Origin of the sequence: Pilosibacter fragilis (assembly GCF_032490495.1) — a bacterium.
Taxonomy (GTDB): Bacteria; Bacillota; Clostridia; order Lachnospirales; family Lachnospiraceae; genus Pilosibacter; species Pilosibacter fragilis.
In genome coordinates, this window is the sequence record NZ_JAVYJB010000011.1 from 57,456 (window position 1) to 108,079 (window position 50,624).

Consider the following 50,624-nt stretch of genomic DNA (forward strand, 5'->3'; position numbering starts at 1 on the left):
TTTTATTTTTGCCCTGTCACTGCTCCTGTATCTGTCTGCAGACCAGACCCAGATGGCATATCCGGGATCAATGGCAGAATACATCCTGATGCTTGCGGGAGAGCTTTTTCTTGGGGCAGTGTTAGCCTTTGCAATGGAACTGGCATTCCTTACGATCCGGTTTGCTTCTTCCATTATGGATTATTCAATGGGACTTAGCATGGCTCAGGTTTATGATCCCCAGTATGGAACCCAGTCAACGGTCAGTTCCGGTATTTATTATGCATTTATGGTACTGATCTTTTTTGCCAGCAACAGTCATTTGCGGCTGTTAGCATTGTTTTACCAGTCGGTACAGCTGATCCCTTTTGGAAAAGTGACATTTAATCCCATGCTGGTCCATGTGATCACAGCTGGATTCTGCCAGGGGATCCTTACTGGTATGCAGTTTGCATTTCCAATGATAGCAATTGAGCTTGTATCAGAACTGGCAATGGGGATTCTGATGCGTATCATTCCCCAGATCAATGTTTTTACGGTAAATTTCCAGGTAAAGATCATAATGGGGCTTTTGATGATGCTGCTACTGTTTTCGCCAATGGCAGATTATATAGATACCATCTTTACATATATGTATCAGATGATGTGGAAGCTTTTAAGCAATATGAAACCAGTCTGAAAGGAGTGTCATAGAAGATGGGACAGAGTGGCCAGGAGAAAACCGAACAGCCTACCGCCAAAAAGCGGCGGGATGCCAGAAAAGAAGGAAATATCTTCCAAAGCAGGGATGTAGCTACCGTAGTGATCTTGGCTGGCATATTTTTCGGGATCCGCATATGGCTTCCTTTTATATATGGACAGATGAAAAATTATATGACCTGGGTCATAGATGGAGCAGCCCGGTCCTCAGAAGATATGCTTTCAGCCAGTCTTGTTTTTGTTACACTGTCTGTGTTTTTAAAATGTGCGCTTCCTCTGTTGCTTTTAGCCCTTTTACTTGGAATTGTGGCGCATGGAGTACAAACACGTTTTAATGTATCCTTTAAATCCATCCGGCCAAAATGGAACAGGCTTAATCCTCTTTCAGGCATAAAACGTCTGTTTTCCATGAAAAATGCAGTAGAGTTGGTGAAAAACTCCATCAAGATAACACTGCTGCTGGTATTGCTTTACAACATACTGAAGCAGGATCTGCAGCCCATGGCATCAATGATCGATATGAGTCCTGCAGCATCTGCGGCTTATATGATGAAAATGATCTTTGATCTGCTGATACGTGTATGTATTGCCTTTATGGTCATTGCCTTTGGCGATTATCTGTATCAGCGCTGGGAATATGAAAAAGAGCTTCGCATGACAAAGCAGGAAGTAAAAGATGAGTATAAACAGACAGAAGGTAATCCTGAGATTAAAAACAGGATCAAAAGCCTGCAGCGTCAGATGGCATCCAGCAGGATGATGCAGAAGGTTCCCCAGGCAGATGTGATCATACGAAATCCTACCCATGTGGCCATTGCTTTAAAATATGATCCTGATCATGACAATGCTCCGGTAGTACTTGCCAAGGGATTAGATGAACTGGCGTTAAGAATCGTAAAGGTGGGGGAAGAAAACAATGTTTATACCATTGAAAATAAACCACTTGCACGGGCTATGTACAATTCCTGTGAACTGGACAGGCCGATCCCCTCAGAATTTTATACGGCAGTAGCAGAAATCCTGGTATATCTGTATAAACAGGATAACGGGAAAAATAAAGATAAAAAATAATAGTTGGAGATTAATGGACGAATGAAACGGTTATTGAGTTACTCAGTGGTTATGTTTGTGATCACGATCATATTGCTTTTGATCATTCCCCTTCCGGCGGGACTGGTGGATGTGGCGATCATATTGAATATGTCCCTTTCCATGATGATCCTGGTAATAACCATGACCATTCGGGAGCCATTGGAATTCTCCATATTCCCCTCTCTTTTGCTTATTACCACGCTGTTCCGTCTGGGTATCAATGTTTCAACCACGAGAAATATCCTTTCTCAGGGAGGTTCATCAGGCCGTGTCATTGCTGCCTTTGGTGATTTCGTTTTAAGAGGAAACGTAGTAGTAGGTCTGATCATCTTCCTGATCATCGTGTTGATGCAGTTTATTGTTATCACAAAAGGTGCAGAACGAGTGGCAGAGGTGGCAGCCAGATTTAATCTGGATGCCATGCCGGGAAAACAGATGGCTATTGATGCAGACCTTAGTTCTGGCCTGATCAATGAAACACAGGCAAAGGAACGGCGTGCCAAGGTTCAGAGAGAAGCAGATTTTTATGGCGCAATGGATGGTGCGACTAAGATCGTAAAGGGTGATGCAGTTATGTCACTTATCACAACTGCCATCAATCTGATCGGCGGCAGCATCATCGGTATTGTACAGTCCGGCAGCAGCATCTCAGCCGTGCTGAGTACCTATTCCATTGCGACAGTAGGTGATGGTCTGGTATCCCAGATACCGGCTCTTCTTATTTCTACTGCAACAGGAATGATCGTTACAAGAGCTGTTTCAGAAGGCAGCTTAAATGAAGATGTATCAAAGCAGTTTCTGGCCCAGCCTCATGCTATGATCGTTAGTGGTGCAGCAGTGGCGGTCATGGCTGTGATACCTGGAATGCCGGCAGTAAGGACTCTGGTTGTGGCTGCATGTCTTATGGGAAGCGGATTTTATCTTTCCGGAAAGATAAAAAAAGAGCCACAGGCATTGTCACAAATGGCAATGGCTCCTTCTACCCAGCTTCAGGATTCCCCACAGGCTCAGGCAGCTGCTGCAAAAGAGGAAGTAAGTGAGGAAGAATATTTTAAAGATGTAAATAATGTATACAGCCTTCTTACACTGGAGCCAGTGGAGATCGAGTTTGGTTATAGTCTGATCCCTCTGGCAGATGAGTCAGTAGGCGGAAGGCTGATCAGCAGGATCGTTATATTCCGCCGCCAATATGCCCAGGATATGGGATTTGTGATCCCATCCATCCGGCTCCGGGACAGTTCTTCCCTGGGACCAAGTCAGTATAGTATTCGGATAAAAGGAGAAGAAATTGCAGGAGGAGAGATCCTGATTGATTATTTCCTTGCTCTGGAACCAGAGGAGGTGGAAGAAGAAATTGAAGGTATTGAGGCCATTGAACCGGCATACGGTATACCCAGCAGGTGGATCAAGCCTGAAAACAGAGATCGGGCTGAATTATATGGTTATACGGTCATTGATCCTCTGTCTGTATTGCTCATGCATCTTTCAGAAGTCATCCGGCAGCATTCATACGAACTGCTTACAAGACAGGAAGTGGTAAGGCTTACGGAAAATCTGAAAAAAACAGCTCCTGAGCTGGTGGAAGAGGCAATACCACAGATGATCAGCTACAGTTATTTCCAGAGAGTTCTTACAAACCTTCTAAAAGAAGGAATTCCGGTCCGTGACCTGGAGACCATTGTAGAGAATCTGATGCAGACAGCCTCAGAAACAGGTCTTCCTCCAAGAGAGCTGGACCAGACAGTAGAAAAGATCAGGACAGCTCTTAAACGTACCATTACCCGCATGTACTGTACAGATGGATGCATGAAAGTCATCACACTGGATGCCCAGCTGGAACGGGAAATGGTCGCATCCTTGTCAAAAGGGGAAAATGGCTTATATCTGGCATTAAACCCGGAAATGCTCCAGCATGTGATCCGGCAGCTGGCAGAGCAGATAAAAAAGTTCAGTGGTTTATCACAGAATCCGGTGATCCTGACTTCACAGGTTATGAGGATCCATTTTTACCATCTGGTAGAACCCTTTTATCCTAATATCAGGGTGCTTTCATTTAATGAGATCGCAAATAATGTGCAGATCCAGTCAATTGGAAATATAAGTACAATGAAAAAAGGATCATAAGTGTACGGTCAAATGATATAAACAGCAGATAACAGGAGTGAGTAAAGTTATGGAAGATAAGCAGGAAAAGGCAGAGAAGGAGTTATTTGCGCTTTATAAAAAAACGAAAGATCCGGAAATAAAGAAAGAGATCACAATGCAGTATCTGTACATAGCCAGAACCACGGCAACGAAACTATATGATCTTTATTCTACCACCATGCAGATGGAAGATGCAGTGAATGAAGGTGTGGTGGCGATCATAAAAGGGATCGATATGTATGATCCGGATAAAAACATTAAGTTTTCCACTTACATTACAACGCGGGTAAGAGGAGCAATGCTGGATTATGTAAGAAAACAGGAGTGGATGCCCCGGGGATTTTACAAGCAGTTGGGGATTATAGAATCTGCATGCGAGGACATGAAGCGTGAATTAGGAAGAACACCAACAGTTGATGAACTGGCAAAGCATCTTGGAATAGAAAAAAAACGCTGCCAGAGGATCATTTCCATGAAAAACAGGAGAAATATCCAGTCTCTTGATTTTTTACTGGAAAACCAGAATACATCCAATGGACTCCAGATCACAAACAACGATACCCAGGTACAGCCTGAGGAGGCATGCTTGTGGGAAGAGGATATGCGGGTGCTGGCAGAAGGCATAGCCCAGCTAAATGAAAAAGAGCAAAAAACACTGGCACTGCATTATATGGAAGGGTTGAAAATGGAACAGGTGGGCCGGGTCATAGGTGTCAGCCAGCCCAGAGCATCCCAGATCCACACGATCGCCTTGCGTAAGCTGCGCCATTTTATAGAAACAAAAAATGGAAAGGGGATAAAGTCAGATGTATCAGGGATTTTATAATCTGGCGTCAGGCATGCTGACCCAGAGCAGGAACTTAAATACCATCAGCAATAATATGGTGAATATCCAGACTCCTGGATATAAAAACGAAACAATGGTAAGCAGTACTTTCAAAGAAGAAATGCTTTATCGTACAGGACAGTATAGCAAAGAAAATCCAACCCAGCTGGCAACTGTTTCAAAAATAAAGACAGCAAAGCAGGTTTATACCAATTATGACCAGGGCGGTCTGGAACAGACAGATGGGATCTATGACTTTGCCTTAAATGGAAATGGCTTTTTCTGCATCCAGACATCCCAGGGCATCCGGTATACAAGGAATGGTTCATTTTCAGTAGATAAAGATGGATATCTGGTTTTAAACCAGGCAGGAAGAGTCTTAAACAAAGAAGGACAGCCTGTCCAGATCAAAAATGAGAACTTTACAGTTGATTCCAAAGGACACATTACTGCTGCTATTACAAAACAGTCTGATGGTGAAGAAAGCGGCAGCCAGGAAGTTACCATAGAGGATTATGGAACTTTGAAAGTAGTGGATTTTCCAGATCAGGGGCAGCTTCATGCAGAGGATAATGGACTTTTCTCTACTGCACAGGCAGAAACAACGCCTGCAGATACAACTGTTCAATGGAAAATGCTGGAAAAATCCAATGTAGACATGGTGGAGCAGATGACAGCTATGATGTCATCCCAGAGAGCGCTTCAAAGCGCAGCCCAGTCACTGAAAATGTATGATCAGATCATGAGTAAGTCTGTGTCAGATGTCGGTAAGCTGTAAGGAGGATAAAGAAATGAATATGTCATTTTATACAGGAGCAGCAGGAGCCGGACAGTTTACAAAAAAACTGTCAGTTGTATCCAATAACCTGGCCAATATCAACAATACAGGCTTTAAACCTAAAACAGCGGCTTTTTCTGAACTGATCCACTATAATCTTAATGATTCTGAAAATGCCCAGACAGAGCTGCAGACAGGTTCAGGAGCCAGAGTGGAGCGTACCTGGACGGATTTTAGTACAGCCGGTGCTACTCAGACCGGAAAAGAATATGATTATGCAATTATGGAGCCTAATGCATTTTTTATGATACAGGATCCTGCGTCAGGTGAGATCACCTATACAAGAAACGGTCATTTTCACAGGGGAGAACGTGAAGATGGATTTTATCTTACAACAGAAGATGGAAAGCTGGTGCTGGACCAGAACCGGCAGCCTCTTAAGCTGGAAGTAACAGATGTAGAAAAGCTGCAGGAGGAATCAGAGTCAGAAGACGATGACTACGATACAGATGATACAGACAGCACAGAGGATGATACTGACCTTCCTAAGGTAAGTGTATACACATTTTCAAACCCCAGCCGTCTCTTAAGCGTAGGAGATAATGAATATAAAGCACAGGATGGAATGGAAGCTTCTTTAAAATCAGATGCGGTCCTGCAAAAAGGGGCACTGGAGAATTCAGGCACCGATATGGCAAAAGAAATGGTCCATGTGATCGAATGTCAGAGAGCCTTTTCTTATGCTGTAAAAATGATCACTACATCAGATGATATAGAGGGAACGATCAATTCACTGAGAGGATAAGGTAAAAAATGGAAATAAAGCGATATGAAGATATGGACCTGCAGGCTCTGGATGTAATGCGGGAGATCGGCAGTATCGGTACTAGTCATGCAGCAACTGCTCTTTCCAAGCTTCTGCAGAAAGAAGTCCGGATCTCGATCCCATCTGTGAATATCCTTGGATACAATGATGCCATGAACCGGATCGGTGATGCGGAGGAGCTTGTTGCAGCAGCCCTTGTAAAAATGTCAGGTGATATTGAGGGGTTGATGCTGTTCCTTTTCGACCTGGATTTTGCAAATGAGGTATTGGAAAAACTGCTTGGAAGCCGTTATAAGTCCTTTCTGGATATGGACGAAATGGCCAGATCAGCACTGGTAGAAGTAGGAAACATCATTATCTGTTCTTATATAAATGCTTTTTCACAACTTGTAAATGTAGAGGTGGAACTGTCTGTTCCAAGTGCTACCATCAACATGCTGGGTGGGATCTTAATGGTACCTATTGCTGAGTATGGATATGAAACAGATAAACTGATGTATTGCAATGCAGATTTTGTGATCGGCGGAAAAGCACTTTCTGACTGGCTGCTCATGCTGCCGGACATTCGTTCTCTAAACGATATTTTAGAGAGGTTGGGAGTTTCATAATGATCGGAGGCACAGAATTAAAAGTAGGAATCGGTGATATGAAGTTTTCACGAGGGGAAGGAAGGATCATAACCTATGCTTTGGGTTCCTGTATCGGGATAACCTTTTATGATCCGGTTACCCGTCTGGGAGCACTTCTGCACATCATGCTTCCGGCACAGTTTGAAGGAAAGGATTCCAATCCATTTAAATTTGCAGACAGCGGCATCAGGGAAACCCTCAGAAAGCTGAAAATATTCGGTATGATAAAAAGCCGGATGGTAGTTAAGATTGCAGGGGGAGCCAAGATGTTTGAGATCAGCGGAAACAGCAGCTTTGGAAATATCGGGCAGAGAAATGCAGAAAGTGTAAAAAAAGTCATGGCCCAGGAAGGAATCTGTATCGCAGCAGAGGATACAGGAGGAAATTATGCCCGTACCATGCTTTTAGATCTTGCAACAGGCGATGTGATCGTGCGTACAGTGGGACGACCGGAACGCCATCTATAGCCAGGGCTTTCATTTATGGTGGTGTCACCATCTGTGGCATGCCTGTTTACAGAAAAAAGGAGAGAAGATCATGGTCAAAAATGAAAAAGAAGGGATTCTTTTAGAATCAGGAACAAACGAGATTGAAGTAATGAAATTCACAGTTATGGGTGAATTTTATGGCATTAATGTGGCAAAAGTCCAGGAGATCATCATGAGTGAAAAGGTAAAACCGATGCCTCATGCAAACCCGGCAGTAGAAGGCATCTTTAAACCAAGGGATGAGCTGATCACAGTGATCAACCTGGCAAAATATCTTACAGGAGATGACCGGGAAAATGGGCCAAGAGATCTGTTTATCGTAACAAATTTTAATAAAATGACGGTCGCTTTCCGGGTAGACAGCATCGAAGGTATCAGCAGGATTTCATGGAAAGATATACAGAAGCCAGATAAGACCATTGCAAATGGAGATGACAGTGTTGCTACCGGTATTGCCCAGTGCGGAAAAGAGCTGGTGATCATCCTGGATTTTGAAAAGATCGTGGCAGAGATCGCACCGGAAACAACTATACAGGTGGCAGATGTAGATAAGATGGGAGACCGCCCTATCTGCAACAGTCCTATTGTGATCGCGGAAGATTCCATTCTTTTAAGTAAAATGATCGATGATTCCCTGGAAAGAGCCGGATTTACCAATGTAAAGAATTTTTCCAATGGCCAGGAGGCATGGGATTACCTTTCACAAATACATAATGATTCTGATCTGTATGATAAGGTCAATCTGGTCATTACAGATATCGAAATGCCGGAAATGGATGGCCACAGGCTTACAAAGCTGATCAAGGATGACGAACATTTAAAGAAGATCCCGGTTATCATCTTCTCTTCCCTGATCAATGAGCAGATGAGGCAGAAGGGGAAAGAATTAGGTGCAGACGAACAGCTTTCCAAGCCGGAGATCGGGCATCTGATCACAGTAATGGATGAACTGCTTGCCCGTTTTAAAAAACAGTACAGTCAGCAGTAAGGAGGACTCTAAGGATGGAAAAATATGTATTAACACAGGATCTTGTAACAGGAAATGAACTGATCGACAGTGAGCACAGGAAGATTTTTGACAAAGTCAATACCCTTCTGGATGCATGCTCAAAGGGAAAGGGAAGAGAAAATCTCTCAAGTCTGGGAGAATTTCTTGTTGAATATGTAACGAAACACTTTTCAGATGAGGAGGATCTCCAGAAGCAGTCAAAATATCCGGAATATACAGAACATCATAAATTTCATGAATGGTATAAACAGAAACTGGGGGATGCCATTATAAAAATGGAGCAGGAAGGTCCGACGATCAATTCCCTGGGCGAGATCAACTATATGGTAAGCGTGCTGGTTAAGCATATCCGGGCAACAGACCGCAAGCTGGCCCAGTGGATCCAGAATGGGACCAAAAATGAAGATACAGCTTCTAAAGCGGCAACAGGATCAGCAGTATCAGGGAAAACTTCCTATATGGATACCGTTTCAAAAGATGAAAGTACAGAAAATCTGGATATCCGCCAGATCCTGGATATAAAAGAACTTCAGCGGATCCAGGATCTGTTTTTAACGGTCACAGGCATGACAGCAGCAGTAGTGGATATGAAAGGAAAATACATTACGAGAGGAAACTCCTTTACCAGCTTTTACAGCAGGTATACCAATGGAAAACATAATGAGCTGCGAGAGTTTACCCAGGATCTTACAGTAGGAGGATTCCGTGCAGGTACAGTGATCGGCGGTATCGTCCTTGGAGATTACCCGGATGATTCAGCCCCAAGCCAGGAAGTAGTAAGTGCCGGTGGGCAGCTTTTAGCTGAGATGCTGAATCTGTGGGCTAATGCCCTTTATTACCGGAAGAGCAATGCAGACAGCGTAGAAGCATTTGCAAAAGAGGAAAAGAAAGTACGGGATGCAGTAGGACAGATCAAGTATAAGGCAAAGGGACTGGAGCAGACAGCCACGATGGAAAAAATGCTTTCCCTGAATGCAGCCATTGAAGCAGGCCGTGCCGGAAAAGCAGGTGTAGGCTTTGGTGTTGTAGCAGATGAGATCGGACGTATGGCAAATGAGTCAGCAGCTGTATATCAGGAGATCCAGGAACTGGTAAAACAGGTAGAGGAATCCATGGAACGCCTTGGAGAATAATACAGGGAGATCTTTCAGAAAATATTGTATGCAGAAGAGAGGATAAAAGGAGATACATAAATGGTCATTACGGTTTCAAATCAAAAAGGCGGTGTGGGAAAGACCACAACATCAGCAGCGCTGGCTGCAGGATTTTCGATGGCAGGTAAAAAGGTTCTGTGTATAGACCTGGATCCCCAGGGAAATCTTGGATTCTGCCTTGGTCTGGATACCGAAGGAGGATCTACTATACTGGATGTATTAAAAGGAGATATATCCATACAAAAGGCTATCAGCCGCACAGAAGGGATCGATATCCTTCCTTCTGATATTACATTAAGCAGCAGTGGTCTGGAGTATAATCCGGGAGAAGAAAAAGAATCTATTTTAAAAAATGTTTTAAAGCCGGTAATGGATTTTTATGACTATATTGTGATCGATACACCCCCTGCCTTAAATCTTCTCACAGTTAACGCATATGCAGTTTCTGATTATCTTATTATACCAATGGCATCGGATATCCTCAGTCTGGTTGGACTGTCACAGTTAAAGGAAACAGTAGAATCTGTCCGCATACAGATCAATCCCGGCCTTAAGATCATGGGTATCCTGCTAAACCGCTTTAATCCAAGAACATGTCTTTGCAGGGATGTATTGGAAATGGCCGGGCAGCTGGCCGCGCAGCTGGAAACCCGGGTATTTGACACAAAAATAAGGTCCGGAGTGGCGATTGCAGAAGCACCGGCCCATGGAGAAAGTATTTTTGAGTACAGTCCGAGAGCATCAGCTGTAAAGGATTATGGAAAGTTTTTAGATGAGGTAGAAAAGATCATAGGTTTCAGGGAGAAATAATATGGCAAAAAAAACAAATAAAACCTCACATGTGCTGAACCTTATCACAGGTTCACAGCCGCCAGTTGCGTCTTCTGGCGAAACACAGCCGTCTTCTTCAGCTTCCGGTGAAACACAGCAGGAAGGATCAGCTGCTGAAGAACCGGTAAGAGTGCCTTCCGCTAATGTGACTGTAGTTGATCCAAGAGAAGAAGGAAAGCTGGCAGAAGAGATCCAGAAGAATCTGATCCAGGAGCTGGAAAAAGAACAGACAGAAGAGCAGGCAGAACAGCCCGGGGAGCAGGAAGAACAGTCGGAAGAACAGTCGGAAGAACAGTCAGAAGAACAGACAGAAGAACAGACAGAGCAGCCCAAAACAAACGCAGGGACACCTGTACAGAAAGAACCGGAACAACAGGAAGAGCAGAAGCAGGAAGATGGTCCAAGTTACCGGGTCGTAAATATCATGGAGGAGATTCTTACTCCGGAACTGATCCTTGACGCACTGAAAAGCAATGATACCTGTACCTGCAGCCGCTGTCAGGCAGATGTGAAGGCGCTGATGCTTACCAGGCTGCCGCCCAAATATATTGTAGCAGATAATACGACAGTCCCGATGCTGTTAACCTTTTACCGCAATAAATTCCGTGTGGCTGTTTTAAGTCAGTCCATGAGAGCCTGTATGGAAGTAAAAGAACATCCACGCCATATCTTATAAATTTTCATGCTGCGCCGAAATATTTATATAGAATCTATAGAATCACAGGGATAAAGTATACAGAAGCGGCGCATTTTATGTACTCCGCGACATCACATGACTGAAAGGAGCAGCAGATATGTCAAGTGTATCAAGAACAAGCAGCAGTCTTGGAAATACAGCTTTAAGAGGATTTGGTGGTTTAGCTTCCGGTATTGACAGGGATGCACTGATCGAACAGATGACAGCAAGAACAACATCCAAGATCACATCCAAGAAACAGGCTATGACCAAACTGGAATGGAAGCGGGATGCATATCGTTCTATCAGCAATAAGATCATAGATCTTCAGGACAATTACCTTAGCTATTCAGCAACAAAGAGCTTAAAAAACAGTGATTTCTTTGCAAAAAACCAGGTCAGTGTACAGGGAAATCCTGACTATACAAAATATATATCAGCGACAGGAAACGCAGACACTGCATCCAGAGTGTCAGTTCTGGGAGTAAACAAATTAGCAACATCTGCCACATTGATCTCCGGCGAAAAGAAAACAGATTCAGCTATTACCTTAGGCGGCATCAGCGCGTCTGATTTTAGCAATAAAGAAATAAAGACCTCCAATCTTTCCGGAACGAAGCTGACATTTGGAACCTACAGTATTACAGATAAGCAGTTTACAACGGAAGCAACCTTTACGTTCCCCACCAGTTATGAAAAAAAGCTGGACGATGGAAAAACAGAGACAGTTACCATTGATTATACGGCTAGTTCTGACAAGATAGTAGAACAGCTGAATGAAGCCCTTGATTCCCAGGGATTTCTCGGAAAAGATGGAAAGAGCGGCATTAAATTTACACTGAATGGTGATCAGATCCAGATCAGTCAGACAGACAGTATTACCGATAAAGGAAAAAGCTGTGTGATCAGGGAAACATCATCTGCTTTAAAGAGTCTTGGCTTTAATTCCGGCGACATGAATCAGGATGGCATTACACTTGATGAATTTAACCACAATACATCTTCATTCGAGGCTGCAGCTATAACAAAGCAGCCCCTTTCCGCCTATCTTAAGGGAAAATCAATTTCTGTTTCTTATGGCGGACAGACAAAGAATATTGAACTGATCGGCGATAAGGAAGAGATAAAGGATTTTGAAGCTTTTAAGGATAGCTTACAGAAAAAGCTGGATAAAGCCTTCGGTTCAGAAAAGGTTACTGTAGGAACGGTTACTGTAGGAGAGGGTAAGGATTCAAAGGAGATCCTGACGTTTACTGCAAAAGACAACAAACAGACATTACAGATATCCGCAGACTCAAAGGAACTCCAGAATGCCCTGGGTATCACATCTACCCAGTCAAACAAGATCAGTACAGGAAGCAGCCTGTGGGAGAACAGGGACAAGCTGGGACTGGGAAAATACAATACAAAAGAGGAATTAAACGACGCATTAAAAAACTTTACAGTCAATGGTGCAAAAATAGATAATATTACTGCAGATACCACAGTAGACGGACTGCTTACTGCGATCAATAATAATAAAGATGCGGGAGTAACTGCCATCTATCTGGGCAGTGAAAATAAATTTGTTCTTTCTTCCAATGAAAAAGGTGAGGGTCGTAAGATCACCCTTGGTGCAGATCCAAATGATACTGCTGATGCAGCAAATCTCATTTTCGGCGGGGTTAGCACAGATGGCACAGATGGTGAGATGAGTATTCTCTATAATGGGGTACAGACCACCATTACCAGCAGCAGCAATACCTTCTCCATTGACGGTCTGGATATTAGAGCCACGAATACATTTAATACAGGCTCTGCAACAGCAGAAGGCGGTGTCAGCTTTACTGCTTCAGCAGATACAGAAAAGGTGACAGAGACTGTAAAGAAATTCATTGAAGCTTATAATGCCATGATCGATGAGGTCCGCACCCAGGCAACAACCAAGCCGGACAGTAATTATAAGCCTCTGACAGATGACCAGAAAAATGAAATGAATGAAACCTCCATTAAAAACTGGGAGGATAAGGCAAAAGAGGGTATTCTGTACAACAGCAGCGCTTTAAAAGATCTGGACAATGCTACCCAGGGCATTTTCTCTTCAATGATGATAAACGGTGTTTCTTATGACGATCTTGAAAAGATCGGAATTTCCTTCTCAGATGATTACACAGCAGGTGGAAAGATCGTATTTGATGAAGAAAAGTTTAAAACTGCCATGGACAGTGATCCGGAAAAGGTATCAGACCTGTTCACAGGCACGCATGGTATTGTAAACACCATAGACAGTACTCTTTCTACTTATGCCACTAGATATGCAAGTAAGAATGGAAATTCCTATGGTGTGCTTATTGAAGAGGCAGGATCTGAAAAACTAAGCCTGACCCTGACTAACAACAGTATTTATAAAGAATTAAAGGATATGCAGGAAACCATCACAAACCTGCAGTCCCAGCTGTCAACTGAGCAGGACCGTTATATCAGTCAGTTTACGCAGATGGAAAGGCTGATCAATCAGATGAATTCACAGTCCAGCTACCTGTCACAGTTAGGTGGCTGATGGGGGTAAGAAAGCATGTATGAAAAGTTTAAGCAGTACAAGGAAAGTACGATCTATTCTATGAGCAATCTGGAGTTGTTGCTTTTATTGTATGATGAAGCAGTGAAACGTCTGAAAATGGCACAGATCGCACTTGAGGATAAAAAATATGAGACTTTTGAAGAATGTCTCGAAAAAGCAGGACGGATCGTCCGGTATTTAATACAGATACTGGATATGCAGTATCCCATCAGCAAGGATCTGAAACGTATCTATGAGTACCTGATCTATGATATCAGCCGTGTTAAAGCAGGAAGGGAACGCAGGGCAGAAGAGATTCCAAGGATCAGCCACATACTTTCTGAATTAAGAGATGCATTTAACCAGGCAGGAAAGATTTCCGGCGATCAGCATATTGTGAGAGAACGAAGTGTTTTCGGTTAAAGGAGAATATATGAGCGCAGACTTGGAAACAATTTTGATATATCTTCAAAGGAGATATAATATATTAAGAGAAGTTTGTAGTCTGACGGAAGAACTGGCGGAGGCAGTGGAGCGCGGCGACACAGTCTCCGCTTCTCTTCTTTTAGATATGAGGGGAGAACAGCTGCAGCGCCATGCAGACTGTGAAGAACAGATCATCCTGCAGACTGCGGGAAACAGCCTTCGGGACCGGTATCTACGAGATCTGGCTAAAGGTCCATTAATGAATGTAAAAAGCTGTTTTAAAGGAAAGACAGAGCGCGAAAAAATGCTGGAGAAGCGTATTGAGGATCTGCGTTGCCGCACAGAAAAGCTTTTAGATAAGATACGCAGGATCGATGGGGGACTTAACAGAAGAATATCAAAAAACAGGTGAAGTTAAATGGAAAATCAAAACTTTTATGAAGGCCGCATACTGGTAAATATGGCTGCATCTGTTATGCGCCAGGATGATTTAAAGCCGCTTCATGGAAATCTGGACTGGGAAAGGCTGTTCCGGGTTGCAGATTATAACAAAATTTCAAACCTGATCTATCTTGCAATCCTTGGAAATAATGAAAAAATGCCGGAACGGTGGAAAACACGCTTTTATGAGCGCTACAGCGATATTCTGAAATTCAACGAAAGCTGCACAGAAGGAGAACGGGAGATACTGGTCCTTCTGGAATTAAAAAAAATCCCGGTACTCGTCCTTTCCTCCAGCAGCCGCAGACAGCTGTATCCAAGGGAGGAAATGGCAGGGGAAAGCTCTCTGAAGCTTTTTTTTCTTGACCCGGAAGATTATCTTTTTGCAAAAGGCTATCTGGTCAATATAGGCTACGAAACGGATACTCTCTATCCGGGAGCGGGTGAAAAGATGCGTATACCAGGTCGCTTTTCTGTGGAGATCTATCATACCTTTCCTTTTAAAACCCAGGTATACCAGAGGGGGATGGAAAAGCTGCTCCAGCGTGCTTTCCTGAAAGAAAATGGTAACTACATTTATGAATGGAATGCCATAGACCAGCTAGTCTATCTGATGATCCAGTCCGCTTACCTATATGTAACAGGACATCTGCAGATACGCCATCTGACAGACTTATATGTATTTTACAGAAAAGCAGCAGAAGAAGACCAGTTTCAGGAGCTTGAGAACCGGCTAAAGGAATTTAAAGTAAATATACTGGCGCAGAAGCTTCTGCATTTAAGCTATATGTGGTTTGGAACACGGGAAGAATGTGCCAGCATGGAGACAGAGGAAGAAGAACTCCAGGTATTTGATATACTGGAGAAAAATGTATTCTACGGCATGACAGGGAAATTTGGGCCGGAAACAGATGAACAGGCGCTGGATCTTAGATCAGACATATTAAAAGAAGAAGAGCGGGAAAACCGCATGGAAAAAAGAGCATTATTTTACCGGCGTCTGAGAGAGTTTTTTTCTCTCGTACGCCGGCAGCTGAAAGAGCTATATGATATTTTGTATAGCAGATAAGAGTCATTTTATCAGTATTCACCCGTTTGCGGGTCATTAAGCTTATGGTCTATTTCTTCATATAAGAATTCAGTCCTTTTTCAATAGAGCGCAGTGAATCTGTATCAGATAATAAGGCATCCAGGTTGCTGCGTTCTGCTTCTGTCAATTCTTCCCGCAAAATAGAAATATGCTTCGGGGCATTTATAGCCAGGCTGACAGATCCATTGTCGCAGTCAAGTACAGTGATGCGTATGTCATTCCCGATCAGGATACTGTCATTTTTTTTACGTTTCAGTATCAGCATGGCTATTTATCTCCTTTTTTAGTGTCCTGTTCCTTTATCTCTTTACCAAGAAGAGAACGTAAGGTATGGCGGTAATCATAGTCGGCGTTGGATAAGATCACCTGGATTCCTTTGCGGGTATCCGGATTAATGGCAAGAGGACATTTCAAGTTGACGGTTCCATCCAGATAATCCTTCTTTACAGCACATATGACATAATAGGATAATTCATCACTGGAATTTACTTCCAGAAAGGATAATTCTTCTGGTAGAAGAACCGGTGAATAAGAAGGAAAGAGTGCTGCTGCATCGATGAGAAAAAAGGCTACATAAGGTTCGTCTACAGACTGCAATATCAGCAGGGAACTGTCATCTTCCTCCATAGAGAGGGGAAGATAGTCATGGTACTGGGAAAAACCAAATAAACCATCTGGAAATACAACCAGTTCATCTTTTGTATAATCAATTTCGCCGTAATATTTTGTATCAATCTTCATGATTGCATAAGCCTCCGGGGGTCAGTTTTTATATGGTAACATTAAGAGCAGGGGAATCCGGCTCTTTTTTTGGTGGAACATAATTGGGGGTGCCGGTATATACAAACTCTACTTTTGGATAAGAGGTTATGATGGTCATTTCCAGGGCTGGTACGTATTCCAGATTGCCAGATGCCACACGAAATTCAAATTCACCTCTCTGAAGGGTATACAGCCCATTATTGTCAGGGCTGCCAGAAAATGGATCACAAAAGCTGTTTCCTGATCCAGAGACGTTTGCTGTGCCATGTACTCTTTGGACAGTATCCCGGAGATTAAAAGCTTGTCTGATATTCTGGATACAGGTCATGCTTTCCGGAGAACTGATCCCGTAATTTTGAGCCTGACGTACTTTCAGGCGGTATTGGGAAATCGCCTGATGCTGTCTTGCTGCCAGCTGGTCCTTTGAAACCAGACTGGCATTTTGACGGAAACGGACAGATTCAAAAGGTTTAAAATTTGCTTCAATCACAGGTTTCATACATTTTCACCTTCTTCTGACCTGAAAATAGAAAGTTATTTTTTGCTTGTTTTTTATAAACAATGTACCGGTATCATTTTATAAAATCAAAAAGAGATGACTGCATCAGGTTTGACCCCATTTTTAAAGCAGCAGAATAGGAGTACTGGTAAGAGAACATTTCTGTGATGGCCTCATAAGGATCAGCTCCGAGAATGTCTTTGTATTCCTCTGTCAGGTTGTCGCTTAAAGTATCAAGACGGGTTTTTGTAGTTTCTACCAGGGAATATTTATTGCCAAGGTCGCTGTAAACGGTGCTGATGGTATGCTCTGTATTAGCTGCATCTTTAAGTACACTGCCCATAGTATCTGTAAATTGATCAACGGTCGTAGTATCATTGATATAATTATCACAGGCCATAACCGAACGGCTCAGAAGTGCCACAGGAGTTGTTTCCAGGGCAGCTTTGACCGCATCCTTTGCATCCGCATCAGACATGGCATTTAAGGAATCTGAAGTAAGCCCCGTAAGCATATTCAGTCCTCCGGTATAGGTATCTAAAAGAGACTGGCGGTTGGAAATATCGCCATAACCGATATCTACCCGGCCTTGTTCTCTCATAGCTGTCACAAGGTTGTTCAGGTCATCATCGCTTAAATGATAACTGTAAGTATTGTTATTTTTGTCATAAGCCATGGTCATATTGACTGTCTTTGTGGTACCGTCTGAATACTTATGGGTATAAGTAAGGGTTTTTCCATCTCCGCTTAAAGAAAACGGAGCTGTTGTAATATCATTTCCGCCGTAAATATAAAAATCCTGATACTGGCTGTTCAGATTGCTGACCATGCTCTGCACATCCTGAAGAAGAGCATCTCTTTTTGTCTGGACAGAGGTCTTTGAACTGTTGTGGGAGGAATCCAGCACATACTGCATGGAAGTCTTGCTGTTGCTTAAAGTTTTCTGGATATCCCTTGCGCCCTGCTCCTGCTGGTACAGACGGTTTTTAATATCACCTAAAATAGAACTTTTACTCTTTGCATCCTGATATAAATGATCCATTTTCTTTCCCTGATAATAAGCAAGAGGATTATCAGCAGCTGTTTCATAAGCAGCGCCGGTAGAAACCTTGTTCATGCTTTTGTTCAGATTGCTTTGAAGATCATTTAAAGAAGAAGTATACCTGCGGTAAACAGATGAACGTACAACTCTCATAATTTATTAATCCTCCTTATATTTATGCACCAGTATTACTGATCAGGGTATTCAACACTTCATCAAGGGCAGTCATCAGACGGGAAGCAGCATTATAGGCTGAAACGTAGGCCATCATATTGGTTGCTTCTTCATCCAGGCTGACACCGGAAAGAGAGTCTCTGGAGTCCTGGATACTGTTTAAAACAGTTGTGCCCGTCTTTAATGCAGTCTGGTTGGAGCTGGAATCAGATGCCAGCTGGGTGGAAAGGTTATTCATATAATCAGCAAATGTTTTCCCGTTCAATTTCTTGGTATCCTTCATAGCTGCGATCATATCAAGGATTGTATCTGTGCGGTTGGTGCCGTCTGTAGAAATATGGATCGTTCCACTGGTCCAGCCTTTGCTGATACCGATATTTCCGGCTGTTATACCAGTTGTTGAGTCATCGGTGGAATTAGATAAAAGATTCTGATCCGTGTGGTTTTTGCCATTGTTGATGTCATTCATGGATTTTGCGAAAGTGGAAGCTAACTGATCCAGTTTTCCTGAGTAATACTGGTATCCACGGACATCATCCACAGCAGTAGATCCATTTATCACATTGCCGGTACCTGTTTTCTGGAGCATATCCAGGCTTGCCTGAAGAGAGCCGCCTTCAAAATGGATCCCTTTTAACTCTGCGTATACATCTGCAGCTACCTGTCCATTCCCTTTATAGCTGGGGGCTTTTTCAAACTTGATGGAAATGTTTGCAGGATCAGAAACAGAAGCAGCTGTCTGGTGATCGCCTTTTAACACACTTAACTGACCGTAGTTTTTTGTGAGACCGTCAGCACCAAGGTCAGATCCATTTACCAGGATCAGCTTCTGGCTCTTTCCCTGGGCATCAATATAATTCATGCTCACTTCCAGGTCATCAGGCCAGTCCTTTTTGCCGATCACAGCACCATTTGCATCATAGTCATAGGCGTTATTCCCGGAATGGGCGTCATCCTTGTAATATCTGGTTTCAACAGGAATATAACCGGAAAGCTCATCCAGAAGAAGATTTCGTTCATCCTGGAGTTCCAGAGAAGGATGGCCGGCAACCTGGTTACGTTTGATCTGCACGTTCAGGTCGCCGATCTGGCGGAGAATGTCATTGATCTTCTGCACATCGCCCTGTTCACTGCTGCCTTCCCCTGTGAGCCTTTGAAATTCATTCTGTTCAGCCTGTGAGATCTGTCTGGATGCCTGGTTAAAAAGATTACATACAGACTGCATTTTAGTTCGCAGCTCACTTTCATAGATGGGATCGGATACCTTTGCAGGATCCTGCATGCTTGTAAGGGTAGACTGGATATCATCAAATGCCTGACGGATGCCGGAAATGGTTGTTTCGTCCAGTACCTTTGACAGGGAATTAAGGGCAGTCTGTAAACGATTGGTATAGCTGCAGTCAGCAGACTGGCTGCGGTATTGGATATCCAGATAAGGATCTCTGATCTGTGAGACCCGGTCCATGCTTACCCCAAAGCCTACTGCAGTTTCATTCCCATTAGAATAATGGGAAACAGGATTCGTATAATTAAGGCTGGATGCCTCTAACTGCTGCCTGGTATATCCGGCAGTATTCATATTTGACAAATTCTGTCCTGTAATATCCAGACGTTTCTGGTTGGCCTGGAGAGCGGACAGAGCGGTATTAAAACCGGAAAAAGTTGCTCTTACCATAAAGTATTATTACCTCCAAAATATAAATATCCTGCAGTCCCCACAGTTTTATCAGACATATTTGTCATAAACATGAGGATCGCTCTGCTTCGCACCGGCAAGGCGCTGTTCTAACTGCTTCATGCGGATCCGGATCAGACGGTCTGTGCCACCTTTTACTTTTTTCAGCTTTTCTGCCTGGCTGGATAACCGTTCCAAGATCGGAGAGAGAAGTGCCACAGCCTCCTCGCTGTCCTCCTGCATCAAAATCTGGCGGAAAGTAAGACCATCAAGACCCGACCTGCGAAGAAGATCACTTCGTTTTTTATCTAGTCCGCGCAGCTGCAGTAAAAGCATGTTTTCATCATTTAAAAGAGATTCCAGCTGGTCAGGATGATCAGCTGAAACAACGGTTAGTTTATCAGCCTCAACCCGGCATAGCTGTTCTAATACAGTACACAGCTGTTCTAATACCGGGATCAGGCTTTCAGGCGCCCTCATAGATTATACATGGCCCTTGCAATGGCCATGGGATCCGGTTCGTAGGTTCCTTCCTCAACCTGTTTTTTCAGTTGGGCAACCTTTTCAACGGAAACGCCTTTCTCGCGGCAGACATCTTCTGTAATGCTGTGAGCCAGAGAGCGTGCGAAAAGTGTTTCATCAGCCGAAATACCTTCGGTGTATTCAAAACTGGCTCGGTCAAGATCAGCCGGTTTTGCAGAAATATTATCAGACAAAGCAATATTGCTTTGTCTCATCGATACATGTTCCATGTGTATTTGCTCCTGGATAAAATTTTGAATTTTCATACAATTACTCCTCACCTTAAAATAAAACGGCAGGACCACAAAAGTATCCTGTGATTTTCACATGCTTACTGAATCTATATCTATGTAAATTATCGCCTTTTTTCTTGAAAATATAAGAAAAATAATAATTATAAAAAACGGGAAAACGCCGATTAAATATACATATGGAAGCATGCAGGGTAATTCGGTATCAGAGGGGTCAAAATCTTTTGACCCCAACATCATAATATATAGAATCAAAAAGAAAAGGGATAAAACATGTCTAATATATTACAGGTAACAGATCCTTCTACATATATAGATAATAGAAATGTCCATACAGGCCAGGAGCAGCAAAGCGCCCTGAACAGTTCCCAGATCCAGAATCCTTCTGACCCATCTCGTGTAGTGCGGGCAGATGGACAGAAAAGCGGTACCGCTGGTGACCAGGAAAATGAAAGTGGCTTCAGCGTTCGCAATTATAATGGAAATTATACTGACTTTCTTCAGAAGCTGGGGCAGGAAAATGAAATAAAGGATTCCCTGGGCCGGATCCTGTTCCGGGATGGAGCCTTTATCGCTAAAGGTGATGAAGGTCTGGGTAAAATGGTGCAGCAGCTGCTGGATTCTGCCAGTTTTGAAGATTCTGGCCAGCTGCTGGATTTTTTAAAAATGCAGGGACAGACTAAATTTTCCGGTACTTTCTTTGAAAACCTGAGAACTCTTTTGCAGCAGGAAGGAAACAGAGGCCTGCAGGAAACAGCCCTCAAATTCCTTCAGGTATTCAACAATTATTCCAGCGGTGAGCATCTTTTAGAACAGATGCAGGAACTGACAGATGAAATAAAAGGAATGCTTTACACCTCTGCAAGACAGGAATACGCGTCAATTCTGGATCAGCTGGACTGGAAGGCAGAAAATGGGGAAACAAAGGAAAATTCCCAGGTTCTGTTTCAGAAGCTGGTCCCCTTTCTTTCAAGATATATTTCCCGTACTCATGATTATGGCAATGTAAGAAGCAGCGTGATCCAGCTGATCCTTTATGGGGCACGTTATGAAAACGGAAGCAGCACCCTTCTCAGAAGCCTTTTTGAACAAATGGCAGCTAATAGGGATTTTAAACGTTTTTTTGAAACAGAGCCTGAAGAACTGTATGCTGTACTTACCGGTTCAAAAGGAAAAAAAGGAAATATCTATGGAGATATTTTTGGCTCACTTGTGGAAAGAGGGACCAAAGGAGAAGCCGGGCTGGAACATGTACAGGATTTTTATCAGCTGATGCGAGGGATGCTGGTAAACGAAAGCGTATATATGTCTGTGAATCATTTTGTCCTTCCTTTTCAATATCAGGGAAAAGAGGCAGTATCTGAATTTTGGATCGATCCGGACGCAGAGAAAAAAGAAGAAGAAAAAGATGGAGGCAGGAAAATACGCCTTCTGGTGGACTTTGAGATCAGGGGATTGGGAGATTTCCAGCTTCTGGCAGATCTCCAGGATCATAAAATATCCATGGAGCTGGGAGTTCCTAAAAATCTTTCTGCCGGAGCCGGAGAGATACAGGCAAAGCTTCAGGAAATATGTACCAGAAACGGGATGCGCGTGAAAATGATGCAGGTGCAGGAACGGAAAGCTCATTACCGTCTGCTGGATGTTTTTCCAAAGATAAGAAAAAAGGAGAATGGTATTAATGTCAGCGTTTGAGCGGTTATTAGAGCAAAAGGCAGTTGCGCTTCAATATTCGCCGGAAAAGGACACTGCCCCGGTAATCGTTGCTTCCGGAATGGGATATATGGCAGAAAAGATCACGGAAGCAGCCAGAAAGTCAGGGGTTCCGGTTTATGAGGATGATTCTCTTGCGACTCTTTTAAGCAGATTACAGCTGGGAGCGGCTGTGCCGGAAGAATTATATCAGGCGATCATAGAGATCTATATTTACTTTTTAGGATATGTGCCATCACCGGAGGAAAAAGAAAATGAAGAAAAAGTCGAAAATACCTGACAGAAGATCCAGACACGGACGGGAAATGCTTCTGCTCCTTCTTTCGGGAGTCTTGCTGTTCCAATGGGGAAAGATAGATGCTTTTGCGGCGGCAAAAGAGATTAAAACAGTAAATATCCGTGTTACATCCAAGCTGGAAGTAGGCAGCAAGCTTCCGGATATAAAACTGGAAACGACCACGGTTTCAGATGGAGAAGTGGCAGTAGATACAAGTGGAGGTAAATACAGCGTTTCCGAGGCCGAATGGACGGATAAAAGCTCCAATGAACTGAAAGCTGCTGAAGAGCCTCAGATGAAAGTCACCCTGGAACCGGAAGATGTCAGTGAAGATTATTTTGTTTCCAGCTATAAAAAAGCGGATGTAAAGATCAGTGGGGGCACATTTGTGTCTGCCAGACGAGATGGAGATGAACTGGTAGTTACCCTGCGGGTAAAAGGGATCAAAGGAGACTATGCTGCCCCGGAAGATGCCTGGTGGAATGAAAAAAGCCTGGGACAGGCGAAATGGGAAAAGCCGGATAACACATCCGGTTATTACGAAGTGCAGCTTTACAGAGGAAAAACGAAAGTTTACAGCGTCTCCCAGACCAGTGCAACTCAGTATAATTTTTATCCATATATGACAAAAACAGGAGAGTATACCTTTAAGGTACGCACAGTACCGGGAACGGATTCCAAAAAAAAATATGGTGGAAAAAGCGAATGGATAGAATCCGGGGAGCTTTCCATTACAGACCGGTATGTATCAGATGGTAAAGGACAGCAATCAAAAAATCCTTCCGCAAAGCGCGGAACCACAGATAAAGTAGGCTGGGTAAAAAAAGGCAATATATGGAATTACAGATTTCCGGATGGCTCTATATGCCGGGGTACATGGCAGTCGGTCAACGGATACTGGTATTATTTTGATGTCAATGGCACGATGCTCACCGGCTGGCAGAAGATGGCAAATGACCGGTATTACCTGTATGATACCGGGGAAATGGCAGCCGGATGGGCAAAGATCAATGGACAGTGGTATTATTTCTGGCCATTAACGGAAAATGGGCATACACAGGGAACCATGGCTTATGGAGGCTGGAAGATCATAGGGGCGGATTATTACTTTTTCAGGGAAGACGGCTCCTTATATACCGGCTGGCTGGAACAGAATGGTTCCTGGTATTACCTAAACACACTTGACAACAGCCTTCAGGGAACCATGTTTACCGGCTGGCTGATCCGGGAAGGGAAAACTTATTTCCTGGATGCTGACGGAGTTATGGCTACCGGCTGGTATCAGGTTGACGGGAATTGGTATTATTTTTGGCCGGATTCAGGTGAAATGGCAAAAAACCAGTATATCAATGGATTTTATGTTAATGAGGACGGGATCTGGTACAGGTAAAGATATGTGAGGAATGGAAATGAAAATGATCAGAAAAATACTCCTTTGTGCCGGAACAGGACTGCTGCTTAGCACAGGAAGCTTACAGTCTGTGCCAGGGGGAATCTTTCATATGGATACAGCTTATGGGGCAGAGAGCAGCATCATCGAGACCATGAGTATTAAATTTAACACCACTTTTGGAGATCCGGAGGAAATACCACAGCCCCAGATCACCATCAGCGGATCAGGGGTATCCATTGGGGATATTTATTACAAAACAGAATATGAAAACTGGAAACCTGGTAAAAAGGTACGGATGGAGATCACTGTGGATGCTGCACAGGGAAAGTATTTCCCTGTGTCCCTTGGACGATCCAAATGCCGTGTGACCGGGGCTGATTTTGTATCGGCGAAAGCCCTGGATAATACCACCATGCAGGTAAAAGTGAACTATACGCCGGTCACTGTTCTGGGTGACACAGCTTTAGCAGGCTGGAGCTCACATGACTCAGAAAAGGCAGTGTGGAAGAAGGTAGACTATGCTCCGGGCTATACCCTGACTTTATATGGAAATGATAAAGTGGTGAAACGGATGACAGTTACAGGTAACTCTGTCAGCTTAAAGGAGTACATGACAGATCCGGACAAGATCTACTATTATCAGGTAAAAGCGGTCCCGGTTACGGCAGAACAGAAAAAATACTTAAAAGAAGGGGAATTTATTACATCACAGGAACAGGATATAGATGACAGTGCGGAAGAGGAGAAAGAAAAAGAACATGCAGCATGCGGTACTGGTCCAGGCGTAGCAGGTTCTCTAAAGGGAGACAACTTTGTTATGCCGGATGGGACTCTGGCAGTCAATACCTGGAAGCTGGTGGGAGGTATATGGTACTACTTTAATGCGGAAGGAAACCGAACCAGGGGCTGGTTCCAGTATGGTGGAAAATGGTATTATTTCGACGGAAATGGATATATGAAGACCGGATGGGTGAACACAGGAAACGGAACATGGTATTACTTAAACCCGGATGGGGATATGAAGACCGGCTGGCTGAACACAGGAAACGGAAAGTGGTATTACTTAAACCCTGATGGAAGTATGAAGACCGGATGGGTGAACACAGGAAATGGAAAATGGTATTACTTAAACCCGGATGGGGATATGAAGATCGGCTGGCTGTATGATAAAAATATCTGGTATTATTTAAATAACGATGGATCTATGGCAGTAAACCGTTCTCAGGATGGCTGGTACCTTGGAGCAGACGGAGCAGGCCGAAAGGAGTAAGGAATATGAGTTTAGCACCGATAACAGGAGATGGGGGAAAGTTAGCTGCACAGGCAGCGGATCAGACACAGAAGACAACACCGGTCCAGGAATTTCAGGGGATACTGAAAAATGGGCTGAATGCCATAAAAGAAGATATGGATTCTATTTTCGAAGAAGCTTCTGCTTTATATCAGATCCCTTCTAAACTTCTCAGGGCGGTGGCAAAGGCGGAGTCAGGGTTTAATCCAAAGGCTGTATCCAAAGCAGGGGCTATGGGCGTGATGCAGCTGATGCCGGGAACAGCCCGTTCTCTTGGAGTAAGCGATCCTTACAATGCCAGACAAAATATCCTTGGAGGGGCAAAATACTTAAAACAAAATCTGGACCGGTTCGGAGGAGACGTAAGCCTTGCACTGGCAGCTTATAACGCAGGTCCGAACAGTGTGACCAAATACGGAGGCATCCCACCATATAAAGAAACCCAGAATTATGTAAAAAAGATCATGGCGGATTATACGGGAAACAATACGATCCTGGCAGGACGTACGGTGAGTACCGGAACATATGGGAAAACATCCGGCAGTACAGCAGTGAGCAGCCTTATCGGAAGCGGCCTTACAGGAAGCAGTCTGACAGCAGGCAGTCTTTTAGGCAGCTTTGCAGGAAATACAGATCTGTCCGGCGCCGGCAGCCTTGGTACACTTCTGGCAGCAGGAAAGGGAGAGAACCTTTCCGGGGAAGACTGGTCTAATATGGTGCAGATCCTCCGTCTTCAGATGATGATGAATATGGGTAAGGATACGGGTACGCTGATCTGACAGACAGATACCGGATTGCTGCGTGCTTTGCACTCCCGCAATTCCGGCCTTTTGACCCTGGTATCAATAAAATAAGGCATTTTGCCGATAATAAAAACAAATGGTTATTTGATGATATTCTCATAGAAGATACAAAGGAAGGTGAAACATCATGCAGGTGCAGAATAACATAGCATCCATAAATGCTGCCAGAAATCAGGGGATCGAAACAGGAAAGCTGAAAAAGTCCCTTGAAAAGCTGTCTTCCGGCTTTCGGATCGTCCGGGCGGGAGATGATGCAGCTGGACTGGCGATTTCGGAAGGTATGCGCAGCAGGATCAACAGCCTGAACCAGGCGATGAGAAACATTGATGACGGCATCGGACTTACCAATGTAGGAGATGGCGCTTTGACAGAGGTCCATTCCATGCTCCAGAGACTGAAGACTCTGGCTTTAAAATCTGCAAATGGAACTTACGATCAATCCAACAGGGAAACCTTGAACATGGAAAGAGACCAGATCCTTGAGGAGATTGACAGGATTGGTTCTACCACTAAATTTGGAGAAATCTCCCTGTTTTCCAGGGCAGATGCCAATGCAATTACACCGGGCTGGCAGCCGCCAGAGCTGGACGATACGATCCCGCTCCAGATCGGCGGTTCTACTCAGGATGGAGAAGTTCTGGATGTAGAACGCTATTATATAGGAAGCAAGGAACTACAGCTGGATCAGACAAATTTTTCCACTGTAGAAAAGGGACAAAAATCTGTGGAATACATTGAAAACGCGATAGAGGCTGTTTCTAAAGTCAGGGCATCCTTTGGAGCTGCTTATATGCATCTGGATCACACCCACAATAATTTAAGCGTTACAAGTGAAAACATGCAGGCGGCAGAAAGTCAGATCCGTGATACCAATATGGCAGAGGAGATCACGAAATATACCAGCAGTAACATCGTCCTACAGTCCTCTAATATGATGCTTACAAATGCAAATAATCTCCCTCAGACCATACTTGAACTTTTAAAATAAAAATGAAAGAAATAATGAAAAACAGGCTTATGTTTTTTTAACATAAGACGATATATATATATGAAAAGAAAATTCTGCTGTTCCAGAAAGGGCCCTTGGGACAATAGAAGACAGAGGAAAGGAGTCCACTGCCATATTTTCTTTTATAAAAGGAGGAATTCATTATGGTAATTCAGCATAATATTGCAGCGATCAATTCTTACAGAAACTTAAGTACCAACCAGAGTGCACTGAGCAAAAACTTAGAGAAGCTGTCTTCCGGTTACAAGATCAACCGTGCAGGCGATGATGCAGCAGGTCTGGCTATTTCCGAGACAATGCGTTCCCAGATCAATGGTTTAAACCAGGCTGTAAACAACGCAAACGATGCGATCGGTCTGATCCAGACAGCAGAAGGTGCTATGACAGAGACTCACTCCATGCTTCAGCGTATGAAGACTCTGACTACCCAGGCAGCAAATGGTACTTATACCAAAACTGCAAGAACCAACATCAAGGCTGAGATTGATGCACTGAATAAAGAAATTACCCGTATCGCTACTACTACAGAGTTCAACGGTGAGAAACCTTTAAATCCTAAGGCTAAGAATACGAACCTGACTTTCTTCATCGGTGCTTCTGCAGCTACAGCCAACGCAATGACTGTTGCACAGCAGACTATGACAGCTAAAGAATTAAAGGTTGACGGTATTCTGGTAGATACCACAACTAATGCATTCAAAGCAATGGCATCTGTAGATGCTGCAATTGAGACAGTATCTACTTACCGTGCAACCCTTGGTGCTGCCCAGAACCGTCTGGAGCATACGGTAAACAACCTGAAGGTTACTTCTGAAAATATTACATCAGCGGAAAGCCGTATCCGTGATACAGATATGGCAGATGAGATCACAGCTTATACAAAGAACAACATTCTTTTACAGGCTGCTCAGTCTATGCTTTCCCAGTCCAACGCTATGCCTCAGGGTGTATTAAGTATGCTGCAGTAATCTTGAAATTGATTCTGCATCTTTTAGGGGATCTGCTTTGCGCAGATCCTCTTTTTTTAAATATGTCGTAACTATTCAGTACCTTCATAGTTACGTGCAAAAATCCATTCCAGATCAGCTTCGCTGATGGGATTTTTGCCTTCCAGCCTATGTTTTCTTACGGTCAGCGCAGCAAGTGCGCAGACCTACTGAACAGTTACCATATGTCCTTTAGAACTTAAAAAGAAGGTAACCGATGATGAAAAAAACCATATCACAGTGTATGATCGTGAAAAATGAAGAAAAAAATATCCGCCGTGCCCTTTCCTGGGGGAAGGATATCATGTGTGAACAGATCGTGGTAGATACAGGAAGCAGTGACCGTACTGTGGAGATTGCCAGGGAAATGGGGGCAAAGATATTTTTCTTCCCATGGATCAATGATTTTGCTGCTGCCAAAAATTTTGCCATTGACCAGGCAAAAGGAGACTGGATCGCCTTTCTTGACGCGGATGAAAGCTTTACTCCGGAGGATGCAGCGAAGATTCCGGAGATATTGGAATATGTGGGAGACGATGTAGACGGCCTTCTTACAGGGATCGTAGATCTGGATGAAAATAACCATATCACAAGCGGCGGCACCATGATCCGATTCTTTGTAAACCGGCCGGAGCTGCGCTATGTAGGAAAAATACATGAACACCTGGTCAGAAAAGGAGAATCCGGACTGCATCTGACCGATGCTACAAAGCAGCTGGCTTTCCTCCATACCGGTTACCAGGAACAGGAGAAGAAGGATAAGTCCAAATTTGAAAGAAATCTGAACATCATCCTGGAGATCCTGAAGCAGGAGCCTGAAAACTGTGATTATCTTGGATATCTGGGAGATACCTATTCTTCAGACGGAAAAAATGAAGAAGCAAGGGATGCATACAAAAAGGCGGTGGCAGCCATGCCGGAAAAACTGGGGGTATATGATCAGCGAAGTTCTTATACCTATACAAACCTGTTAAGGGTCTCCCAGTGCCTGAACGCACCGGAAGCCGAGGTGGAAGCTATTTACAAAGAAGCGGTGGAAAAGCTTCCGAAAGAGCCTGATTTTGACTGTGTTATGGGGGACTGGTACTGGAGAAAGGGGCAATATGAAAAAGCGGTACAGATGTATGAACTGGCTATAGCAAAGCTGGAAACCTATGGAACAGTGAACAGGGGGATCATTACCACTTCCATGCTGATCCAGATGTATGAGTGTCTGGGAGAAGGCTGCAGAAGGCTGGGAGATTACCAGAAAGCGGTCCGCTATTGTGTGATCGTACTGAATACTGACCACAAAGATATGAATGCGCTGCTGACTCTGATCAACTGTTTTACAGAGAGCAATGTCAGCGCAGAAGAGGTAGTTCAGTTTTTAGGGAAGATTTATGATTATTCTGATATAAAAGACAAGGTGATCCTTCTGCGGGTGGCTATGGCGATGGGCAGAAAGGATCTGGAGCGGATGTTCAGGGGAATCCTCCTTCCTCAGGAGAGGGAAGAGTTTGATGCAGCCATGGAAACGGCCCAGAGCGGGGCACCGCTGTCATAGACTTTTTTCAACTCTTCCATGAGAAGAGGAAGCTCCCATTCGCAGGTGCTGTTATCAAAGCTGTTAGGATCTGCGATAGAAACATTTCCGTCAGGAAGGAGTTTTGTGATCAGGACAAAGTGACCGTTTTGCGTCAGGCTTCCCTTACCCATAAGGGCGACCAGGATATGACCGGAAGAAAGAAGGGAAGCCGCGTTCTGGGGCGAATGGTCTGTTACAGATTCTACCTGAAAGCCATAGGCAGTAAGGACAGATGGGATCAGACTGTGATAGGAGCCGCTCTGGGGGGCATAATAGCCATTGGCAGCAGACCAGTCTGCGATCGTTACCGGGGTAATGGCTTCTCCGTCATTTGTGAAGCTGGAGATGAGCATGGCTGCAGCAGTAGGACCACATCCATACTGCTGCATGGGATCTGAACCGCCGTAGAGATAACTGCTCCAGCGGGTATCTCCCTGATTATAGTAGAACATCGGTCCCATACTGGTATCCAGGATGGCAGCATCATAAGAATTGCCATCTGATCCCGGCTTTGCCTCCATATGCAGGTTTTCTGCTTTTCCAAGGATCACAGGAGATGTATTTGCAGTCACAGAAGATGTATCTGGGATCCCCTGTGTCCTGGAAGTATCCTCTGAAAGCTCTGTTTGTTTTTGGATTTTTGGTTCTGGCTGGGTCTGCTTTTTAAGAAAGTCTTCCAGTTCATGAAATTTCTGGCTACTGGCAGTCTGTACAAAGGAAATACCGGATCGTGCGTCTTTTATGACCTGGGAAGAAAAGCCTGGGCAAAAATAAAAGCTCAGGCTGGCAGTGATCACCGAAACTGTACCGGTAATGGAAAGTTGGATCATCGTTTTCGCAAGTTGGAACTGTTTCAAGGTTTTATTTATCTGTTTTTTTTGATTCTTTAAAGTTCTATCTTTCATTTTTATCCATTTATTTCTTATCCGTTAACGAAGGGATACACGGGCCAGGACAGTCTGACCAATGGTATTTAAAGGACACTGCTGGCATACGGCGCCGATCTTATGTGCCTCCATAGGCATGCCGTATACAACACAGCTGTTCTTGTCCTGTCCGATGGTATAGGCGCCGTTTTTGCGCATGCGCAAAAGACCGGCAGCTCCATCTGCTCCCATTCCTGTGAGAAGAACGCCGATGGCGTGTTCCCGCACATGTAATGCAACTGAGTCAAAAAGCACATCCACGGAAGGTCTGTGTCCGTTTACCTTTTCTCCTTCCTGTACACTGACTGCATAGGAGTTTCCAAGAGGTACCACACGCATCTGCAGACCTCCGGGAGCTAAAAGCATAAGACCTTTGCGGATCCGGTCCCCGTTTTTCGCCTCCCGTACTTCCATTTTGCAGATCCTGTTTAAGCGCTCTGCATACATGGCTGTAAAACCTGCAGGCATATGCTGGGTGATCACAACTCCGGGAGTATCTGCAGGAAAATTCTTTACTACCTCGAGAATGGCTTCTGTACCTCCGGTAGATGCCCCGATAGCGATCACGGTTTCAGGGGAAGCACCCAGAGGAATCTTTGGTTTCTGCAGGAAAGTATTTCTGGCAGGAGGTAAAGAAGAAACCTTGCGGATACCACCTGCCTGAGGGTCTGCAGGAACAGAAGGAAGGTGTACGTGGGAAGCAGCCGCTACCATGAGTTTGGAACGGAGCATAGAAAGAAAGATCTCTTTAGACAGTCCATTGGCTTCATCCGGTTTCCGTACAAAATCCACAGCTCCGGCTTCCAGGGCATCAAAAACCCTCAGGTTCAGGGAAGATACCAGGATCACCGGGATAGGGTGGACGGGAAGCAGCTGCTTTAAAAAATCAATGCCGGACATTCCCGGCATTTCAATATCCAGGGTAAGCATATCCGGCTGCAGCAGCGGGATCTTTTCCTGGGCGTCAAGGGCATTTACTGCATATCCTACAACCTGGAAGCGGTCATCCTCAGAGAGAGAACGGATCAGCCAGGTGCGGAACAAGGGTGAATCATCCACCACCATTAATTTTAATTTATGATCCATGATCATAACGCCTCCTTAATAAGATAAGTGTAACAACGTATGAGATAACCTACGGGATCAGATCTTTCGGTAAATAGCCGGTTCAATATAGGAAAACGGGCAGCTTTCCTTATCCAGGCTTTCAGAATGTCCGATAAATAAGTAGCCTCCCGGAGCGGTAGCATCATAAAAGCGCCTTACCAGTGCCGCCTTCGTAGGACGATCAAAATAGATCATCACGTTTCTGCAGAAGATCAGGTCAAACTTTTTGCGGAAATGGATGGGATCCATCAGGTTAAAGGAACGAAAGATCACATTTTTCCTTAAAGCATCTGAAACAGTATAGGTTTTATCTCCCATGGGAACAAAATAGCGTTCCTGCCAGGAAGGCGGAAGCTCTTTTAAGCTTTCAAGGGAATATCTGGGATCCATGGCAGAATCCAGAACACGCTGGGAAATGTCCGTAGCAAGGATACGGGTATCCCAGCTTCCGGGAAGGGCAGAAAAATATTCTTTCAGATACATAGAAATGTTATAAGGTTCTTCACCGGAGGAGCAGCCGGCACTCCAGATCGCAATAGAACGGTCCCGGGAATGCTTGTTTGCAAGCTCAGGAAGAATCTGCTTCTGGAGAAAGTCAAAATGTTCTTTTTCCCGCATAAAATAGGTATAGTTGGTAGTCAGCTTGTTTAACATAACAGAAACCATCTCAGGATCTTTACCTGAGATGATCTCATCTATGTATTCTGTAAAACTATGAAACCCTTTCTGCTGCAGCATATTAGTAAGACGGCTGGTGATCAGCTGTTTTTTGTGGCTCAGATTGATGCCATAGTGCTGTTGGATATAAGTGTAAAGACGGTTAAAATCCCCGTCACTTAATGTAAGCATTGTATGACCTCCTTAGGAATCGGATGTACTCTCGGAGTCTTTCCTGCACCTGCCTTTGCGGCTGACAAAAAATCTTCTCGCAAAATCAAGTACAAAAAGATTCCGGGAGTACATTAAGAGCTGACCAGGGACTTGCAGTCAAAAGACATAAGCACAGTCCCATTTTCAAGTGTGATCATACCATCTAACAGCTTCTGTCTGCGTTTGATAGGGATCGGACGTACATCCTGAAGATCAATATCGATCACCTGCTGCACAGAATCCACAACGATGCATACAGGAAGATCGTCTACATTTAAAACGATAAAGCAGGTCTTACTGTTATATTCCAAAGCAGGCTTGCCCATATAGAGCCGTATATCTACTACCGGAAGGATCTGACCACGCAGATTGATGATTCCTTTAATATAATCAGGTACCAGTGGAAGATGAGTGATCGCACAGTCATTGATGATCTCCGTTACGTTATTGATACTTAAAAACAGAGTCATGTCTCCCGACTCAAAGGTAAGACAGCGTTCAACGGACTGGTTTTCAGCCGGTACGTCTGTCCGGATATTTGTTTCTGTTACTTCAGCCATTTTAAAACCTCCTGTTTACGCATTCTCTACAGCTATGGAATATAAGCTGAGGATATCCAGAATGATGCTGATATTGCCATCACCCATAATGGTACAGCCGGTGATGCCGTGGTCTTTCAGGTTAAATTCACTGAGAAAAGCAGGAAGCGGCTTTACTACCACCTGCTGCTCGCCGATCAGATCATCTACAAACAGGCAGTAAGAACGGTCATTTGCTTCCACCCATAAAAGGATACCGTCTTCCATCTGGGTAACCTCAGTTGGAAGGTGATAGAAGGAATGGAGGCGGACGATAGGATAAAAATGGTCAACACGTTCTACCATTTCATTGCCATATTCATCTTTGATCACCTGATCTGCTTTTACCTTAAAGGACTGACGGATATTGGCGATCGGTATAGTAAAAATAGAATCACCTACCGTTACTTTCATTCCATCTACAATAGCCAGAGTCAGCGGGATCTTCATGGAAATCGTAGTTCCTTCACCGTAGGTACTGGATACAGAAACGATACCGCCTAAGGATTCTACATTTTTCTTTACAACATCCATTCCAACACCACGACCGGAATATTCAGTTACCTCTGTATTGGTGGAAAATCCGGGAAGCATGATCAGCCCCAGGATCTCCTTCTGGCTGTATTCAGAATCAGGCTTGGTCAGCATGTTCTTTGACCGGGCTTTTTCAAGAATCTTCTGGGGATCCATGCCATATCCGTCATCTTTAACGGAGATAACAACCTCACTGCTGGTATGGGAAGCGGAAAGTACGATCTCGCCCTGGGGATCCTTACCGGCAGCAATACGTTCCTGGGCTGTTTCTTCAATCCCATGATCCATGCTGTTACGCACGATATGCATGATAGGATCCTGTATATTGTCTACGATCGTCTTATCTACCTCTGTATCTTCACCTACAATGGTCAGACGGACGTCTTTTCCCAGGCTCTGCTTCATATCACGCACAATACGGTTCATTTTCTGGAACACGCCGGAAATCGGGACCATGCGTAAAGACATGGCAATATCCTGCAGATCATTGGTGAGTTTACGCAGCTGACGTGCAGATTTCATAAAATTATCCCTGTTGTCCCTTGGCAGCAGGTTTAATTCAGGGGAAGATGTGACCATGGATTCAGTGATCACGATCTCACCAACAATATCCATCAGGCTGTCCAGCTTCATCAGGTTGACGCTGATCAGATTCTGCTTGACCGGGGCATGGGAAAGCATAGGAGCTGCTTTCCCGGCAGCTGTATCTGTGGATGCAGGTGCTGGTGCCGTGGGTTTGGAAACAGATGCCTTTTTTTCCTCAGCTTTTGCAGGAGGAGCGGCTTTTGAGACATTTACAAGCTCATAAGATCGGATGTGGTTCTGGGTTTTTAAAATCCCTTCAGCCTTAGAAGCGTCTTCACTGGAGTCAAAAGCAAGGAAAAAGCCATTTTCTGCGATCTTCTGTGAAGTATCCGAATCTGTTTCCATATCACTGGGATAGAAACGAAAAGTCACTTCACATTCCCTTACTGCATTTACGATCATATAAGCCCGCAGATTCTCCATTCCCACGCCTTCTTCCAGAAAAACATGGAAAAAGCAGGCTGCATCCTTATCATCAGGGAGAGAAGCAGGAGCTGCAGCACCAGGAGCTGCAGCACCAGAAGCTGCAGCTCCAGAAGCTGCTGCACCAGAAGCTGCAGCACCAGAAGCTGCTGCACCAGAAGCTGCAGGTGCAGCCTGTGAAGCTTCCGGCTGTGCAGGTGCAGCGCCGCTGATCTTCTTCAAAAAAGAATTGATCTCATTGGAGAACGCATCAATATCAGTAGAAAGAGGTACTCCCTGTTCTACTTTCTCGATTTCGCTTCTTAAATAATCCTCTGAACGGAACATCAGGTTGAAAAGCTCTTTCTTATGTTCAGGATCCAGAGTTTCGATTCCTTTATCACGGATATAAAAAAATACATCTTCAATATGATGGGCGATCGTGGAGATCGAATTAAATTCCATCATTGCAGAAGAGCCTTTGATCGTATGCATGATACGGAAGATCTCATTTACGTCATCGGTGGAAAAATCACCGTTTTTCTCATCAGCAACCAGCATTTCGTCTAACTGGTCTAAAAGATTGTTTTCTTCATAAAGGTATGTATCCAGAATACTGCTGTCCATACCACTGCTCATATTGTACACCGCCTTTTTTCATAATAATCAGAATAGTATTTCTTTTAACTTTATCGGCGGTGGTTGAAAATGGATAAGGGGATTTCAAAAAAGAAACAGTAAGTTGATACAACAGTTATAAAAAAAAAGAAAACGCCGATAAAATTATCAGAGATAGGATATCTGATCATTTTTGGAGGAAACCGTAAAAATGGCGATCAAAAGAAAAGAAAAAAGAAGGCTTTTGCAGACAGCGGCCCTCTTAATGCGGGCAAATGAAAGAGTGTTCATGGGATTCGGCCAGAATACAGAAGAAATGATGATCGATGCTCTTTCACAATCTCAGGAAACAGCCCTTTTGTTGGGAACAGAGCTGGAAAATGTGGGAAAAGCAGATCTGGTCCCCCTTCTGGAAGTATATTGTGAAGATCTTTATGAGATGAGTCAGAATCTTCACAGTAAAAAACAGATTGCAAGGCGGTATAAAAAAATAAAGAAAGAATTGAAACTTTTATATGAACGTATGGAGAATGATATGGAAACAGACCGTCTCTGTTTTGTCTTTCTTCCATATAAAGTGTCTATGTGGGATTCTATGGAAACCGTCTGGAAAGCGGCAGATAAAGATCCGGATTGCGATGCCTATGTTGTACCGATCCCCTATTTTGATAAAGACCAGGATGGGAATCTGACAGTAGAACACTACGAGGGAGATCAGTATCCACAAGATGTTCCTGTCACAGATTACCGCACATTCCGCCTGGAAGATAAGAAACCGGATGCGGTGTTTATCCACAATCCCTATGACCAGAACAATAGATTGACCAGCGTCCATCCTGATTTTTATAGCAGCAGATTGAAGAAATATGCAGATCAGCTTGTATATCTGCCTTATTATACCACACCAAGTACTGGAAACGTAGAATCTGCGAAACGCCAGGCGAGAAGCACCGGGTTTGTCATTGAGCCGGGAACTATTAATGCAGACTGCTTTGTTACAGCAACAGAGCAGGAAAGAGAACTGTTTATCAATATTTTGTGTTCCGGACTCAAAGGAGTTCCAACAGAGCAATGGGAAGAGAAGGTACAGAACTTTGGATCACCAAAGATTGAACGTGCCCGAAGTACGAAAAGACAGGACAGTTCTCTTCCAGAAAAATGGAGGGAATGTCTTTACAGACCTGACGGAGCCAGGAAAAAGACTGTATTTTATAGTCTGTCTGTAGAGGCACTTCTGACCCAGCCAGATATGATGCAGAAGATAGAAGAGGTACTTCAATATTTTAGAAACAGAAAAGATCTCGCTTTATGGCTTCGTCCTCATCCACTGTATGAACAGACACTGGAGGTGATGCGGCCCCAGTTTTTACGGAAATATAGAGAACTTCTGGCTTCTTATGAAGAAGAAGGCTGGGGAATCCTGGACAGCGGATACGATCTTGATCTTGCCATTGCTTCCTGTGACTGCTATTACGGAGATTACAGCTCTGTAGCCCAGTTGTTCTGGGAAACAGGAAAACCGGTTTTATATCAGGATTCCCTGGTAAGAGAAAAGGAATGTAAGATACCATGCTGGCCGGGAGCTTTTTGGGAAGATGAAAAAGAAGTGTGGTTTGTTCACGGAAAAGTAAACCTGCTGTTTCATTATGATAAACAAATGGACAGACTTTCCTGCATAGGAAAGATTCCGGGAGAATTGGCATTTAAGGGAGATCTGTTCCGTTCTGTTGTACGGGTAGAAGACAGACTGTATCTTGTCCCATATTTTGCCAGAAACCTGGCCATTTACCATATAGATAAGGATCAGTTTGAGTCCGTACAGATCCGTGATGCAGAGCATTTTATAGAACAGCCGTTATTCCTGAAAGGCTTTCAGAGAGGTAATGTACTATATTGTATGCCTGCATGGTACAACAGCATCCTTTGCATAGATCTTACTTCCGGACATGTAACCTATACAATGGTGGATAAGAATAAAGTACGTGGTATTCCGGGGGTATTTGGCGGGGCTGTTTCTATAGGCAGAAACATTTTATGTCCGCAGACTTATAAAAAACGATGGCTGATCCTGAACACGGATACAGGAAAAGTATCCTGGTGCAGTTTTGCAGATCCGGAAAGGGAAATCACTTCGGTTACAGTTTGTGGTGATACTCTGGTATTTTTCGATGCCAGAACAGGATGCATCCTGAAAGAAACCAGAGAAGAGGGAAAAATAGAAGAGATTTTATATATTGACAGCAACGAAATACAGCTATATGCAGTATCCGAAAATGAAGTGATCGCAGATGATCTGGGATCAGGAACCTATTTAAAGTTTTGTCTGGATGGAACAGTGGTTTGGAGAAAGGAACGGAAAGAAGAAAAGACCGTATTAGGCAGCAGATTTAGGAAAGTTACAGAAGGAGAAAAAAACTGTGATATCCGTTTTACAGAGCAGGAATATCAGGAATGGAATTCTCCGTCAGCAGCAATTTATAAGGATATCCTTCCCACAGATCTGTATTATGTAGAGGAGGAAAATGAAGTCCTCACGCTGGACAAATGGCTTTCTCTCTGTGACCGGATCCAGATGCCAGTACCAGATGATAGACACAGCGGAGAAATGATCAAGGACTATGTAAAAAGCAAGCTTGCAAATGGATGAAAAGAGAAAAATCATGCAAAGTTATTTTGAAAGTGCATTGCCCTATCTTGAGGTTTTTTATCAGCCGATCTACAATTTAAATGAAAAGAAACTGAATGTTGCAGAAGCACTTTTACGATATGATGATGGCCACCATCAGAATATTGAACAGGTGATCCGCAAAGCAGAGGAAATGGGCTATGTCAGCTGTTTTGATCTGTGGGTTTTAAATAAAGTGTTAGAACAGCTGCCAGAGCTGAAAAAAAGAAACATTGAAAGAATAAATGTAAATCTGTCCCCGGTCACATGCTCCAGCGTGGAATCAGAAAAGAAAATCTTTGCCATGCTAGATCAATGTACATCAGATATATCTGCTATATGTTTTGAAATCACAGAAAGTAATCAATTACAGAATATGCAGCAAGTCATTAAGCTGGCAGAAAATTTGATAAAAAGAGGATGCCTCATAGCTATTGATGATTTTGGAAAAGAAGAGTCAAATCTCCTGCGGCTTATGCAGATACCGTTTTCTGTGTTGAAAATAGACAAGGCAGTTACATGGACTATAGATACAACAAGTTTTTCAAAAGACCTTATTTCGGAGATCATATATTTTTTGCACAAATATGGGATCCAGATCACGGCTGAGGGGATAGAAAACCAGCTCCAGGCGAAAGAACTTTCGGATATGGGCTGTGATTTCCTTCAGGGTTATCTGATCTCGAAGCCAGTATCGTTTGAAGATTTTTGTGCATTTATAGATGCTCATAATAAAAAAGAGTCTGCAGGATGGAAAGAAACACTGGAAGAAGCAGGAAAAAAGAACCATAGAAAAGAAAAATGAAAAACCAAATATCCCTTATGATTTTTCGCTACTTGCCGAATAATAAAAGTAGGGATTAAATTCCACAATATTCCACGAAAGAAATAACAAAGAGAGGGAAGGAACATGAAGAACCGTAATATGAAGCAAAAAATCACGATTGCTTTTGGAGCAGTAGTCATCTGTTTTTTTGTAACAGTTGGCGCGCTGTTTTATGGAATGATCAACATCAGCACACAGTATAACCAGTTCTATAAAAATAACCACGAAGCGATCGTACGTGTAGACAAGGTAAAAATCTATATGCTGGCAACAATCCAGAATCTGACGCAGGCTATGATTGATGATGACCCCACCGCCACAAAAACATATCTTTCAAACGTTGATTCGTATAGAGACGGCCTTGCGGAGAACGCAGGCTGGTTCATGGAGCGTTATAATGGAGATATGACACTGGTAAACCAGTTTCATACACAGCTTCAGGTAACTTCTGAGGTCACAAACAAGATCTTAGAGTATCTGTCCACTGGTTCTGACCGTGCGAAAGAGCAGGCAAGGCTCACGTTTATCAATGAGTTTGATCCGGAAGTGTCCAAGCTGGAAGGAATTCTGGATCAGTTTAGCGATCAGGTGACAGACCTTGTTGGTAATGATTACAATTCTTCCATGAAGACCAGAACCATCCTGTTTATTGTAGGGATCATAATTGTTATCGTTGCACTGATCCTTACCGTTATTATGGCAACGATCCTGATACGTTCCGTAGTAGAGCCGGTAAAACAGTTGCAGGAAGCTATGGAAAAAATGAGACGCGGTAATATGGATATTGATATCGAGTACAAGGCAGAAGATGAGCTTGGAAAGCTTTCCGATGATTTGCGGTCTGTAGCAGCGTTCCTGAACGCGGTAGTGGCAGATGAGACAAATATCCTTACAGAGATGAGCCGCGGAAACTTTAATGTTTATTCTTCTATGTCAAAGGATTATGTAGGAAGCTTTGTTGCGATCTATAACTCTATGGTTCTTCTGAGAGATAATTTAAGCAGTACGCTTTCGAGTGTTACCCAGTCAGCTGATCAGGTGGCAGCAGGCTCCGATCAGGTATCCTCCGGAGCACAGGCATTATCCCAGGGTGCTACCGAGCAGGCTTCTTCCGTGGAAGAACTGGCAGCGACCATTAATGAGATTTCCAATAATGTTGAAAAAAATGCTGAAAATGCAAAGGCAGCCAGCGACATGGCTGATAATGTAAGAGAACAGGCAGGAGAAAGCAGACAGCGTATGCAGGAGATGCTTTCTGCCATGACGGACATCAGCAACAGCTCCAGTGAGATTGGAAAGATCATCAAGACGATTGAGGATATTGCATTCCAGACTAATATTCTTGCTTTGAACGCAGCCGTAGAAGCAGCCCGTGCAGGAGCAGCAGGAAAAGGATTTGCAGTAGTAGCAGACGAGGTTCGTAATCTTGCAGGAAAATCAGCAGAAGCTTCAAAGAATACTTCTGCTCTCATTGAAGGTTCTCTTCACGCAGTTGACCGTGGTACTAAGATCGCAAATGAAACAGCCAAGGCATTGCAGCAGCTGACCGAAGGCGTTCAGGGAGTAGCACAGACCATTGAGGAGATCTCTTCTGCCAGCGAGTCACAGGCAGTTTCAGTAAAACAGGTAAATGAAGGCATCAGCCAGATCTCCAGCGTTGTACAGAGCAATTCTGCAACTGCAGAAGAAAGCGCTGCAGCCAGTGAGGAACTTTCCAGCCAGGCACAGATCTTAAAGGATTTGGTAGGTAAATTCACATTGAAGGATGGTTCTGCGGATCCTGTATCACATACAGCACAGTCAGGCAAGACAACAGGAGAAACAGGAGAAAAAGAACCGTCATCCCCTATCTCTTATGAGGATAATGACAAATACTAAGGCTGTGGTTAAAAAAGAATAGATAGTGTGTATGAGCCCACAGCAGATTTTATTTTCTGTTGTGGGCTTGATTAAAGTTGGAAAGGAAACTGAAAAATGGCAGAGCCAAGAAAATTATCACCGAAAGAATTCAGGACGATGCAGCTGTTAGAGCTGGATATGCTGGAGGAATTGGACCGGGTATGTAGAAAATATGATATTAAATACTGTATTACCTATTCCAGTAGAAAAACGGCAGCCACATGCTCCTGTATCAAGTTTTGACTTTAATGTAAAAAGCAAAAATGTAAAAGAAAAAATGCAAAATAATAAATGAATCTGTGAGAACACAGCCAATACGGAAACGGGAAATAGTCATACTATTCTGATATCGCCAATTGGATTTTAAAACGAACTGAAATAAAAAGTAACCTGTCAACAAAGATTCATGCATTGTTTGTGCCGAAGGCAGGAGCGATACAAGGAGGACATGTCGCGACGGCATGTTTAAATTAATGAAAATAGCAGTTTTATCAGATATACATGGTAATATGGAAGCTTTTCGTGAAGTTGTAAAATATCTGGAAAAAGAACAGATAAAAAAAGTGCTCATTCTTGGAGATATTATTGATTATGGTCCTCACTCAAATGAGGTGATTACCTGCTTAATGGATCTTCCATGGGAAATAATCTGTAATATACGTGGAAATCATGAGGAAGCAGTCATAGAACAAAAATATGACATGTTTTCTTCTGAAAGAGGGAAAAGATGTGCAGAGAATACGCGAAAATTGCTGAATGCAGAAAGTTGGCATTATTTGAATACCATAATGGATTCAACAGCATTAACAGAGGTAGTTATAGAAGGAAAAAAATGCTTAGCAGTTCATGGAAGCCTTAAAGATCATATGTGGACAGCTATCAGACCTGGGCAGGATTTAAGCGAATATAAAAAATACGACTATGTTTTTTCTGGACATTCCCATTTACCGCATATATTTAGTGAATATTATTATGTAGATAATATAGAATACAGAAATAAGAAACGTACAACGTTTATTAATCCAGGGTCTGTCGGACAGCCAAGGAATCATAATCCCAGAGCACAATTTGTACTATGGGATACAGAAACAGATGAATTTAAGATGTGTGCAGTTGATTATGATATAGAAAGAGAGCAGAAAGCATTTTCTGATAAAATAGATTCTTTTTATAAAAAGAGGTTATTAACAGGAGTATGATGATAATGAAAAACTTGTATGTGATCAGTGGAGTAACTGGAATGACAGGAAATGAATTGGCAAGACAGCTTGTCAGAATGGGACATAAGGTGATAGGTTTTGATAATTTTTTTGCGTCTTCTCTTCATACAGTAGAAGACATAGTCAATAATTCACTTTTTACGTTTTATCAATACGATATTAATGATAATGCCCAGATGGACAGCCTGAAACAAGAAATACAAAAAGAAAAGGGTCAATATGGTTTACTTGTATACATAAACTGTGCTGCAGTGGTACATACGGAACATTTTTATCATGTAAATCGCACGTTTACAACCAATGTACTGGGAATGAAGATGTTTCTTGACCAGGCGATAGAGAATGGTGCAGATATTTATATAAATTGTTCAACGTCTGAAGTATATTCTATGCAGTCATGGACACCGGATGGAGTGAAAGAGTCGGATTTTATTACTATGTCTGATGCAGAACACAGCCAGAGAACGAGCTATGCTACTGGAAAACTCATGACAGAATTTTTTATAAAAGATGCTGTGGATGAAGGTAAGATTAAAGGCTGTTCGATTCGCTTTGCTAATGTTTACAGCAAAAACGAATTGTATCCAAAACATATTATCCCTTATATTCTTCACCAGTTAAAGGATACAGGAAAGGTGCAACTTTTAGAAAATAGTAAGAAAAATATGAGAACATTTCTTTACAATGAAGATTCTTGCAGAGCTGTGATTGCATTGATTGATTCACCGGAGGCTTTGGATGGTTCTATTTATAATGTGGCAACGGATGAGGAAATATCCATTGTAAATCTGGTAAAAATGTGTGGGGATAAAATGGGGAAGAAAGATCCACAGATTGTATTTAAAGGATTTAGAAAGTCAGATCCGGAAAGGAGACTGTTAAATACAGATAAAATCCGAGAAAGAACCGGATGGATGCCGAAAGTAACACTTGAACAAGGTATTGAGGAGTGTGTAAAGGAATTAAACAAATGAAAGTTTTAATCATAACGGTGGCGGGCATGTCTACACGATTCAGCCGGTCAGTAGGTAAGCCGGTCATTAAGTGTTTATATCATAATAAGTCATTAAAAGACAGCTTGTTGTATATTTTGTTAGAACGCAGCAGAGAATTTGACTATTTTATTATAGTGGGTGGATACAGATATAAAGAGTTATGCGAAACAATCAGGGCATCATTTAAAAAGTTTTCAGATAGGATTCTTTTGATTGAAAATCCATATTATTCAACCTATGGTTCAGGATATAGTCTTTATTTAGGACTGCAAAAAGCCTTTGAAACAGGGGCAGATGAGATCGTTTTTGCAGAAGGAGATTTATATTTTAATGAAGACGATTACCAAAGGGTGTGTAGTGCCGATAAAAGTGTGGTTACTGTTAATAGAAATCCAATCCTGGCAGACAAATCAGTTGCGCTGTATTTTGATATTGCTGGTGAAATCCGATACATATATGATACAGGACACAATGAATTACTCATAAAAGAGCCCTTTTTTGCGATTTATAATTCTGGACAGGTCTGGAAATTTTCAGATAAAGAAATAGCAAAAAAAGTATTTAGCAAAATAGATAAAGAAGAATGGAAAGGAACTAATCTGATTTTTGTTGAAAAATATTTTCGTACTATTGGGAGAGACAAGTATGAACTGATTACCTTGGGAAATTGGGTTAACTGCAATACATTAGATGACTTCAACCAAATTCAGGAGTATTAAAAGATGAAAACAATCAATGAAAAGCTGGAAAAATTGAAAAATGAATTGAAAAACAGGAAAGTCAGAATTATGATCATTGGCCTGGGAAGTGTAGGAAATTATTTGCTGGATTATCTGGTTTCTATGGCGGATGAGAATATGGAAATCTGCGTGGTTGGAAGAAATGAAGAAAAAATGAACTCGGATGTAAATATCGTTAAGGTTGCGTCGTTGATCAGAGGACAAAACAAATGTCAGGTAAAAATAAATGCTACTGTTGATTTAAACGATATAAAAACGATTGAGCATGCTATAGAGTGTTTTGTACCGGATATCATTGTCAATAGCAGCCGTGCTTACTCAGGGTTGAAATATGGAAGCATTTCGTGGAAAACAGTGCGGGCTTATGGAATCTGGTCTCCTTTATCTATACGATATACAAAAAATATCATGGAGGCTTATGAAAGAACTGGTTCAGATGCGATTGTTATTAATACATCTTATTCAGATGTGGTGATACCATGGTTGAAATCGGCAGGTAAGGCATATCCGGACTTTGGAAGTGGTAACATCAATCATCTGGTATACCGATTTAAGCTTGCGGCAGGCAATATTCTCTCGATTAGAGACTTTTGGAATATAGATATTACATTTGCGGTTGCCCATTTTCATGATGTATGTATTAGTAAAGAAGGTCATACAGAGGGAGTTCCAATGCTGATCGACATGAGATACCATGACAGTCCACTACCTTTGGGGATTGATAAAATCATATCCAATTGCAATATCCCTATGCCAGTTGATGCTAAAAGAAATATGATGAATGCTTCCAGTAATTTTGAAATTATTCAGGCAATCCTTGGGGCGGTAAGAACTGGAAAAAAGACAAAACTTCATTGTCCTGGGGTATTTGGTGAGATAGGTGGATACCCAGTTATTATTGATGGAAGTGGTGAATCTCCACGAGCGTATATAGATGAAACTGTTTTTTCTTTGGAAGAAATGAGGAAAAAAAACAAAGAATCTATTTATTTAGACGGAATAGAGAATGTCCAGGATGGTGTTCTTGTTTATACAAATGAATTATTACAAAAAGTAAAAAAAGTTTTTGACGTGAATCTTACAAAACAGGTTTCTTTTGATGAAATAGATAATACGGCAGAGTTTATTATCAGGGAAATCATAGAAAAAAACAAATAAAACGAACAAATTAGAGGAGATTCAAATATGAGCATTGTATATACATGCTTTACAACAGATGTGATCCATGCAGGGCATTTAAATATCATCCATGAGGCACAAAAATATGGAGACGTAGTGGTTGGTGTTATGACAGATAAGGCATTAGTACAGTTTGACCGTTTTCCCACAATTTCTTTTTATGAAAGAAAAAAAATGGTGCAAGAAATTACTGGTGTGTCAGAAGTAATAGAACAGGATTCAATTATGTATGATACGGTCATTAGGAAAATAAAGCCGGATTATGTTATACATGGAGATAATTGGTGTAAAGGACCTATGAAAGCAATCCGCGAAAATGCAAAAAAAGCAGTGGAAGCTTACGGTGGTAAGATCATTGATATTCCATATACATATGATCCACAGATTAAAGAACTCAATAGGAAAATGAGGGCGAGACTTGCTATGCCAGAGTACAGACGGAAGCGATTAAAGCAGTTACTTGGCATTAGACCGATTGTAAAGGCACTGGAAGTTCATAATGGAATTACAGGCCTTATTGCAGAGAAAACGGTGGTTGAGCATGATGGCAGATTGGATCAATTTGATGCCATGTGGATATCTTCTCTTTGCGATTCCACAGCTAAAGGGAAACCTGATATTGAACTTGTTGATATGACAAGCCGGTTTAGAACAATTGATGATGTTACAGAGGTAACAACAAAACCTATCATTTTTGATGGAGATACAGGTGGGCTGACTGAACATTTTGTATATACAGTGAGGTCTCTTGAGAAAATGGGAGTTTCAGCTGTGATCATTGAAGATAAAACGGGGCTTAAGAAAAATTCGCTGTTTGGGACAGATGTGGCACAGACCCAGGATAGTATAGAACATTTCAGCCAGAAGATACGCGCAGGAAAAAATGCCCAGCTTACAGATGATTTCATGATCATTGCAAGAATTGAAAGTCTTATTCTGGAACGCGGAATGGAAGATGCTTTAAAGCGTGCAACTGCTTTTGTTAAAGCAGGTGCAGATGGAATTATGATTCATAGCAGAAAAAAAGATCCAGCGGAGATACTGGAATTTTGTGATAAGTTCAGGATGGTAAATACGGAAACACCTTTAGTAGTGGTTCCCTCTTCTTTCAATACGATTACGGAAGAGGAACTGGCAGTTCATGGGGTGAACCTTGTGATTTATGCGAATCAGTTGACTCGCAGTGCATTTCCTGCCATGCAGGATACAGCAAGAGAAATATTGAAATATCATAGAGCGAAAGAAGTGGATGACCGACTACTTCCGATTAAGGATATTATTACATTAATCGATACACTATAACAAGTGTGGAAAGAGAGTAAGGAGTGCAAAGAGCTTATGAAAGCAGAAAAGCTAGTACAGATTATAGGATCAGATTTTTATACAGGCGTGCCGGATTCACAATTAAAAGCACTTTGTGATTACCTGATGGCAACATATGGAATCAATGAGAACCATCATATAATAGCGGCAAATGAAGGAAATTGTACAGCTTTAGCAGCTGGTTACTATCTGGCCACAGGTAAGATACCTGTAGTATACATGCAGAATTCAGGAGAAGGAAATATTATTAATCCTGTTGCATCGTTGTTAAATGATAAGGTCTATGCGATACCCATGATATTTATTATAGGCTGGAGAGGTGAACCGGGAATACATGATGAACCTCAACATATTTATCAGGGAGAGATTACTTTAAAACTTCTCGAAGATATGGGGATAGAAGCTTTTGTAATCCGCAAAGAAACAACGGATAAAGAAGTAGAGCAGCAGATGGAATGCTTTAGGAAAAAATTGGCAGTTGGAAAAGATGTAGCTTTTGTAGTCAGTAAAGGAGCTATTTCTACGGATACAAAGATTTCATACAAAAATCATAACAAAATGCTGCGAGAAGATGTTATTCGGCTTATTGTAAAAAATTCTAAAAAAGATCCAATTATTTCAACTACCGGGAAGGCATCCAGAGAACTTTTTGAAATAAGGACAGCAAATGAACAGGGGCACCAGTATGATTTTCTGACAGTAGGATCAATGGGGCATACGTCTTCTATTGCCCTGGGTATAGCACTAAATGAGCCAGATACAAAGATATGGTGTATTGATGGTGATGGTTCAGCTCTTATGCATATGGGAGCTATGGCGATAATAGGTTCTACTGCCCCCGCAAATATGATCCATGTAATCATTAACAATGAAGCGCATGAAACAGTTGGAGGCATGCCAACAGCGGCTTCTGTTAATTTTACAAAAGTTGCGAAAGCCTGTGGTTATCCACATGCAGTTTGTGTTGATACATTTGATGATTTGGAAAGAGAACTTAAGAAAGCAAGAAAACGAAAAAAGTTGAGTTTAATAGAGGTGAAGTGTGCTATTGGATCAAGACAAAATCTGGGTAGACCAACAACAACAGCTATTGAAAATAAGGAAAAGTTCATGGAGTATCTGAAAACATTAAATGAATATCAATTAATAACCACCTCTTTGAAAAGAGATTAATTTGTGAAGCGGATATTTTATTTTTTTGAGCGGGGATAACATGGCAGAGGAGAGAACATGATGGATGCTGCTAAGAAACTTACACCACAAGAATTTAGAACAATGCAGTTGTTAGAATTAGATTTACTAATTGAGTTCGATCGTGTTTGTAGAAAGCATGGTATTAAATATTGCATTACTTGCGGAACATTACTAGGTGCTGTTAGGCACAAAGGTTATATTCCATGGGATGACGATTCAGATATTGCAATGCTTCGGGAAGAGTATGAGAAATTCAGGGCAGTTGCGGATGAAATGGATGCTTCTGTTTGCTACTTTCAAGATCACTATAATGATCCAGAATATCTTTGGCAATATGGAAAATTGCGTAGGACTGGAACTTCATTTGTCCGAGCAGGACAGGAACACATGAAAGGAAAAACCGGCGTCTTTGTAGACATTTTTGTTCTTGATGATTGCCCCAAAAGTGTGCTCGGAATGGAACTACAAGATTTATGGTGCTTCTTTTTAAGGAAAATATTGTATTCTCGTGTAGGAAAAGTTAATGAGACAGGCATGAAAAAAGCAATTTATAGCCTTCTCTCGGTGATTCCGGTCAAGTGGGTATATGGAAGAGTTGAAAAGATGGCGAGCAGAAGCAATAATAGTACACCAAACAGAGTGAGAACCTTGTTGTTTCCTACATTTGGGAAACTCTATATGAAAAATGCACATCCAGCAAAAATACGATATGGGATGCCAAAGAGTTGGTTTTTGGATAGAGCGGAGTATGATTTTGAGGGACACAAATTATACGGAACAAAGAACTATGATGCTTTTTTGAAATATGTCTATAATGATTATATGACATTACCACCGAAGGAAAAGAGATTCCCCCATGCTCCTGTATCTAGTTTTAACTTCAATGTTCAAAGTAAAAGCGTTGACAGGGAGAAGGTAAAATGAAAAATGCGATTATACTAGCAGCAGGAAAATCTGATCGTTTTGCTCCGTTTACATATGAAAAACCTAAAGGCTTGTTTCGGGTAAAGGGCGAAATTCTCATAGAACGGCAGATAGAGCAACTAAAAGAATCAGGAATAGAAAACATTTATATAGTTATTGGCTATATGAAGGAAAAATTTTTCTATTTGGAGCAGAAGTATGGTGTTCATTTAGTTGTAAATAATGAGTTTGGCAAGAAAGGAAATCTCTATTCGCTTTATGTGGTTAGACAATACCTTTCAAATTCATTTATTTGTTGTGCTGATCATTACTTTGTCACCAACCCGTTTATAGAGGAAAATTCGGACAACCGTTCATACCGTGCAGTATCATATCAGACTGGGAAATTCCGGGAATTTGGAGTTATGTGTTCAGATGCAGATGCGATCACCGATTTAACTATAGGTGGAAAAGACTCACTAGCCATGGTTGGACACGCATATATGAATGAGGGGTTTAGCCAAATATTTCGGAAACTTATGGAATCTGAAATAAATGACTTTGGTGTCGCTTCAATGTTTTGGGAAGAATTTTATGCAAAACATATGCGTCAGCTCACATTTTATAAAAAAGAGTTTTCGCCAAATGCAATTTTGGAATTTGATAGCATCGACGATCTACGAATGTTTGATTCGGAGTTTCTTTTGAATGTTGATTCGGAAATAGTTACAAATATCTGCGAGACTTTAAAATGCAATCCTAATTCAATTAGTGATATATCTGTGATTAATGCAGGACTTACCAATGTTTCGTTTGCATTTGAGTGCAATGGAGAAAAGTATGTCTATCGTCATCCGGGTGGAACAGCAGGAAATTTGATTGATCGTCAATCAGAACTTTTTGCACAGTTGGCAGCAAAAAAGATAGGTATTGATAAATCCGTGATACATATGGAAATAGCAGGATGGAAGATTTCACATTATGTTCAGAATGCCCAAAACTGTAACTTTGAAAAATCAAATGAACAGCTGACAGTTGCAATGAAGTATTTGCATCGTTTGCATGAGGTCGAACCAGATGAAAGCGTAAAAATCTTTGATAATGTTGCAGAAGGTAAAAAATTGATGGATATTGCATCTGCAACAAAAGGAAATCTGCGAAAAGAGTTTGCTGATCTTGTTGAAAAAGTAGAAAGGCTATATTCATTGGTAAAGGCCGATGCTAAAAGATTAGGGTATGGTTTAGTTCTCTGCCACAATGATACATATGAACTAAACTATCTTTATGATGAAAAAGGAGAAATATACCTGATTGATTGGGAATACACTGGTTTAAACTATGCGGCGAATGATATTGGAAGTATTTTATGTCGTTATGATTGGTCGGATGAGCAGATAGAGAGATACCTAAAGGCTTTTGTTGGTAGAACGTTAACGGAAGATGAACATCGGTATTATATTGCATTTATCCCTATTTCAGCGTTTTATTTTTTCTGTTGGGGGCTTTATAAAGGTAGCGTTGGCGAGGATGACGGTTTTTTCTTCTTGTCATCTTACAGAAATTTGGTGAGATTTATTGACTTCGCATTGAAAAGTTATGGAGAAAAGGAATAATGGTCACAGTAATAATTCTTGCGGGTGGAGTTGGTTCTCGTGTGGGTGCAGGGCGTCCGAAGCAGTTTGTTGAAGTACTTGGAAAACCAGTTTTGGCATACACAATTGAAATTTTTCAGAACAATCCTCAGATAGACGCTATAGAGGTTGTTTGCCATAAGAAATGGAAAGAGTATCTTACGGGAATGATCGAACAATATGGTCTGAGCAAAGTAAAGTGGATTGCAGATGGCGGAGATACTTTTCAAGATTCTGTAATGGGCGGTATCAATAATTTAAAGGACAAAATCAAGCCTGATGATTATGTTATGATACAATATGGAGCAGCACCATTTACATCGGATAAAATTGTCAATGATGTGATCCGTGTGATGAAGGATAAAGGATCAGCTATTACAGCTACGCCATGTTATCAGTTGTTAGGAAGTAATGACGAAAATGCTACTAGCAAGACCTGGGTTGATAGGGATAAATATATTCAGATCGCATGTCCTTATGGGTTCAGATTTGATTATCTTCTGAATGTGTATAAGAGGGCAAAAGAGAAAGGCTTAATTGAAAAGGTCGAACCGTATACAACTTCTTTGATGTATGCTCTTGGAGATAGATTGTATCAGGCGTATGGAGATCAGACAAATATTAAAATTACAACAAAAGAAGATCTTGCGTTATTTGAGGGTTATGTACTATTGCAACAAAGAAAAATGAAGCTATGAAATTGATTTGATGAAATTAACCTAGATTATTCACGGATCAGCCGTGAAAGTGGCTGAAAGCCACATAGTTACTGTATTTTAGCTGAATATTGCTTTTCACCTATCAAGTGAATGAAAAAAGAGCATCCATTTGTGGTAA

At 42.3% G+C, this 50,624-nt stretch carries 49 protein-coding genes (1 of these 49 only partly in view); 37 read left to right on the top strand and 12 right to left on the bottom strand.

All coding sequences use genetic code 11. The features are described 5' to 3' along the window. The 16 genes from ABCW45_RS11565 to ABCW45_RS11640 all read left to right on the top strand — a co-directional run. Window positions 1-658, top strand: partial view of a flagellar biosynthetic protein FliR gene (locus ABCW45_RS11565; protein WP_117514368.1) — the 3' portion only. The gene continues 101 nt to the left of window position 1, outside the view; only the last 658 of its 759 coding nucleotides appear in the window; its start codon lies off the left edge, out of view; it ends in the stop codon at window positions 656-658. A gap of 17 nt (window positions 659-675) precedes the next feature. Next, complete coding sequence (gene flhB, locus ABCW45_RS11570) at window positions 676-1,749, top strand: flagellar biosynthesis protein FlhB (protein WP_117483989.1); 1,074 nt, start codon at window positions 676-678, stop codon at window positions 1,747-1,749. 21 nt (window positions 1,750-1,770) lie between these two features. Then, window positions 1,771-3,894, top strand: coding sequence for a flagellar biosynthesis protein FlhA (gene flhA, locus ABCW45_RS11575; protein WP_117551787.1), 2,124 nt, complete (start codon window positions 1,771-1,773; stop codon window positions 3,892-3,894). Window positions 3,895-3,943: 49 nt separating this feature from the next. Beyond that, on the top strand, window positions 3,944-4,741 hold the full coding sequence (locus tag ABCW45_RS11580; RefSeq protein WP_015553145.1) for a sigma-70 family RNA polymerase sigma factor: 798 nt from the start codon (window positions 3,944-3,946) through the stop codon (window positions 4,739-4,741). Then, a complete protein-coding gene (locus ABCW45_RS11585; protein ID WP_117514362.1) occupies window positions 4,722-5,519 on the top strand; it encodes a flagellar hook-basal body protein in 798 nt (265 codons plus the stop codon). Before ABCW45_RS11580 ends, ABCW45_RS11585 begins: the two co-directional genes overlap by 20 nt. 13 nt (window positions 5,520-5,532) lie before the next feature. Then, window positions 5,533-6,324, top strand: a complete 792-nt coding sequence (locus ABCW45_RS11590; protein ID WP_015553147.1) for a flagellar hook-basal body protein — start codon at window positions 5,533-5,535, stop codon at window positions 6,322-6,324. Between the two features lie 8 nt (window positions 6,325-6,332). Beyond that, a complete protein-coding gene (locus tag ABCW45_RS11595; protein WP_015553148.1) occupies window positions 6,333-6,953 on the top strand; it encodes a chemotaxis protein CheC in 621 nt (206 codons plus the stop codon). Beyond that, entirely contained in the window at window positions 6,953-7,441 is a 489-nt protein-coding gene (locus ABCW45_RS11600) for a chemotaxis protein CheD (protein ID WP_343220884.1), read from the top strand. The genes ABCW45_RS11595 and ABCW45_RS11600 overlap by 1 nt, the downstream gene beginning before the upstream one ends. Before the next feature lie 70 nt (window positions 7,442-7,511). Beyond that, window positions 7,512-8,450 (top strand): chemotaxis protein, encoded by a 939-nt coding sequence (locus ABCW45_RS11605; RefSeq protein ID WP_117551786.1) that lies wholly within the window; start codon window positions 7,512-7,514, stop codon window positions 8,448-8,450. Window positions 8,451-8,464: 14 nt separating this feature from the next. Then, window positions 8,465-9,604 carry a hemerythrin domain-containing protein gene (locus tag ABCW45_RS11610; protein ID WP_242994020.1) on the top strand — a complete coding sequence of 380 codons (1,140 nt, stop codon included), beginning with the start codon at window positions 8,465-8,467 and terminating at the stop codon, window positions 9,602-9,604. A 60-nt stretch (window positions 9,605-9,664) separates the two neighbouring features. Beyond that, the gene (locus ABCW45_RS11615) at window positions 9,665-10,435 is read left to right on the top strand and encodes a ParA family protein (RefSeq protein WP_015553152.1); all 771 of its coding nucleotides are present in this window, start codon (window positions 9,665-9,667) and stop codon (window positions 10,433-10,435) included. Between the two features lies 1 nt (window position 10,436). Then, window positions 10,437-11,132, top strand: coding sequence for a late competence development ComFB family protein (locus tag ABCW45_RS11620; RefSeq protein ID WP_343220885.1), 696 nt, complete (start codon window positions 10,437-10,439; stop codon window positions 11,130-11,132). 118 nt (window positions 11,133-11,250) lie between these two features. After that, window positions 11,251-13,671 carry a flagellar filament capping protein FliD gene (gene fliD / locus ABCW45_RS11625; protein WP_343220886.1) on the top strand — a complete coding sequence of 807 codons (2,421 nt, stop codon included), beginning with the start codon at window positions 11,251-11,253 and terminating at the stop codon, window positions 13,669-13,671. A gap of 15 nt (window positions 13,672-13,686) precedes the next feature. Beyond that, window positions 13,687-14,094, top strand: a complete 408-nt coding sequence (locus ABCW45_RS11630; RefSeq protein WP_177293875.1) for a flagellar protein FliS — start codon at window positions 13,687-13,689, stop codon at window positions 14,092-14,094. A 10-nt stretch (window positions 14,095-14,104) separates the two neighbouring features. Beyond that, the gene (locus tag ABCW45_RS11635; protein ID WP_117551781.1) at window positions 14,105-14,509 is read left to right on the top strand and encodes a hypothetical protein; all 405 of its coding nucleotides are present in this window, start codon (window positions 14,105-14,107) and stop codon (window positions 14,507-14,509) included. A gap of 6 nt (window positions 14,510-14,515) precedes the next feature. Continuing rightward, window positions 14,516-15,607, top strand: a complete 1,092-nt coding sequence (locus ABCW45_RS11640) for a nucleotidyltransferase family protein (RefSeq protein WP_343220887.1) — start codon at window positions 14,516-14,518, stop codon at window positions 15,605-15,607. A gap of 49 nt (window positions 15,608-15,656) precedes the next feature. Here ABCW45_RS11640 and ABCW45_RS11645 read toward each other — a convergent pair whose 3' ends face one another. From ABCW45_RS11645 to ABCW45_RS11675, 7 genes are all read right to left on the bottom strand, one after another. Then, the gene (locus tag ABCW45_RS11645; RefSeq protein ID WP_117483982.1) at window positions 15,657-15,893 is read right to left on the bottom strand and encodes a carbon storage regulator; all 237 of its coding nucleotides are present in this window, start codon (window positions 15,891-15,893) and stop codon (window positions 15,657-15,659) included. 2 nt (window positions 15,894-15,895) lie between these two features. Next, window positions 15,896-16,369, bottom strand: coding sequence for a flagellar assembly protein FliW (gene fliW / locus ABCW45_RS11650; protein WP_015553160.1), 474 nt, complete (start codon window positions 16,367-16,369; stop codon window positions 15,896-15,898). A gap of 28 nt (window positions 16,370-16,397) precedes the next feature. Beyond that, window positions 16,398-16,889 (bottom strand): hypothetical protein, encoded by a 492-nt coding sequence (locus ABCW45_RS11655; protein WP_343220888.1) that lies wholly within the window; start codon window positions 16,887-16,889, stop codon window positions 16,398-16,400. Window positions 16,890-16,962: 73 nt separating this feature from the next. After that, window positions 16,963-18,084 carry a flagellin gene (locus tag ABCW45_RS11660; protein ID WP_343220889.1) on the bottom strand — a complete coding sequence of 374 codons (1,122 nt, stop codon included), beginning with the start codon at window positions 18,082-18,084 and terminating at the stop codon, window positions 16,963-16,965. 22 nt (window positions 18,085-18,106) lie between these two features. After that, window positions 18,107-19,780, bottom strand: a complete 1,674-nt coding sequence (flgK, locus tag ABCW45_RS11665) for a flagellar hook-associated protein FlgK (RefSeq protein WP_343220890.1) — start codon at window positions 19,778-19,780, stop codon at window positions 18,107-18,109. A gap of 51 nt (window positions 19,781-19,831) precedes the next feature. After that, complete coding sequence (flgN, locus tag ABCW45_RS11670) at window positions 19,832-20,260, bottom strand: flagellar export chaperone FlgN (protein ID WP_117483978.1); 429 nt, start codon at window positions 20,258-20,260, stop codon at window positions 19,832-19,834. Continuing rightward, a complete protein-coding gene (locus ABCW45_RS11675; protein WP_117483977.1) occupies window positions 20,257-20,568 on the bottom strand; it encodes a flagellar biosynthesis anti-sigma factor FlgM in 312 nt (103 codons plus the stop codon). The genes flgN and ABCW45_RS11675 overlap by 4 nt, the downstream gene beginning before the upstream one ends. Before the next feature lie 258 nt (window positions 20,569-20,826). Between ABCW45_RS11675 and ABCW45_RS11680 the strand changes: the two genes are divergently transcribed. From ABCW45_RS11680 to ABCW45_RS11715, 8 genes are all read left to right on the top strand, one after another. Then, on the top strand, window positions 20,827-22,248 hold the full coding sequence (locus tag ABCW45_RS11680; RefSeq protein WP_343220891.1) for a hypothetical protein: 1,422 nt from the start codon (window positions 20,827-20,829) through the stop codon (window positions 22,246-22,248). Then, window positions 22,235-22,546: an EscU/YscU/HrcU family type III secretion system export apparatus switch protein gene (locus ABCW45_RS11685; RefSeq protein WP_015553167.1), complete on the top strand. Its 312-nt coding sequence runs from the start codon at window positions 22,235-22,237 to the stop codon at window positions 22,544-22,546. Before ABCW45_RS11680 ends, ABCW45_RS11685 begins: the two co-directional genes overlap by 14 nt. Beyond that, window positions 22,521-23,933, top strand: coding sequence for a PspC-like choline-binding domain-containing protein (locus ABCW45_RS11690; RefSeq protein ID WP_117551772.1), 1,413 nt, complete (start codon window positions 22,521-22,523; stop codon window positions 23,931-23,933). The genes ABCW45_RS11685 and ABCW45_RS11690 overlap by 26 nt, the downstream gene beginning before the upstream one ends. A 112-nt stretch (window positions 23,934-24,045) precedes the next feature. Beyond that, entirely contained in the window at window positions 24,046-25,206 is a 1,161-nt protein-coding gene (locus ABCW45_RS11695) for an N-acetylmuramoyl-L-alanine amidase family protein (protein ID WP_343220892.1), read from the top strand. A gap of 5 nt (window positions 25,207-25,211) precedes the next feature. Next, entirely contained in the window at window positions 25,212-26,006 is a 795-nt protein-coding gene (locus ABCW45_RS17940; RefSeq protein ID WP_015553170.1) for a lytic transglycosylase domain-containing protein, read from the top strand. A 151-nt stretch (window positions 26,007-26,157) separates the two neighbouring features. Next, window positions 26,158-27,018 carry a flagellin gene (locus ABCW45_RS11705; protein WP_343220893.1) on the top strand — a complete coding sequence of 287 codons (861 nt, stop codon included), beginning with the start codon at window positions 26,158-26,160 and terminating at the stop codon, window positions 27,016-27,018. A gap of 164 nt (window positions 27,019-27,182) precedes the next feature. Continuing rightward, on the top strand, window positions 27,183-28,007 hold the full coding sequence (locus tag ABCW45_RS11710; RefSeq protein WP_343220894.1) for a flagellin N-terminal helical domain-containing protein: 825 nt from the start codon (window positions 27,183-27,185) through the stop codon (window positions 28,005-28,007). Window positions 28,008-28,242: 235 nt separating this feature from the next. Further along, window positions 28,243-29,571 carry a tetratricopeptide repeat-containing glycosyltransferase family 2 protein gene (locus tag ABCW45_RS11715; protein ID WP_343220895.1) on the top strand — a complete coding sequence of 443 codons (1,329 nt, stop codon included), beginning with the start codon at window positions 28,243-28,245 and terminating at the stop codon, window positions 29,569-29,571. On the opposite strand, the gene ABCW45_RS11720 is transcribed toward ABCW45_RS11715, so the two are convergent. From ABCW45_RS11720 to ABCW45_RS11740, 5 genes are all read right to left on the bottom strand, one after another. Continuing rightward, window positions 29,508-30,497, bottom strand: coding sequence for a C39 family peptidase (locus tag ABCW45_RS11720; RefSeq protein ID WP_343220896.1), 990 nt, complete (start codon window positions 30,495-30,497; stop codon window positions 29,508-29,510). The genes ABCW45_RS11715 and ABCW45_RS11720 overlap by 64 nt on opposite strands. 24 nt (window positions 30,498-30,521) lie before the next feature. Further along, window positions 30,522-31,610: a protein-glutamate methylesterase/protein-glutamine glutaminase gene (locus ABCW45_RS11725; protein ID WP_343220897.1), complete on the bottom strand. Its 1,089-nt coding sequence runs from the start codon at window positions 31,608-31,610 to the stop codon at window positions 30,522-30,524. A 51-nt stretch (window positions 31,611-31,661) separates the two neighbouring features. Beyond that, window positions 31,662-32,474, bottom strand: coding sequence for a CheR family methyltransferase (locus tag ABCW45_RS11730; RefSeq protein ID WP_215704432.1), 813 nt, complete (start codon window positions 32,472-32,474; stop codon window positions 31,662-31,664). A gap of 113 nt (window positions 32,475-32,587) precedes the next feature. Continuing rightward, entirely contained in the window at window positions 32,588-33,055 is a 468-nt protein-coding gene (locus tag ABCW45_RS11735) for a chemotaxis protein CheW (RefSeq protein ID WP_117505533.1), read from the bottom strand. Window positions 33,056-33,070: 15 nt separating this feature from the next. After that, a complete protein-coding gene (locus ABCW45_RS11740; RefSeq protein WP_343220898.1) occupies window positions 33,071-35,233 on the bottom strand; it encodes an ATP-binding protein in 2,163 nt (720 codons plus the stop codon). Window positions 35,234-35,423: 190 nt separating this feature from the next. Between ABCW45_RS11740 and ABCW45_RS11745 the strand changes: the two genes are divergently transcribed. The 13 genes from ABCW45_RS11745 (at window position 35,424) to ABCW45_RS11805 (ending at window position 50,485) form a co-directional block, all read left to right on the top strand. Further along, on the top strand, window positions 35,424-37,859 hold the full coding sequence (locus ABCW45_RS11745; RefSeq protein ID WP_343220899.1) for a hypothetical protein: 2,436 nt from the start codon (window positions 35,424-35,426) through the stop codon (window positions 37,857-37,859). After that, the gene (locus ABCW45_RS11750) at window positions 37,852-38,682 is read left to right on the top strand and encodes an EAL domain-containing protein (RefSeq protein WP_117503679.1); all 831 of its coding nucleotides are present in this window, start codon (window positions 37,852-37,854) and stop codon (window positions 38,680-38,682) included. Before ABCW45_RS11745 ends, ABCW45_RS11750 begins: the two co-directional genes overlap by 8 nt. 105 nt (window positions 38,683-38,787) lie before the next feature. Further along, window positions 38,788-40,581, top strand: coding sequence for a HAMP domain-containing methyl-accepting chemotaxis protein (locus ABCW45_RS11755; protein ID WP_343220900.1), 1,794 nt, complete (start codon window positions 38,788-38,790; stop codon window positions 40,579-40,581). A gap of 96 nt (window positions 40,582-40,677) precedes the next feature. Then, window positions 40,678-40,845, top strand: a complete 168-nt coding sequence (locus ABCW45_RS11760) for a hypothetical protein (protein ID WP_343220901.1) — start codon at window positions 40,678-40,680, stop codon at window positions 40,843-40,845. Window positions 40,846-41,063: 218 nt separating this feature from the next. Continuing rightward, window positions 41,064-41,801 (top strand): metallophosphoesterase family protein, encoded by a 738-nt coding sequence (locus ABCW45_RS11765; RefSeq protein WP_343220902.1) that lies wholly within the window; start codon window positions 41,064-41,066, stop codon window positions 41,799-41,801. A 5-nt stretch (window positions 41,802-41,806) separates the two neighbouring features. Then, window positions 41,807-42,796 carry an NAD-dependent epimerase/dehydratase family protein gene (locus ABCW45_RS11770; RefSeq protein ID WP_117503685.1) on the top strand — a complete coding sequence of 330 codons (990 nt, stop codon included), beginning with the start codon at window positions 41,807-41,809 and terminating at the stop codon, window positions 42,794-42,796. Beyond that, window positions 42,793-43,536: a DUF6564 domain-containing protein gene (locus ABCW45_RS11775; RefSeq protein ID WP_117566834.1), complete on the top strand. Its 744-nt coding sequence runs from the start codon at window positions 42,793-42,795 to the stop codon at window positions 43,534-43,536. The genes ABCW45_RS11770 and ABCW45_RS11775 overlap by 4 nt, the downstream gene beginning before the upstream one ends. Before the next feature lie 3 nt (window positions 43,537-43,539). Continuing rightward, a complete protein-coding gene (locus ABCW45_RS11780) occupies window positions 43,540-44,715 on the top strand; it encodes a hypothetical protein (RefSeq protein WP_117551762.1) in 1,176 nt (391 codons plus the stop codon). Window positions 44,716-44,742: 27 nt separating this feature from the next. Further along, window positions 44,743-46,038: a phosphoenolpyruvate mutase gene (gene aepX / locus ABCW45_RS11785; protein WP_343220903.1), complete on the top strand. Its 1,296-nt coding sequence runs from the start codon at window positions 44,743-44,745 to the stop codon at window positions 46,036-46,038. Window positions 46,039-46,074: 36 nt separating this feature from the next. Beyond that, window positions 46,075-47,232 (top strand): phosphonopyruvate decarboxylase, encoded by a 1,158-nt coding sequence (aepY, locus tag ABCW45_RS11790; protein WP_343220904.1) that lies wholly within the window; start codon window positions 46,075-46,077, stop codon window positions 47,230-47,232. A 57-nt stretch (window positions 47,233-47,289) separates the two neighbouring features. Further along, complete coding sequence (locus tag ABCW45_RS11795) at window positions 47,290-48,177, top strand: LicD family protein (protein ID WP_343220905.1); 888 nt, start codon at window positions 47,290-47,292, stop codon at window positions 48,175-48,177. After that, the gene (locus ABCW45_RS11800) at window positions 48,174-49,769 is read left to right on the top strand and encodes an NTP transferase domain-containing protein (protein ID WP_343220906.1); all 1,596 of its coding nucleotides are present in this window, start codon (window positions 48,174-48,176) and stop codon (window positions 49,767-49,769) included. The genes ABCW45_RS11795 and ABCW45_RS11800 overlap by 4 nt, the downstream gene beginning before the upstream one ends. Then, window positions 49,769-50,485, top strand: coding sequence for an IspD/TarI family cytidylyltransferase (locus ABCW45_RS11805; protein ID WP_343220907.1), 717 nt, complete (start codon window positions 49,769-49,771; stop codon window positions 50,483-50,485). The genes ABCW45_RS11800 and ABCW45_RS11805 overlap by 1 nt, the downstream gene beginning before the upstream one ends. Window positions 50,486-50,624 lie beyond the last annotated feature (139 nt).

Bases quoted from the DNA above. Each gene is read 5' to 3' on its own strand.
- fliD (WP_343220886.1), top strand. From the start codon at position 11,251: ATGTCAAGTGTATCAAGAACAAGCAGCAGTCTTGGAAATACAGCTTTA.
- ABCW45_RS11740 (WP_343220898.1), bottom strand. From the start codon at position 35,233: ATGAGCAGTGGTATGGACAGCAGTATTCTGGATACATACCTTTATGAA.
- ABCW45_RS11795 (WP_343220905.1), top strand. From the start codon at position 47,290: ATGATGGATGCTGCTAAGAAACTTACACCACAAGAATTTAGAACAATG.
- ABCW45_RS11685 (WP_015553167.1), top strand. From the start codon at position 22,235: ATGTCAGCGTTTGAGCGGTTATTAGAGCAAAAGGCAGTTGCGCTTCAA.
- ABCW45_RS11655 (WP_343220888.1), bottom strand. From the start codon at position 16,889: ATGAAACCTGTGATTGAAGCAAATTTTAAACCTTTTGAATCTGTCCGT.
- ABCW45_RS17940 (WP_015553170.1), top strand. From the start codon at position 25,212: ATGAGTTTAGCACCGATAACAGGAGATGGGGGAAAGTTAGCTGCACAG.
- ABCW45_RS11645 (WP_117483982.1), bottom strand. From the start codon at position 15,893: ATGCTGATACTGAAACGTAAAAAAAATGACAGTATCCTGATCGGGAAT.
- ABCW45_RS11620 (WP_343220885.1), top strand. From the start codon at position 10,437: ATGGCAAAAAAAACAAATAAAACCTCACATGTGCTGAACCTTATCACA.
- ABCW45_RS11770 (WP_117503685.1), top strand. From the start codon at position 41,807: ATGAAAAACTTGTATGTGATCAGTGGAGTAACTGGAATGACAGGAAAT.
- ABCW45_RS11725 (WP_343220897.1), bottom strand. From the start codon at position 31,610: ATGATCATGGATCATAAATTAAAATTAATGGTGGTGGATGATTCACCC.
- ABCW45_RS11585 (WP_117514362.1), top strand. From the start codon at position 4,722: ATGTATCAGGGATTTTATAATCTGGCGTCAGGCATGCTGACCCAGAGC.
- flhB (WP_117483989.1), top strand. From the start codon at position 676: ATGGGACAGAGTGGCCAGGAGAAAACCGAACAGCCTACCGCCAAAAAG.
- ABCW45_RS11705 (WP_343220893.1), top strand. From the start codon at position 26,158: ATGCAGGTGCAGAATAACATAGCATCCATAAATGCTGCCAGAAATCAG.
- ABCW45_RS11760 (WP_343220901.1), top strand. From the start codon at position 40,678: ATGGCAGAGCCAAGAAAATTATCACCGAAAGAATTCAGGACGATGCAG.
- ABCW45_RS11720 (WP_343220896.1), bottom strand. From the start codon at position 30,497: ATGAAAGATAGAACTTTAAAGAATCAAAAAAAACAGATAAATAAAACC.
- ABCW45_RS11635 (WP_117551781.1), top strand. From the start codon at position 14,105: ATGAGCGCAGACTTGGAAACAATTTTGATATATCTTCAAAGGAGATAT.
- aepY (WP_343220904.1), top strand. From the start codon at position 46,075: ATGAAAGCAGAAAAGCTAGTACAGATTATAGGATCAGATTTTTATACA.
- ABCW45_RS11775 (WP_117566834.1), top strand. From the start codon at position 42,793: ATGAAAGTTTTAATCATAACGGTGGCGGGCATGTCTACACGATTCAGC.
- ABCW45_RS11730 (WP_215704432.1), bottom strand. From the start codon at position 32,474: ATGCTTACATTAAGTGACGGGGATTTTAACCGTCTTTACACTTATATC.
- ABCW45_RS11800 (WP_343220906.1), top strand. From the start codon at position 48,174: ATGAAAAATGCGATTATACTAGCAGCAGGAAAATCTGATCGTTTTGCT.
- ABCW45_RS11690 (WP_117551772.1), top strand. From the start codon at position 22,521: ATGAAGAAAAAGTCGAAAATACCTGACAGAAGATCCAGACACGGACGG.
- flgN (WP_117483978.1), bottom strand. From the start codon at position 20,260: ATGAGGGCGCCTGAAAGCCTGATCCCGGTATTAGAACAGCTGTGTACT.
- ABCW45_RS11580 (WP_015553145.1), top strand. From the start codon at position 3,944: ATGGAAGATAAGCAGGAAAAGGCAGAGAAGGAGTTATTTGCGCTTTAT.
- ABCW45_RS11805 (WP_343220907.1), top strand. From the start codon at position 49,769: ATGGTCACAGTAATAATTCTTGCGGGTGGAGTTGGTTCTCGTGTGGGT.
- ABCW45_RS11610 (WP_242994020.1), top strand. From the start codon at position 8,465: ATGGAAAAATATGTATTAACACAGGATCTTGTAACAGGAAATGAACTG.
- ABCW45_RS11590 (WP_015553147.1), top strand. From the start codon at position 5,533: ATGAATATGTCATTTTATACAGGAGCAGCAGGAGCCGGACAGTTTACA.
- ABCW45_RS11680 (WP_343220891.1), top strand. From the start codon at position 20,827: ATGTCTAATATATTACAGGTAACAGATCCTTCTACATATATAGATAAT.
- ABCW45_RS11735 (WP_117505533.1), bottom strand. From the start codon at position 33,055: ATGGCTGAAGTAACAGAAACAAATATCCGGACAGACGTACCGGCTGAA.
- ABCW45_RS11640 (WP_343220887.1), top strand. From the start codon at position 14,516: ATGGAAAATCAAAACTTTTATGAAGGCCGCATACTGGTAAATATGGCT.
- ABCW45_RS11755 (WP_343220900.1), top strand. From the start codon at position 38,788: ATGAAGAACCGTAATATGAAGCAAAAAATCACGATTGCTTTTGGAGCA.
- ABCW45_RS11615 (WP_015553152.1), top strand. From the start codon at position 9,665: ATGGTCATTACGGTTTCAAATCAAAAAGGCGGTGTGGGAAAGACCACA.
- ABCW45_RS11750 (WP_117503679.1), top strand. From the start codon at position 37,852: ATGGATGAAAAGAGAAAAATCATGCAAAGTTATTTTGAAAGTGCATTG.
- ABCW45_RS11660 (WP_343220889.1), bottom strand. From the start codon at position 18,084: ATGAGAGTTGTACGTTCATCTGTTTACCGCAGGTATACTTCTTCTTTA.
- ABCW45_RS11745 (WP_343220899.1), top strand. From the start codon at position 35,424: ATGGCGATCAAAAGAAAAGAAAAAAGAAGGCTTTTGCAGACAGCGGCC.
- ABCW45_RS11715 (WP_343220895.1), top strand. From the start codon at position 28,243: ATGATGAAAAAAACCATATCACAGTGTATGATCGTGAAAAATGAAGAA.
- ABCW45_RS11710 (WP_343220894.1), top strand. From the start codon at position 27,183: ATGGTAATTCAGCATAATATTGCAGCGATCAATTCTTACAGAAACTTA.
- ABCW45_RS11695 (WP_343220892.1), top strand. From the start codon at position 24,046: ATGGATACAGCTTATGGGGCAGAGAGCAGCATCATCGAGACCATGAGT.
- ABCW45_RS11630 (WP_177293875.1), top strand. From the start codon at position 13,687: ATGTATGAAAAGTTTAAGCAGTACAAGGAAAGTACGATCTATTCTATG.
- flgK (WP_343220890.1), bottom strand. From the start codon at position 19,780: ATGGTAAGAGCAACTTTTTCCGGTTTTAATACCGCTCTGTCCGCTCTC.
- ABCW45_RS11600 (WP_343220884.1), top strand. From the start codon at position 6,953: ATGATCGGAGGCACAGAATTAAAAGTAGGAATCGGTGATATGAAGTTT.
- ABCW45_RS11595 (WP_015553148.1), top strand. From the start codon at position 6,333: ATGGAAATAAAGCGATATGAAGATATGGACCTGCAGGCTCTGGATGTA.
- fliW (WP_015553160.1), bottom strand. From the start codon at position 16,369: ATGAAGATTGATACAAAATATTACGGCGAAATTGATTATACAAAAGAT.
- ABCW45_RS11765 (WP_343220902.1), top strand. From the start codon at position 41,064: ATGTTTAAATTAATGAAAATAGCAGTTTTATCAGATATACATGGTAAT.
- aepX (WP_343220903.1), top strand. From the start codon at position 44,743: ATGAGCATTGTATATACATGCTTTACAACAGATGTGATCCATGCAGGG.
- ABCW45_RS11675 (WP_117483977.1), bottom strand. From the start codon at position 20,568: ATGAAAATTCAAAATTTTATCCAGGAGCAAATACACATGGAACATGTA.
- flhA (WP_117551787.1), top strand. From the start codon at position 1,771: ATGAAACGGTTATTGAGTTACTCAGTGGTTATGTTTGTGATCACGATC.
- ABCW45_RS11780 (WP_117551762.1), top strand. From the start codon at position 43,540: ATGAAAACAATCAATGAAAAGCTGGAAAAATTGAAAAATGAATTGAAA.
- ABCW45_RS11605 (WP_117551786.1), top strand. From the start codon at position 7,512: ATGGTCAAAAATGAAAAAGAAGGGATTCTTTTAGAATCAGGAACAAAC.